Source organism: Marinomonas foliarum, assembly GCF_016906065.1.
GTDB classification, from domain to species: domain Bacteria; phylum Pseudomonadota; class Gammaproteobacteria; order Pseudomonadales; family Marinomonadaceae; genus Marinomonas; species Marinomonas foliarum.
Genome location: NZ_CP070273.1, coordinates 346,027 through 403,697 on the forward strand (window position 1 = coordinate 346,027; position 57,671 = coordinate 403,697).

Here is a 57,671-nt window from a genome sequence, read left to right on the forward strand (position 1 = left end):
TAACACAAAACCTTTGATTTAAGATAAAAGCGCTTTGCACTTTCAATTAAAGGCTCCCATTCAAAAGGGTCGCCTATTAAAAAGCCACCCAAACAAACGCACACAACTTGCTGTGTGCGTTTGTTTGTTTGCTGTTTTCCTTATTTATTTTGGCCCGCTGTTCTCTCAAGTAAGTAATGCACTTTCACCCCAGCCAACCACGATGCAAATGTCGATGGAAAGTATGGCTATGTCAGGGCACGACCATGCAAAAATGCTTTCCAAGCAAGCAAGCAACAAACCGACAAGCTCAGCACATATTAGCCACCACGGTCATCATGGACACGGCGAAAGCGCCAACCTCTTAGAGGCTTGTGGCTATTGCTCCCTGCTTTTCCATTTAAACTGGATCGATGCCAAAACTTTTGAGTTAATTCCCCTTACTCAAAGCCGTTACCCGAACATAGTAACGGTGACTATTTCGCACAAATACAGTGTGCCCTTCACCTCCATTCTCCCCAGAGCACCACCCACCACTCTCGTTTAACTCAACCAATAAGCACGACGCAAGCAACTCTGATCCTACGCTGATCAGGTTTTTCTGTGCGCGTTTTTTATGATGATAGAAAAGTGAGTATCTACTCAGAGGCGTTGTTCTGCCCTTTTCCTTTAAATGAGAAATAACTATGTCTACAAACACCAAGGCTTCCGAGCCTTCTTCAAATGCTATGTTGCTATTAATCACACGGCTGCATTTTTACATTGGCCTTTTCATTGGCCCCTTTATCTTTGTGGCTGCCCTCACTGGTACCATCTATGTGATAACACCACAACTTGAGGATGTCATTTATAAAGACGCCCTAACAACACAAAGCGTGGGTGAAAACAAACCAATTTCTCAACAAATCGCGGCCGCGAAATCACAATTAACAAGCGATCTAACCTTATTCGCTGTTCGCCCTGCGCCAGAGCAAGGCGACACGACACGCGTGATGTTTCTTGACAAAGAAGCGGAACTAACAGGGGCAAGAGCCTTATTTATCGACCCTGTGACATTAGAAGTGAAAGGCAACCTGCCTGTTTATGGTACAAGCGGTGTCTTACCACTTAGAACAACGCTCGACTTTATGCATCGCCAACTACTGCTCGGTGAAGTGGGTCGCTATTACAGCGAACTTGCCGCATCTTGGCTTTGGATTGCGGCACTTGGCGGCCTGTTTCTTTGGTACAAAGGCGGCAAGAAAAATAAAGCCGAGTTTGCCAGCAGAACAGAGCACCTGCGTAAGCGTCGTCGCCATTATCAAGTAGGGCTGTGTTTGTTTGTCGGTTTGATCTTTGTTTCTATTACCGGATTAACTTGGTCTAAATGGGCCGGAGCCAATATTGGCACTTTGCGCTCTAGCATTGGCTGGGTCACACCTTCCGTAGACAGAAATCTTGCTAACGACACTCAAACAATAGCAGCATCAGGCGAGCATGCTGACCACCTAAACCATGCTAGTCACCAGAATGCACCTGAAAAGCTGCCTGCAGAAAAGTTTGAAAATATCGACTTACTCTTTGACGGTGTATTAAAGGCGGCCAGAGACGCTGGCATTGATGCCAACAAGCTAGAAATAAGACCATCATCAACCAAAGATAAAGCGTGGCGAGTGAGTGAAATTGATCGTTCTTGGCCAACTCAGGTTGACAGCGTCGCTGTTGACGCAAGTACCATGACAGTGACCAGCCGTGCCAATTTTGCGACTTTTCCAATTGTAGCCAAGCTAATTCGTTGGGGAATTGATGCTCATATGGGCGTTCTGTTTGGCATAGCAAACCAAATAATACTAGCCATCTTTGGGCTATCTCTATGCTTTATGATCATCCTAGGCTACAAGATGTGGTGGATTCGTCGCCCGCAAGCAGGGTCGACCTCTAGACCACTTTTGCAAGCATGGTCGAAACTGTCTGCAGCACAAAAAATACTTACGCTCATTGTCACTATCGCACTGGGCTTAAGCCTGCCTGTGATGGGTGTGAGTTTATTAGTCTTTTTATTGATTGATGTAGTTCGCTGGAAACGTCAATAACAAACTAAAAATCACCGAGCTTTATTTCAAGCTCGGTGATTCCTTTTATTTGAATCCCCCTCAATCTAAAAGCTTTATTCTTTCCGCTTTCTTCTGGCCTCTCGCCTAGTAATCAGTAAAATATGCGTCTCATTTAATTACCCTCAAAATGCTATTTTATGACCCCACAAGCTCTCACTATTTTAACTGATCACGTTTTTAATCAGCTAGCACTGCAACCAAATGGCGCCAAAAGGCTTTTTCATGGTCGAGGACGCCGCTTTCCTGACCTAGAGCAAATCACTGTCGATTGGCTAGAAGGGCAAATTCTCATCTCTCTTTTTAAAGAACCCTCTTCCGACGAATTAGATAAATTAAATAATAAAATTATCAATTGGACGATTCAAACAAAATGGAGCGACTTCAATGTACAATCCATCCTACTCCAGCATCGGAGTCGAGAACGCAGCCCGACCGAATGCCTTTGGGGACATTATCAAGAGCAGCAAGTTGTTAACGAAGATGGGCTTCTATTCCAATTAGACCTTGGCAAAAACCAAAACTCTGGCCTTTTTTTAGACATGAGATACGGGCGACGCTGGGTAAAAGAAAACAGCCAAGACAAACGTGTACTCAATCTATTCGCTTACACCTGCGGTTTTTCAGTCGCCGCTTTAACTGGTGGAGCAGACTTTGTCGTGAACCTAGACATGGCCAAAGCCGTACTGAGTCGAGGACGAGAGAACCATCGCCTGAATCAACACGATTTAAACAGCGTTAAATTTTTTGCTCATGATATTTTCAAATCTTGGGGGAAAATTAAAAAATATGGCGAATATGACCTTATCATCATTGATCCACCAACCTTCCAACGGGGCAGCTTTGCTCTAACAAAAGACTATCAAAAAATATTACGACGCCTGCCCGAGTTACTGACAGAAAATGGACAAGTGCTTGCCTGTGTTAATGACCCAAGCATTCCTGCACAATTTTTAATTGATGGCATGCGCGAAGAAGCACCTACACTCGAGCTCCAATATCGACTGGATAATCCACCCGAATTTATGGATATTAATATCGAAAGCGGCCTGAAGGCCCTAATATTTACGAAAACACCTGATAACACAGCAAACGAAGGAAGCCAGCATGTCTAAAACAACCGTTACATTCGAATACGAAAAAGAAACCAAAAACAGCGTACGCTACCAAGAAATACCAGAGGAAGGAAAAGCGCCTATTATGGGCACGCTATATGTACAAAAGTGGTTTGCAGGCAGTAGTAAGAACCTAGAAATCACTATCGAAAAGAAAGACTAATTTAACGTTAAGGCAGCGCCACCATGCTGCCTTCCTTCACCCTATCAACAAACCTTTATTCTCAACCATATTATTTCACCAGCTTTTAATATGAAAACCACAGTTAAAAGCATCCGTTTTTATAATATACAAATGGATCTCATTTCTTTTCCGTGTTAAATTTGCCCCACTAAGGTGCACTTTTCATGCGCAATTCACATTTGAATATGTTCATGGCGTGGTAGCGGTAACCCCTCAACCACCGGACTTTAGTAACACATAACAATTATTAACGCCCACAAAGCGAATCTTATCGAGGACACTATCTATGCAAGCATTCATTGATTTCTTAAACGGAGTCATTTGGAGCCCAGCCTTAATTTATCTATGTCTAGGTGCTGGTTTATTTTATTCAATTCTGACGCGCTTTGCTCAAGTACGCCATTTCAAAGAAATGTGTTCACTATTGTTCAATTCGAACGAGTCGGACAAAGGCATTTCTTCTTTCCAAGCATTGGCGGTATCGCTATCTGGTCGTGTTGGTACAGGTAACATTGCTGGCGTAGCGGCAGCCATTGGTTTTGGTGGTCCTGGTGCCATTTTCTGGATGTGGGTTGTTGCCTTCTTGGGCGCAAGTACTGCTTATGCTGAATCTACTTTAGGACAGCTTTATAAAGTAAGCGAAAATGGTCAATATCGTGGTGGCCCAGCATACTACTTCGAGCGCTGCCTTGGCTGGCGTTGGTTGGGTGTCTTGTTTGCTTTGTCTTCTATTCTTGCCTGTGGTGTTTTCTTACCAGGTATTCAAGCAAACTCTGTTGGTAATGCAGTAACACAAATCTTCGGCGAAGGCGTTATTGTATCTAGCTCTTTCGGTGATGTTGGTTCTACCAAATTGGTTGCGCTAGCGGTGATCTTAGTCGTTTTGGCATTTATCATCTTTGGTGGCATCAAACGTATTGCGAACTTCACTCAAATAATCGTGCCATTTATGGCGCTTGGTTATATTGTGATGGCGCTGATCGTTGTCTTCCTAAACCTAGACAAAGTACCAGGCATTTTCGGCATGATCTTCTCTGATGCATTCACTGCACAGGCCGGTTTTGGCGCGGCAATCGGTTGGGGCGTAAAACGTGGCGTTTACTCAAACGAAGCTGGCCAAGGTACAGGCCCTCATGCTGCTGCCGCAGCAGAAGTTCAACACCCTGCACAGCAAGGCCTTGTTCAAGCATTCTCTGTATACGTTGATACTCTATTCATTTGTACTGCGACAGCGCTGATGATCTTGATTACACAACAGTACAACATCCAAGGTTCTTTGGCTGATGGCCAGTTCATCGTACAAAACGTTGATCCTTCTACTATCATTGCTTCACCTGCCTTCACTCAGATGGCATTAGCAAGTGTGTTTGGTAATTCTGGTCCTATCTTCGTTGGTGTAGCATTATTCTTCTTCGCCTTCACTACGATCTTAGCGTACTACTACATTGCTGAAACCAATGTTGCTTATCTACGCCGCGCATTGAATATCAATGTATCACTAACCTTCGTAAAACTGCTTATCATGTTCATGGTGGCTTACGGTACAGTTAACACAGCAGGTTACATCTGGAACCTTGGTGATGTTGGCGTTGGCTTAATGGCTTGGTTGAATATCGTTGGTATTATCATGATTTTCTTCATGGCAAAACCAACTATGAAAGCATTACGTGATTACGAAGACCAGAAAGCCGCTGGCGTAACAGATTATACTTTTAACCCGAAAGCACTTGGCATAAAAGGTGCTGAGTTCTGGGAAAAACGTTACGACAAACAACAAGCTGAAAAAGCAGCTGATAAATAATCGACACTGCGTTTAGTAAAATACTCTGATGTGAAAAGGGTCACTTTAAAGTGGCCCTTTTTTATTCTTACTATCCCAGCTTAAGGAGCATTCCTTTGTGCGGGATCTTTCTTAAAAGCAGGCGCCATACTTTGTGGATCGACTTGCCCCTTGTAACTAGCCGACGCCTGTGCCCACCAAATGAGTTGATTAAAAGTACGACCAAAATAACCAAACCACTCGTTTTGATCTTCGCCTTCTGCTAGAGCTCCTTCTGCAGAAAAGACGTTTTGCGCTTTTGGCACATGAATCATTGACGATACAGGCAAACAACCCAACTCCGACAAAAAGGTTCGCATGCCTATCGCGGCGCGCATTCCACCCCATTGGCCAGCAGAATAGGTCACTATGGCACTTGGCTTATAGGAAAACAAAGAGCTGCCAAAATGATTAAGCAAGTTAGCCAACGCTGGGCTCATTGAATGATTGTATTCAGGGCTCACCATAATATAACCATCGGCCGATGCTATTTTCTTCGCCAACGCATCTAGTCTCTCTGGGACCTGACTTGTTGAGTAAGAAAAGTGCGGTTTAAAAACAGCCTCTAACGGATAGTCCAACGCATCCACCAGCTCAACCTCATGATCGATATGCTGAGATACAAAAGCGGCAAAGCACGCTTTAGCTACCCTCTCGCCTAATCGAGCTGGCCGTGGTGGCGCGCTATCCCTAACCGTCCCAAGAAAGATTAAAATCTTCATAAATACATACCCAATACGAATTATTACGATTTGTTTCTAGAACACCCTACAGTGCGTAGTAAAATGCAAACCTCAGCACTGGTAAATTTAGCTTGAAAGCTCTATCGTTTAATAATCTATACGAATCATTGTGATAGAACATAAAACAATCAAAAGATACCTCACTATTCTCAGCCCACTAAACCAATTACAATGAGAGCCGCGATATGATACAGAAAGACTTCCGAAAACTAGGCTGCGCAGAATGTTCAACTGGGTGTGATTTAGGATTCGATTTTACTATGGCGTTTCAGCCAGTCATAAATAGTCAAACCAAAACGGTCTTTGCACAAGAAGCGCTTGTGCGTGGCCTTAATCAAGAAGGTGCCTTTCAAGTCTTCCAAAACGTAAACGAAACTAATCGCTATCGTTTTGACCAAAGCTGCCGTGTAAAAGCCATCAAACTGGCTGCCGAGTTGGAGATCCATAAACATTGTTTTCTAAGCATTAACTTTTTGCCGAACGCGGTTTACAAACCAGAACTTTGCATACGCACTACGCTAAATGCCGCAGAAGAATATCAATTCCCCAAAGAAAAGATCATCTTCGAATTTACTGAGAATGAACAAATTACGGACAGCAAACACTTAGAATCCATTATCCAGCATTACCAGCAACAAGGTTTTTTAACCGCAACAGACGACTTTGGCTCAGGGTTCAACGGTCTAAACCAACTTGCCGACCTTAAAACAGACATAACCAAAATCGATATGGCGCTCATCAAGAACATCGATCAAGACAAAAAACGTCAAATTATCGTACGAAACTTGGTAAACCTGTTTAATGAACTGAATATGATAATCATCGCAGAAGGCGTTGAAACACAAGCTGAATACCACACATTACAAGATATGGGCATTCATCTTTTCCAAGGCTACTATTTTGCTCGACCAAGCTTTGAATCACTTGCGGAAATTAACTGGGACTAGCTGACGATATTTATTGATAAACAACTTTAAAGCGCTCTAATACCAGCAGCATATCTTCCGTTGCTTCAATACCTAACTCTTCGCACTCCGCAGAAAAAAAAGCCCAGTGTGCTTCACGCCACCAATCTAATGTTTTATCGCCCTCGCCTTCTGCGGCGGCAAACTCAGCACTTACATCACAGTATCGACACTCAGTAACAGAAGTAATTTCGATGATACACACAGGCTTACCGTCCCAATTTGTCACCACTTGCAAGTGACCAACCTGCGGCATGGCTTCACCTTCGTAGCTGTACCAATGTTTCATACTGCATGAAGCTTGCTTTTCACCACGCACTATCAAATCAGCACAGACGTTAGCGTTGTATTCGTCAGCGCAGTAGTAATCGGAACCAAAAGAAATATATTTACTAGCAATACCTAGAGGTAAGGAATGAAGAAAGCGATCCAAATACACTTTACTTCTTCCATCCATTACACCCTCAACCTCTATTGTCATTTCATCAAACCCTACAAAAACAACCGTTATTTCAGTCTAGTTAAACCCACTAAAATACAAACAACACCACCGATCATCCCCCCCCAAGCTTCTATTGGCGTATCACCACTTATTGCGCGAGTCACTTGAGATGCAGCTGCATCATAAATGTTGTAGCCCCATACAGCCAAAGCAGCACCAACAACAACTAAAATAATGCCAACGATTTTATTATTCATATCGACTCCAAGGTGTTACTCATTCAGAAACTAAGCTAAACATCATGACACAAACAACACGATAATATGAACTCAATAACGTCACACCATTAATTTATTAATAAATTAAAGACACACATTACTCACCTGGAGCTTTCACATAATCTCGCCAATTATGACGTTCTTTAAAGCCCAGCACATCACGGATTTTACGGTTTGAAAACAAGGCTTCATGCTCGCCCATTTCTCGGGTAAATGGCACACCAGAAAAAAAGCGTTCTGCTAATTCTTTCGTCGGAATTATTGCGCCATTGTGATCGTTACCCGCATTAAATACTTGAAAACCTAAACCGTCTTTCTGCAAACATAAATCGACAATTTGCCCAAGATCACGAGCATCGATGTAACAAAATGCATTGCGGCGGCGTACTTCAGGGTGTTCAAAATAATGTGGAAATAACTCAGCGTATTCATGAGGCTCAATCACATTACCAATACGAAGCGCATAGATATCAATACCTGAACGGCGCTGGAAACTGCGTGCTGTTTTCTCGTTCACCACTTTAGATAATCCGTAGCTGTCCATAGGATCAACATCGTAATCCTCTTCTAATGGCAGAGAATGCGGATTAGTTTGCCCATCAGAAAAACAAATGCCGTAAGTCGTTTCGGACGAGGCAATAATGACTTTCTTAATACCAAGTTTTACCGCCGCTTCGATGACGTTATAAGTCCCTATGGTATTAACACGAAAAGTTTCGTTATCTGGGTTAATTAAGATTCTTGGCACCGCAGCAAAATGAACGACCGCATCAAACGCTGGCACTCCCGTTCCAGGCTCTAACTCATCAAAACCTGCATAGGAAGTCATCACGTTGAACATCTGACCGGAATCAGTAATGTCTGCAATGAGGTTATCGACTTGAGGGTGATCGAGTGGCGTCAAATCTACATTAAGTACTCGATATCCCTGCTCCAGTAGATACGCAACTGCATGCTTTCCAGCTTTTCCCGATCCTCCTGTAAATAATATGCGCTTTGCTGTCATAAACTAACCTCCATGAATTTTAATTATTATTGAAAGACTCTACTTCATTCTTGGATAAATAGCGCCATTGTCCGGCGTCGACATCTAAGCAAACCTTACCTATTTGCTCTCGGTGCAATCCCACTACTCGATTCCCAACTGCTGCAAACATGCGCTTCACCTGATGAAACTTGCCTTCCGTGATGGTTAAGCGCATTTCTTTTGGAGCAATAATCTCTAGCTCGGCAGGACGAGTTAAACTCGCTTCACCTTGGAGTGGAAGCCCCTTTTTGAACTGAGCAATAAGCTCTTGGCTACAATCTTTTGAAATCGCTTGAGACAATTGAACGCGATAGACTTTGCGGCAATCATTGGTTGGTTGAGTAATATTAAATGACCAACGGCCATCATCGGTAATCAATACCAATCCCGTTGTATCAGCATCCAAACGCCCTGCTATATGTAATTCAGAAATCTTATCAACCTCTAGATAATTGAACAGTGACGGATAAACCTCATCAATATTCGAGCACACAGTACCCGCTGGCTTATTCATCATAATATAACGAAAATCACGCGCCTTTAACTCAACGCCATTTAAAAGTACGCTATTATTTTCATGTACTTGAGTCGCCTCGTTCGTAACGACCTCACCATTAACAAAAACCTCACCCGAATAAATAGATTGAACCGCTTCTTTTCTGTTCAGCTCAGTACTTTTACAAACAAACTTATCAAGGCGCATAACAGGCAACATTAAAAGGTGAAAGAGCGAAACATTATCCTTCCTGAGCAATAATTATCAACGCCTGACGGATTTTCGCCAATGTAGAAACGCTTTTTACGCTATACTGCACCATCTTTTCTTTTCGACACCCCTTACGACAATCTGTCAGAGCACTTTATGCCATTTGCAAAACTAGGATTATCCAGTCCTCTTGTTCAAGCTATTACTGAACTGGGTTACAAAACCCCTACGCCAGTCCAGAAACAAGCGATCCCCGTTATCCTCTCTGGGAAAGACTTAATAGCGACAGCACAAACCGGAACAGGTAAAACTGCCGCGTTTGTTCTACCGCTACTAGATCGTTTTACTAAAGCAGGAACTTTACGCGGCAAACGCATTCGAGTGCTTATTCTCGTGCCAACGCGAGAGTTAGCGGTTCAGGTTGAAGCAAGTGTTGCTCAATACGCGAAACACACTAAGCTAACGTCTATGGCCATTTATGGCGGTGTGGATACCGAAGCACAAAAAGAACGCTTAATTGAAGGTGTAGATATTCTCGTCGCTACTCCGGGTAGATTGCTCGATTTAGCTCATCAGCGTGCGCTGCACTTTGATGAACTGAAAGTCATGGTGTTGGACGAAGCCGACAGAATGGTCGACATGGGCTTTGTTGGCGATATCAACAAGATCATGGAGCGCTTACCTGAAAATCGTCAGAACTTGTTGTTTTCAGCAACCATGACAGACGATGTTCGCGCCCTTGCCTATGATTTTTCAGACAGCAAGATGACCGACCTAGCGGCTGAAATCTCTATCTCTCCCAATGTACGTGCGGCAAAAAATATCAAGCAATGGCTAATCACCGTTGATAAAGACACCAAATCTGCCCTATTAAGTCATTTAATTAACGAACAGAAATGGGATCAGGCGCTTATTTTTATCGAGAAAAAACACGGCGCCGCCAAGCTTGTCGATCAGCTAGCCAAGCGTGGCATAGTTGCTGACTGTATTCACGGTGATAGAAGCCAAGCAATGCGTGAAAAGATCTTAGCGCAATTTAAATCTGGCGAACTAAAATATCTAGTCGCAACAGGCGTTGCAGCTCGTGGTTTGGATATCGGAGAATTAAGCCGTGTAGTCAATTACGACTTGCCGTTCAAACCAGAAGAATACATTCACCGCATTGGTCGAACAGGTCGTGCCGGTGCTTCTGGCGAAGCCATTTCATTCGTTGCCATGGGTGACTTTAAAAACCTTTGCGCCATTGAAAGCCGACTAAAACACATCATCGATCGCAAAGAAATTGCAGGCTTTCCGGTCAGAAAAGTCGTGCCAGTTTCTATTTTAAATTACGTCCGCAAAGCAAATCGTTAACATCGCGCCATTGAATGTTTTGTTATAGAAGATCCGCCTTAGGTAGAGTTTTCTGCCTAAAGCGCATCCCTTTACATAAACCTTAATTTTTTATGCATAAAAACAGCACGACTGCATACAAAAGTTTACAAAGATGGACGCTTTGCTGTATATCTAAGTAGTGAAAAATGATGTTGGTAAAAAAGTAAAAAAATGAAAGACAATATAACGGTATCCATTTCTTCAATTGATGGAACAAAGCATTTTAGTTTTGGAAAAAGGACTCGTCACACATTCAAGTTTGTAAGTTACGTCATTTTTATGGCTGTCCTTCTCACTGCAGGAATTATTTACTACTTAGTTAACGATGCAGAAAACTCAAAGCTAAAATTACTCGAACTAGAGAGCAAATCATCCTCTTTAACAAAAGAAATCACCTCGCTGACTGCACTTAAGCTAAGCTTAGAACAGGATTTATCTGAGCGAGAAGAACGAATGCTATTAGTTTCTGATCGATTAAATGATCTAGAAAAAGTACTTGGTATGGATGATCAGAACAACGTCGAGCTGGAATCACGATTAGATACAGCGGCCATGAACTCATCATTAAGAGTCGCCATGCTGACTCAGATACCAAGCGGACCACCAGTTAAAAATGCCAGAACTTCTTCAGGTTACGGCAAAAGAAAGCATCCAGTTCTTGGCACCATAAGGGTTCACCGTGGACAAGACTTTGCGGTCAATACTGGAACCCCTATTTATGCGCCAGCGGACGGAACAGTGGAAGTAACAAGACCCAGTAAAGAAGGTTCAGGGAATTTTCTGCGCTTGCTACACGGATATGGTTTTTCCAGCTCTTACTCTCATATGAGTAAGTTTGCAGTAAACAAAGGCGATTTTGTTAAAAAAGGCGATTTGATCGGTTACTCCGGCAACAGTGGATTAACCTCAGGGCCGCATCTGCATTATGAAATACGCTTCGTTGGACGAGCACTCGATCCCAAACCATTCATAGCTTGGGATGTCGATAATTTTGATACAATTTTTGAAAGTGTAAGAGGTATACGATGGGAATCTTTGGTGGACAAAATAGAGTTAAGAGTCAGTCAGCAACTACAACTCTCATCGCAGAAGGCTGCACAATTAACGGGCAGATAAATGTCGCCAACCATCTACAAATTGATGGCACTGTCGAAGGTCAAATTGAAGCGACTAATCAAATTAAAATCAGTGTATCAGGCAATGTTCAGGGTGAAATCACCACTGACCGTCTAATCATCAATGGCAATTTTGAAGGTATTTGTCGGGCAAATTATATTGAGATTTTAAGCTGTGGTCGCGTTAGCGGGACAGTTTACAGCGATAATCTTAGCATAGAGTCTGGCGGCAAGTTTACAGGGATCACTAACCCATCAGGCAAGGAGATGGAAGTACAAGAGCCACACGGACAGCTGAGCAGCCTTGATAGTTTAGATGAACTCGACCATCAAGAAGACAAGATCGTCTTGATGAGCAATGATAAAAACGCCTAATTAAAAGAGAAAGCCCTTAGTAACTCTGCATTGGTTGGGTATTCTTGTAATAACTCAACCAATTTTTGAGCACCATCGACAGGCTTAAGGTGCGTAAGAGAACGACGTAAAGCACGCACTTTTTCAATGTCTTTAGCATCAATCAGCAGCTCCTCTCGGCGCGTGCTGCTTTTCGCAATATCGATAGCCGGAAAAATACGATGACTCGCCGCTTCTCGTGACAACACAATTTCCATATTGCCCGTGCCTTTGAATTCTTCAAAGATCACCTGATCCATCTTACTACCAGTATCCACTAAAATAGTTGCCAGAATAGTTAGCGATCCGCCGTTTTCTATTTTTCTCGCTGCGCCAAACAGCTTACGTGGAATTTCTAACGCTCTTGTATCGAGGCCACCAGACATAGTTCGACCGCTGCCTCTTTGTTCGGCATTATGAACTCGTGAAAGCCTCGTCAGGGAGTCAATCACAATCATCACATCTTGGCCTTCACCCGCTTGCTTTCGCGCCGTTGCAAGCAGCGCATCAGCCACACGCACATGTTGCGTATAACTTTCGTCAGAAGACGATGCATGCACTTCAGCCGATACGCTGCGCTTAAAGTCTGTCACTTCTTCAGGCCGCTCATCAATCAATAAGGCATAGAGCTTAATGTCTGGATAAGCCTCAGCTACCGCCTGACAAATATGTTTGAGCATGGTTGTTTTACCCGACCCTGGCGGCGCGACTATCAAACCTCGCTGTCCCATGCCTATTGGCGTGATCAAATCCATCGCCCGAACTGTTCGCTCTGAAGAACCAGATGCCAATTGAATACAAGGTGAAGGATGAATGGCAACGCCGTTTAAAAAACGTTTTTCAGGATCGTTCGGATACAAGTCCTCAGCTACCTCATCGACAGGATTTGCGTCAGAAGCACGCTTACCTTTCAAACTTAGTATTTTTCTCGTCATAACAGGGGTTATCGCTTTTGGTGATTAAAAGTGTGGAGATATGAACATCAATACTATGATGTTACAGTGATCAGCGCTCATTTGATATTGAACACTGACTAATTCAATTTCGACATACGAATACAATTACGACCACTCTCCTTTGCCTTATACAAAGCAAGGTCTGCTTGCTGGAACAATTGCTTAGGATCCACAGAGAGCTCTGGCCAACTTGCTATACCAATCGAAATAGTCAGACTATCTAACAACTCCCCTTCATACTCAATCTTGGTATTTTCTACTGCATGTGTTAACTGCTCGGCTCGCTGCAAACAATCACCACCTTTAGCACGCGGCATAATGACAATAAACTCTTCCCCACCCAATCGACAGACAATATCTGCTTGGCGAAAGAATCGACTTAATAAGCCTGCAAGAGTTTTTAATGCTTCGTCTCCTGCTGGGTGACCATAGGTATCATTGAACTTCTTAAAGTGATCAATATCACAAATTAACAATGATAGCGGCTCTTTATTCCTTTCTGATGACGCAATCTCATATTCCAGCACTTCGGTAAAAAAACGTCTGTTTTTTAAATTCGTCAAAACATCTTCGTATGAAAAGCGCTGCAACTCTTCACGCAAAGCGATATTTGCTAACGTAATGCTGATCTTTTCAACTGCTCGCTCTAACAACGGCATAAACTGATCGACTGGGTAACAACTATTCTCTTCTGTCACTTTAACTTGTAAAAGAGCGACATGGCGGACCAAACCTTGCTGGTTGACTATTTTGAATGGAAAAAGCCCTTGCTCATGATCGAATATCGCATGCTCTATCACAGTAACTCCTGAGGTTGGCATTTCAATGTTGCGCCCCCAACACTGTATATCTTGCCAATCATCCGAATTAACGATGCTAAAAGTGCCCGAAAATGGCTGACAAAGCTCAGCTACTGCATTTCCAACCTTATCAATTCCCTGTTCTAATGTATGGCAACTCTCTAAAGCCAAAACGATATCACTGGCAATTTCTAATTTTTGCTGCTGAAACAATAAGCCTTCAGAACGTAATTTTTCTTTTTCAGCCATAACCGTAAGCTGCTCAGTTCGCTCATTTACTTCAGACTCTAGTGATATATTTAATTTGGCTAAACGACGCTGTGTAAACAAATAATGGTTAAACGAGAGCCCAACAATAGCAACTGAAAACAGCAGTGCCCCACTTGAAACAGGAACGCTACTCCATGAGATCCAACCATGAGCAACAAACATATCCAGCAGCATAACGGCACAAAAGCCGAAATAAGCAAGAATCAAAATCTTCTGCTCAAACCTGACACGGTTAAAAACAAACGACACAAAGCCAACCAATAACAATAGCGTCACGATAAAGATGCCGTCGAAAATAGGATATAGTTGACTAATACTAACAACGCCAGACAAGCTCCCTACTCCAGCAACAACCAAGAAGCCAAGATGGAATTTCCAAAGCCATTCAAAATGTCGCACTTCTAAATTGGCCTTAGATAACCATTCAGCCAATAACATAAACATGGGTATCGGCAATAAGAAATAGGCATAAGCACCAACATAATTCCATAATAACGGTTGATCCCAAACTAATTTCATCACGGGGATATCACCCAACACCAACCCAGCAGCAGCAAGAGAGAAAAAGCACACACTTAAAAATTGACGACGTTGTCCTTTAAATATGGCAAATACCGCCGCCATTAAGGCAATAAATAGAGTGATACCAGCAACAATAATACCCTGAGATGATTCACCAACAACCTGATGAAGGACATCAATCCGTTCGCTTAGCTTTACCTCCCCCCAAAAACCAATTTTGTGATAATCTGAAAACACACGAAAATACAGTGTTTTTCCGGCAAAATCTTCCGGTAAAATGATCATATGCCATGGCCAGCCTGCAAACTTGCCAGAACCATCTTGATTAAATTGACCGTGTTTATAAATTCGCTCGCCATCCAAATAAGCTTCTGCCAGCAAGTCGATGCTCGAGGCAAAAAACACAGGGTCTCTTAGTGAAACATCAGGCAAAGTGATACGAAACCAAACATTCTCAAAGGCACTCTGGGCGGGAGGATCTGCAGGAAAGTCAATTTGTTGCCATTGTGCTGAACTGTCTTTTTTAGTCCAAACTGGCTCGCCGTTAGAGTCAAACGGTGAATCACCCAACGCATATTCCCATCCAGCGTCTAGGCTTGTGTCTTTTGCCAATGAAGTAGACACTATGCAGAGTCCTACTAAAACACAGCATATTCGCGCAAAATTGAAAAATATTTGATGTAAGGACTTCAAAGTATTACCCGACTAAAACGAGAATTAATAGAATAAAATGATTGTTAGAGCATCAACTCACTCTAACTGTTTTTATTGGATTATGAAAGCAGGTAATTTAGATCTATCACATTCGTGAACTTAATAATTCACACACTATAAATATATATTATAGAGTTTTCATTATAAGAAAGTTTTCAAGTGGGTTTTAGAATAAACGCCACATTTTCCTCTTTTCTATTTATTATAGAAAACATGACTTTATAAGACCCAAGAAAGATATGACTTTATTAAAGAAATACACTGGCTGGTTTGTTCTCAGCACCTTATTACTATATTTACTATCAGCCACTCAACTTATTTCGGTATTGCTTCCGACAATATTAGCTTGGTCTGCCAATATTGCTATGTGGCATACCTTAGCACCCAGCGCAAAACGCCAAGTAAGTTGGCTTATGATTATTGGTAGTACTGCACTACTCTTTGCCGGATCCCAAGGTACTTGGATGACATGGCAACAGGTTTTTGCTGTCAATATACCTATGCTGGCAATGTTTGTGGCTGTTTCTTTTTTAGACTTAACCAACACAGCCGATAAGAGCAGTGAACTTCCTACTGGGTTTAAAGCCATTTTAAATACGGCATTAGGGGTTCAAGTTTTAGGCGCCGTAATTAACCTTTCTGTTATTTTGGTATTTGCGGACCGTATGAAGGCGGCGAACAAATTAAGCCCCGTACAACAATTTATCCTAACTCGTAACTTTGCCTCTGCAGCTTGGTGGTCGCCATTTTTTGTTGCAACAGGGATTGCATTAACTTATGCACCCGGCATGCAATGGCAAAAAACGCTGATTCCTGGTTTAGTGATGGGAGTTGTCGCGGTTATTTTTTCGACCACAGAAGCATTTCATCGAACAAAAGGTGATTTCAAGGGCTACCCAATTAAGCGCGAAAGCCTTTTTACCCCTGTCTTCTTAGCTTTGTCAGTGATACTTTTTCATTATATTTGGCCAAACATCAGCATACTTGTACTCATTTGTATTTTAGCGCCCTGCGCAACCATCCTGCTAATTAACACCAACTCAAGAAAAGACAGTCTCCTTAAGTTCGTCAACCACAAGCTCCCTCAAATAGGCAGCCAATTTGCATTATTCTTAGCCGCGGGAATTTTCTCCAATGGCATTAGCGCCATTATTCTGAGCTACCCAGAATTATTTAATTTGGATAATTTCACCTTTAATCCGCCACTATTTTCTTTTGTGCTTGCGGCCATGATTATCGTCGGCGTCATTGGCGTTCACCCTGTAGTCAGTATTGCCATTGCAAGTCCCATGCTACTGCCTCTTAACCCGGACCCGACACAATTAGGCTTCTTATTTCTAAGTGCTTGGGCTATTTCCGCAGGCAGTAGCGGACTGACGGGACTTGGATTACTCATGACAAGTCGCTATCAAATACCAACCAAAGTTATTGTAACGAACAGCCTTCATTACGCTATTTTCATGTGGATATTATGCTGTATCGTAAATTGGTTATTTTTATAAATTTTATATACAAAAAATTACATAAATCATTAAAAAAATAATCATACAATAAGAAAATTAGATTTCATCAATAAAAAAATAGAGAAACAACCATTGAGGTTTATTCTTAAATTCTCTTATAAATACGATGAAACAGATTAGACATCTGAAATAATATTGAAGCCACCATAGATAATACGTTTACCATCAAAAGGCATTGGATTTTTATCAGGATCCATTCTTAGGTCTTCCATTGCAGATTGCCATCCAGCATCACGAATTTCTTTTGAGGGCCAAGTGATCCAAGAAAAAGCGATCACCTCATCATCCTTCTTTTGAACAGCCAACGGAAAAGAAGTCACCTCACCTTCAGGAACATCATCGCCCCATGTGTCCACCACATTTAATGCCCCATAATCTTTGAAGACAGCCGCCATTTTTTCGGCGTGCTCTATATATTCTTCTTTATTAGATGCAGGTACTGCTGCGACAAACCCGTCTACATATGACATTGAGTAACCCTCTATAGTTAAATCAAATAGATATAAATTTTCTCACTTGGACCGAGGTCTATTTTTACTACTGTAATTCTAGCTACCTTCTAGCACTACCGCCATTTGAAAAATATAAAGAGCTAAAATGACGGCTCTGATTGGCATTTATGTATGCCTATATTAGCTGATGTTAAAATCAACGGTGTCACCCACCATTAAAACCCCGTAAAATGCCGATCTTTAGTACCTGTGTGCTGTTAAGTGAAATGATATCAATAAAAGAGACTGTAGAATGACCGAGCAAGTTCAAGTAATCGCAACGCACAATGGCAACTTTCACGCAGACGACGTATTTGCCGTAGCGGCGCTTAAACACCTTTTTCCGTCTGCAAAAATAATACGCACACGTGACTTAAACGTCATGGCAAAAGCCGACATAGTGCTAGACGTTGGTGGTATTTACGACGCAGAACAAGGCCGTTTTGACCATCACCAAAAAGGCGGCGCTGGGGCACGAGAAAACGGCATCCCATTCTCATCTTTTGGCTTAATTTGGCAAAAGTACGGTCTAGAAATATGCGCAGGTGACCAAGAAGTCACGAATTCATTGGATAAGAACCTCGTCTCTACAATCGACGCCATAGATTGCGGACACGTAGAAGGCGTACAAACCGGCATTAGCCTAAGCCAAACCATCTCCATGTTTAACCCGACATGGCAAGAAGAAGGCGATTTTGATGCCTGTTTTGATGAAGCAGTTGCCTTTGCTTCTCGCATATTAACTCGCTTCATTGCCGCGGCAAGCGGTGGCGTAAACGCAAAAACAATCGTTGCCAACGCCATTGAAAAAGCCGCAGACCCAAGAGTCATAGTGTTAGAACAATACACGCCATGGAAAACCACCGTACTTAGACTATCGCAAGATGCATTGTTCATGGTTTACCCTTCGCAAACAGGGCAATGGCGTATTCAAACCGTTCCTGTTGAGCTTGGTTCCTTTGAAGACCGCAAAAAACTTCCTGCGCCTTGGGCTGGATTATCGGATAAAGAACTACAAGACGTCACTGGGTTAGACGATGCCATGTTCTGTCATAACGGCTTATTTATCGCTGGCTGCGCGTCATTTGAAAACACCATGAAAATGGCAGAAATGGCCTTAGAATATTAAAGTTTCATTATAAAAAAAGGCCGATGTTATTTTCATAACATCGGCCTTTTTTTATCTGCTAAAACCTTAGAGTCAACTGAAAACCATTAGGCTTTTCGAATCGGACGTTCGCACACGTAAACAGAGTTGGTAGCGAAGCCACCCTGAAAAGGGTTTTCAAACTTCACTAAGTGGGATTCCACTGTTTCAAACACAGTACCCAATAAAGCGATAAAATCGTCTTCCGGTGGATTCTGTGACCACATCGCAAAGACCCCTTCATCAACCAACTGCTGCGCCATTAAAGACAAGTTCGCCGTGCTATAAAACCCAGCATTGGAAGGATTCAGATATTCGGTTGGCGAATGGTCAATATCTAACAAAATCGCATCAAATTTCTTACCCGCATGCTGCGGATCAAAACCGGTTTCAGGCACTGTTGCCAAGTCAAAAAAACTGCCCAATACATAACGATTACGAGGGTCAGCGTTTAACACTTTCCCCAATGGCACCATTTCTTGTTGATGCCAATGAATCACCGTCTCTAACGCATCCACCACCAATAGCTCGGCAATACGCTCATCGGCCAACGCTGCAACCGCAGTATAACCCAGACCCAAACCACCCACGACAACGCTAAGCTTCTCACCTTTCACCTTCGCCAAGCCAAGTGTAGACAGAGCTTCTTCCGCTGCGACAAACATACTCGACATCAAAAACTCATCGCCGAGTTTTACTTCATAAATATCACGATCGCCCAAGGCTGGAATGCGGCGTTTACGAAGGGAAATCTCACCCAATGGTGATTCTTGGCTGTCCAGCTCTTCAAACAGAAGTGACATATATGATCCTAAACCGGTAAATGAGCCGCTAGTATACGCATAAAAACTTTTGAGGCAGATGGAAATAGTTATAGTTTTTAAAAAGACACATGAAACATAGCGTCTAATATGTGGAAAAATGGCTGTAAGCGAGATAAGAAGTCACTTGTTATGTGAAGCTTTCACGCCCCGAGAAGTGGCAAATGTTTACGTTGGTGATAGGTTAAAGCCAGCTCTAAACAGTGCTTAATAGTGGCTTCTGGTAGAGGCGAAAATAACGATAACACTATGGCTCTATTGCCTTGAAACTCAAGCACATCACCATACAACTCTCTAAAGGTATCAACTAACTTAGTCTGGCAATGAAAGAACAAATAATAATGATCTGGTGAGCTCGACTTCCAGTCCATTCTCAACGGGCTGCCGATTTTGACGCTATAACTTGGCTCGCCCCATTTAAGAGACTCTTGAACGCTACCCAGCTCCAACTCAGCAGCAATTCGAAAAACAAGGCTTCGCAGTTCTTCAAGGCGAATACGAGCATTTTCTGGATATTCATCGAAGCGGATTTTAACAGCCTTGTTCATTAGCTTCCCTTAGTTAGCATTATTAACATAAACCTTACTAGCCGCTTTGGATTTAGATGAAAAACCACCCTATTCTTCATCTGATCCTAACCATCAAACCCGAGCGTATTTCTAGCCCTTGTTCACACCGCCTTTATTTGATCTTTCGTTTCTCTTCTGTTTCTTGCGGTTATTTTTCTCAGTGACGATCTTGATGGCTTCATCCTTAGTTAAATGGGGATGCTTAGCGATCAACTCTTCCACTTTGGTATCAAATGCGGTCATTTATAAATCTCTTGTATTGAAGTATGAATTAGGCCGCTATTTTAGCTCAGGAAGGATATAGAAGATAATAATTCTTAGCAGTGGCTGATGTGTATTTTAGGCAGTAATTCTCGCCACACTGAAAAGTCATAAATCTCGTTTGTATCGAGCAATCATATCTTCTTGAGTTTCTGGGTCATCCTTTATGGATAGCTGATCATTAATCATCGCTCCCATCGTAGGAAAATCCGCCCTATCTATTTGCGCCTTTAAAGACCAAAGTTCAGAGCGCATTAACGCTTTAGCACAATGTAAAAACACTTCTTTGATGGTGATCTCAATACAGGTTTTGGGTGGGTTTCTGTCATCAGAAAACAAGCTTAAATATTCGGGTGAGGTTGAAATACGAGCAAGCCCGTTAATTCGAAGCGTTTCATCAACACCAGGAATCAAAAACAAACACCCGATTTGACCCGTTTCAATGATATTAACAAGGCTATCAAGCCGATTGTTTCCTTTCCCATCGGGCAAAATAATGCAGTTGTCATTGATTATTTTCACGAATCCCGGATTTCCTCCACGGGGGGAACAATCAACAGAGCCGGATTTAGCGTAAGTCGAAATTGTCACAAACGGAGAATGCGCGAGAAAGTGACTGGAATGACGCTCTAAGGAAGTTAATTGCTTGTCTTTGGCGCGCCCTTTTGCATAACCATAGATTTCTCTGAGCTGTTCTTCGGAATCAAGATACATAAAACCTCCTTATATTTAGCGCTTAACTTCCAGAAAGAAATCAGAGTATAACGAAAAAACGGTTCTGTTCTTACCCAGTAATTTTTGCGGTGGTGTTTGGCGGTGGTCTGTTTCTTTGGTTTCATTTTACTCTGGGCCGGATTATCAAATTTAGGGGCAGGTGAAAAATGCCAAATATCTTAATTTTTCATCTGACCCTAATATCCTAATCACTACCCTCTTAGTATTCTGCGCTCGGCCGTTGGCGAAACTTCTTGTACCAGACGTCAAGGCGCGGATGAGCGGAGCCGAAGGGTTGGTCGAACTTTTCCCGGCATGTTTGAAAAATTGAAAATACAGTGCAATCCGCGATCGTAGGCTTATCTCCTGCTAGGAACTCGTTATCTCCGATCGTCGCCTCCAGAACATCTAGTATTTCGGTGACGTACCCAAAGAGCTTGGTAGCAACGTCCAGTGATGGCGATAGCTCCTTGGCAGGAAAGGATGGGGTAACGTTCCACAGCCAAAGCTGAGAGCGGACCACCAGATCAGTACCCAAGCGCTCAAGCGATCGTATTTTCGCTCGAGAAATGGCATCCGTCCCTATCATTGGCGTGTCGGGATACAACTCCTCCAGATACTCGACAATGGCGGCCGAGTCTGTGATCGGCACCCCCTCATCTGTAACGAGTGTCGGGGCTCGTCCGCTGGGATTGATTTCGAGGTATTCGCGCGACCTGTGCTCTCCTCCTGTGTAATCAAGTTCGTATCGCGGAATGTCGATTCCTTTTTCGTTCAGGTAGATGATAACGCGTCGCGGGTTCGTCCCTTTTTGAAACTGGTAGAGTAACATGGCATTCAACCTTTCTATTTTGGTATTTTGTTCACTAGTCATGCCCCAGATGTTACGCACAATTTATTATGTTACAATAGGGCTTTTATACTATTACTAAAGTGATGCTTTGCGAGGTGAAAAGTGGCGTCTGATCGTTTAACCCGCGTGCCGGCCAGACAGGCGCTGTCGGACTTCATCCGCCAATGTCGCGAGCGCACTTCTCCAGAATCGCTGGGCTTGCCGCAGGGGCGCCGCCGTCGAACCAGAGGCCTTCGTCGTGAGGAAGTCTCTGCGTTGGCTGGTGTCGGCTTGACGTGGTACACCTGGTTCGAGCAGGGGCGGGACATAGCGGTATCGGATGATTTCCTCCATCGATTGGCTCGAGGACTGCGGCTCGACCGAGCCGAAAGGGAGCACCTTTTTGCACTGGCTGGCCGTGAGACATTTGCGGATGGAGCTGAAAGTGCCGAGCTTCCTCAGTCACTCGTAAGGATGATCAATGCTCTCGATCAAGCTGCCTACATAATGAACAGCTCTTGGGATGTTCTGGCCCATAACGAGGCGGCCAGTATCCTGTTTGAAGACTTCGCATTGCCGCGACCGAATATGCTCCGCATCGTTTTTTTTTCTGACCACTACCGGCAGAAGATTCAAGATTGGCAGTTCGCCGCGAGGCTTGTCCTGCTCAAGGCACGCCATGACTATCTGACAGGCGGTAAGAGCTCGATTCTAGAGTCTGTCCTCAACGAGGTTCTCCAAACTGTTCCAGAAGCTATGGAATGGTGGGATGATTCCGAAGTCCTCCGGATCGGGGACATGGACATCACGCTTCGCGATACACAGGGCAGGTGGCGAAACTATCGCCTTAATATCCTCTTCTCCGAAGACAGGCCCGGGCTTCGCATAGCCTTTTACGATGAGCAAGTAGCAGCTGAATGAACAGCCTTGAGGCTCAATCACTGAATTTAGGGTCAGATGAAAATAAAGCTATTTTTCATCTGACCCTAATATCCGCTCTCGCTCTCATACTTGGCCCATAAGATTCATAGAGTCTAATTATTCTTGAATAGGATTAATCAAGCCGCGCAAACGCCACCTGTTACCATGAACCAAAGACTCGAACAATACCCCATCAGACAATGTCAAATTATCCGCGTGGTCAGTCACGATAATTTGTGGACTAAAGCCGTCATTCAACTCAAGTTCATTGCAATAAATCGCAAGTCGGCTGAATAAGTTTTCAACGGCTTTAATATCTTCATCAACGGGTCTTTCTTTTTTCGTTCGCTGCTCCGCTTCCTGGCTCTTTTGCTCTTCGAAGTTCTCAGATGTATCACGGTTAAAGTTAGGAAAATACACTTGCGTCGGCTGATCTAAAAATAGTATTGAAGGAATGGCGCATTTATCACCAAGTTCAGCAAAGTATTTATGCAAAGCTAAAAATAACGTAACGTGGCAGTACAGCCAGTTTGCGCCGCTACCCATTGACCGTAAATAAATTTTTTCGTTTTCAGCAGTCAAATGATATAGGTCGAACGTTTCAAACGAGAAATGAAGATTGATAGGCTTGTAGCTAGTTTCAAATTCGAAGTGTCTACCAATATCGGCCATATATCCGTTTACCTTAGCTGAAGCGTTTTCTAACCCTTTTTGTACATCGTATTTTTTAAGGTCTTTATTGATGATTTTTATCTGTGTACTTAGGCCTTTGATTTGCTTCTCAAGATCCGCATCGTCGGCCATATTAAGGGTGTCGAGAAGTGCAAAAAGCTTCGCTTTCTGCATCAAAACGCTTTCATACAGGCTCTTTTGTTCTGCCAACTGTTTTTCTGTTTTTTCAATTTCAGTTATTTGCTGGTTTAACTCGGTCAATGCCCTACTGACGACCTCAATATTGCGTTGCACATCGACCAATGACGATTCAAATTTTGCTTTCATCGGTCGAGCTTGTGCAAGGTTACCCGATACCTTAGTGATGGCTAGTTGAAGTTTTTCTGCACTTTCTCGCAAGGTGTCTTTTTCAGTATGACAAAATGGGCAAATAGAAGCAGATATATGAACATGCTCAGGTGCGCTAAACTGCTTGACGTTATCAACAAACCGTTCTTCTTCTTGAATATGCTTATTAATTGACGAAGCTTGGCGCTGCAACTTCCTTAATTCAGTCGCTTTTTGGTTACGGGCCAGTTTCAACTGATTATATCGTTCGGTAATAGCATCTGAATTATGGTTAATTTTCTCGGGTACTATAATGTCGTCGAGTTGATCTTTAGCATCTTGTGGATGGCGAAGCACCTTTTCCAATGATAACGGTTCACCCTGAAACCCCATCAATGCATACAACTGACTCAAAACTGGACCAACCTTTTGTTTATAGCTTTCAGAGGTGCGCTTGTTCGTTTCTTTCTGGCGTTCCAAACGCTTAATGTCTGCGGTTAATCTTTCTTTCTCTTGTGATAGGTGAAAGAACTTTTGATCGACGAGACCTAAAAAGATCTTGGTATGTTCAATTGCCTGATCTCGCTTTTCTTTTTCATCGAATCGGTAAAACAACGCATGTTTATTAGCAACAAGGTTTTGATGCTGAAGCATAAACGATGAAAAACTGCGTATAGATGGTGTTGCCGATTTTTTATTAAACCGCCGATTAGCTCGGGCAGCTAAAGATTCATCCACATCATCGATATCTAAGAACAATTCTCTTAGATGCTTCTTGAACTCGACTAATGGGCGGAAATAAGTGCTACTAAAATAATCACGGATGATATCGGTGGAATTGAATGTCTCGACACGACGAAGAAAAGCTTTCGACGTAATCTCAGGATCACGCGCAACAACCACATCTTGTTCGTTAACTGCTAGTGCAACATAATAAATTGCGGCACTTGTGGTAATAACACCTTTGGGAATGGTGTTTTCACCACTGCCAAAGCAATAGTCAAAAATTTCAATTAACGCACTTTTTCCCGTCGATGACTTACCGGTAACAACATTCAGGCCCTTTTTAAAATTAACTGGGTGCTTGTTTCCTTGTTTATCAATAACGCCAATTTCATGAATTAGTGTTTTCATCGCGGTTTCACTCCTAAAAACGCATAAATCTCGACCACTGAGTGACCACTGAATAATCGACCTAACTTTTCTGAAACTTTTTGACTGGTAAAATTTGAATCAAAACCATCACATACGCCAAGGGACAATTTTTTTTCGTTTACCGATAACCAGTCATTGATTAAACAATATTGAATGCATTGTTCGGTTAATGTTTGAAATGCGTCTACTCGCTCTTGCAGATCATAGAGTTTTGTTCGATCATCGAAAATAGACCAAATAGAGCTTTGTTTTTTATTCCCAAATACAGCACCCAAAATCTTTTTACCGAAAATTGGATGGCTGCATAGCGGGATGACTAAAGGGGCTAATAAAAGATTATTTTCTGACTCATCCATGGCCGTGTAAAATGAAGCTAGGTAGGGCCCATACTCAAACGGATGGTACTTTAATTCGTACAGGGCATCGACAATACTGCTCATGGCTCAACCTTCCATTTTAAATCACGTTCTTCATCTTCCATTGCGTCGTGTATCAGTCCATTTTTGTATTCAATAGGCGGTATATCGTTACCCATATTCAAAGGCTGTTCGCCTATAGTTTTGTTGTAAAGCAATTTTGAACTTTTAATTACATCTGTTGCTTCAAGTTGCGCACTTGAATGGGAAAGCTTATATCTTTTAACCAATTGGTTCTGATAAGTAATCGTTTTATCTTTATATAGCGCAGATTCGTGAAGCTCTTCTATCAGTGAGTTTTGAAGCTCAAGCCAGTTACCTACAGCATCAGGTATCATTTCGTGATGCTCAATCTCAGCTATTTTTTGCACAAACGGCCTGTCTTGGTGCGACTCAACTTCAAACTCAGATGCCTCATAACCTGAAAAAACCGGAAAGGTGAACTCTTTTTTGCAAAGAAGCGCCGTTAATTCTTCACATTTCGCTACAAACTCATGGTGCTTAATGCTCCAAGATTGCTGCGTTGCTTCTGCGTATACAAAACCAACAAGCCCATGAAGGTAACTATTTAGGTTGTTCCTTGGAATGCCTACTGGTTTAGAATGAATCTGTTTTTCCAAATCTTGCGCGTTATCTGCTTGCGTAAATAAGGTGACCTTACCAAGTACACTTTTAAGTAATAATTCGTCTGAGGCCATTACTACTTTTTGTAGTTTAATAACATCAGATGGTTTATCAGCACTAAGCTGCTCATCGGTACGCTCTGAAAAAATAGCTTTAAGCACTTCCAATCGCTGCTCGGAACTTATTGTATTCCAGTCCTTTAGGCGTGTTGTCGTGCCAAATGCTTGAGTGGTGTGCAGCACTAGAACACCGTATTTCGTATGGTCAAATTCTGGATCCAGCCAATTCTTGAACGTTTTCCAAAGGTTTTCGTGGTGGTCAGTGAGTGGTGCTGCGTAGTCTTTTACTTCAGTTTGAGTGGATGCAAATGCATCTGGCGAAATCAGACTGACATCACCATCTTTTTCAAACCAAACCGACTGCCCTTCTTCAAGCGAAAAGCACTTGTCTAAGCCAATCAGCATCTGGTAGTGAAAGGCTAAAGCAGTTGTTAACGCTGCATTTTTTGTTTGGCCTCCGCTCATGCCTCTCCATTCCTTTTATCCATTCCTGAAAAATATTGGGGTGATAAAGTAATTAATATTTGCTTCGATTCAAATGCGTAGAATGATCTCTTCGACGTATAACATCTATGGACACCCCGTATGGACACCCCGATTTTTACAAGCAAAATCAAGATCTAACAAAAACAGTTTTGCAGCCATCTATTCGGATTTTTAGTAAAGCTATTTTTGCTTTTATCCCTGATGAATTCCGCCATCTTGCCACCATTCTTTTTTACTAAGCGAAGCTTGGTGTATCATTCTTTTAAATTTAGATCGTTTGAGCCTGATATTTTTGATCTTGTGCCAGTATCAGCCATACAAATTAATCCATTACGATAAACTGACAATACTATGAAAGCCTAAGTAAAACCATAAGACTTTTGTGGGATTGTGGAAATTAGAGAGTTGGAACCTCATCTTCCGTCTTCCCCTTGAAAAAAGGGGAAGAGACTTGGCAGCAGTATTTAAAAGTTATGCGTTTACGAACAACGGCAGATCACGCTTCGCTCATCGTGCCCTACGCTACAAGTGAGAGTATTTATGTTCAGTAGCGAGGAGCAAAGCAAACGCCTAGAGCGAGGTCAAACGATAGTGTCGAGCGGTGGCTGTTTGCTTTTCTCCAAGCCAAATCACTAAAGTCTGCCTCACTTTCAAGGCTTGCTAATTACAAGTACCGCCCTTCTAGGTGTTTTCTAAAATGCGCGGCATTCAGTGTTTCACCTGTCGCCCTCTTCACTAATTCATCCGTGGTATGAAGTGAGGCTTGTGACCAGATGTTGTCGCTTAGCCATTGGAAGATTGGGCTTAGGTCGCCACTTTGAATAGCTGCCTCGAAGTCGACGTTTTGTATCATGGTGGCTTTGTATTGGGCGGCGTACATAGCACCTAATATGTAGCTTGGAAAATAGCCGAAAGCACCATCTCTCTCGTGCTAAAAGTAACTTACAGGATTAACGCAATGACACTCGGTATTTGTAACCTATATCTAGCCTACTAATATTTAGTAAACCCCAAAGAGTCTAGGTCAAATGCTTATTAACTTCTAAGCTTGCGCTGTTGGACGAACAACAATATCACCCACATCAACATCATCTGGTTGATCGATAGCAAAGATAATTGCTCTAGCAATAGCATCAGGCGATATACCCATTATATCCATAGCAGCTTTGACTTTCTCTTTCATGACTGGATCTGTCATTGAATCCGTAAACTGTGTTTTCACGAACCCAGGTGAAACACCAGTCACTCTCAAGTTTGCACCTGCCTCTATGCGCAACGCTTCATTAATCGTTCGAACAGCATTTTTTGTTCCAGCATACACTGCTTGGCCAGCCACAACCCTAAGCCCTGATGTAGAAATAATACTGACAAAATGACCTGTTTCTTGTTTTCTAAAAATAGGTAAGGCGGCCGCTATTCCATAAAGGTAGCCTTTAAGATTGATATCTATCATCGCTTCCCAATCCTCAACTCGCAATTCATCTATCGGAGATATTGGACCAATACCTGCGTTAGCAATTAACACATCAAGCCGACCAAACCTCGAACAGGCCAAATTAACCAAGCACTGCATATCCTTTCTATTCCTCACATCGGTTAACACATAAGTCACATCTGAAGAGTAAGCGGAAATTTCATTAACCAGTTCCTTAAGAGGCGCTTCTCTTCTTGCTCCTAATACCAACTTAGCACCTTGTTTCGCCAGCATAATGGCGGTTGCTCTACCGATACCACTGCTTGCCCCAGTAATAACTACAACTTTATTTTCAATGCTCATCAGATAGCCTCTCAACATATTTTACGGAAGTGATTGACTATATAGACAGATAGAAAATACCATATAGTGTATAAATCCATTTATTCATCTAAATCATCCAAATTATGCTCGATATACTGACAGACATTTTTGCAGTCGTAGATTTGAAATCCACTCGCTGCACTCGACTTGAAGCCGGTGGGGATTGGTCTTTTCGGCTGCCTCAAAGAGACATTATAAAATTGGTCACGGTTTTATCTGGGGGCTGCTGGATGATTCAGGCCGATAAAGCGCCTGTCTGGATGTCGGTTGGTGATACTTTTTTACTGTGCCATTCTCCATCCTACACACTTGCAAGCGACCCTATACTTCCTCCGCTGGAGTCAGCCAGTGTATTTGATTGGCAACATACCAATGTTGGGCATTACAACGGTTCTGATACTGTATTGCTTGCTGCTAGTTTCGAACTAGATAAAGCGAATGCAAATCTCTTGATTGACGCTTTACCTCACTTTTTCTTAATCCCCACAAGCCAGACAACGGCACTGACCTTAAAAAGATCAATCGAAATTCTTGACCAAGAACTACAAACGTCGGAGTTTGGTTTTGATTTAATGCGTCAATATTTAGCCGAAATATTGCTTATACAATTTCTGAGGGCTTATTCATCACATAATTCGCATAGAGACAATCAAGTTGGTTGGCTTGGTGCGTTGGGAGATTCTAAAATAGCCGCTACATTACACTTAATGCATAACCAAATAGATCGTAAATGGACGGTCGAAAGTCTTGCTCAAGAAGTAGGAATGTCACGGTCAGCATTTTCAGAACACTTTAAAACCAGTGTTGGTATTCCACCACTTCAATATTTAATTAGGTGGCGCATGCAAGTTGCTCGTAAAAAACTTATTGCAGGAGAAAGAGTAGCAACTGTTGCAGAATCATTAGGGTACGCATCCGAAAGTGCATTTGGTTATGCCTTTAAAAAAGTTTTTGGCCAGTCGCCAACGGGGAAAGCTAAAATGACAAATCTCCCTCTTTAACCCTAATTAAGCTACAAATACCGCCCTTCTAGGTGTTTTCTAAAATGTGCGGCGTTTAGGGTTTCGCCTGTGGCGCGTTTGACGAGTTCATCTGTGGTGTGGAGCGAGGCTTGTGACCAGATGTTGTCGCTTAGCCATTGGAAGATTGGGTTTAGGTCGCCACTTTGAATAGCAGCGTCGAAGTCGACATTTTGTATCATGGTGGCTTTGTATTGGGCGGCGTACATGGCACCGAGTGTGTAGCTTGGGAAATAGCCGAAGGCACCGTCTGTCCAGTGGATGTCTTGCATGCAGCCGTTTTTATAGTTGTCTTTGGTGGAAATGCCAAGGGCGGCTTTCATTTTCTCGTCCCACAGTGCCGGTACGTCTGTGTGTTCTATCACGCCGTTGATAAGGTCACGCTCTATCTCGTAACGCAAGATGACATGCGCTGGGTAGGTTAGCTCGTCGGCGTCGACACGAATAAAGCCTTTTTCCACTTGAGTGTAGATTTTGTAGAGGTTGTCTTCGGCAAAGACTGGGTCGCTATGTGCGTTGAAGGCTTCGGCAGAGAGTCGTGATAAGTGGGAGATAAACAGCTTGCTGCGCCCTATTTGCATTTCAAAGAAGAGCGACTGAGATTCATGAATGCCCATGGAGCGGGCTTCGCCAACAGGCAGTCCAGCAAAGGCTTTTGGTAAACCTTGTTCATAACGGGCGTGCCCTGTTTCGTGTACGATGCCCATTAAAGCTTGTACAAAGTCTTTTTCATCGTAGCGCGTGGTAATGCGCACATCGCTTGGTACACCGCCACAAAAAGGATGCACGCTCTGGTCAAGTCGACCACGGTCAAAGTCGAATTGCAGCAGCTTCATCACTTCTAAACCAAGGGCTTTTTGCGTGGCAGTAGAGAAAGTACCCGATGGCAATAGGATGGATTCAGACTTCTGCTTTTCTAGTACTTTTTCAATCAGTTCTGGCAACCACGTTTTCACATCGGTAAATAAGGTATCAAGAGATGCGGTTGTGGTGCCCGGTTCGTATTTATCGAGCATGGCATCATAAGGTGTAAGACCAAGTGCTTCGCCACGGATTTTGGCTTCTTCACGAGACAGAGCAACGACTTCTTTCCAGTTTTTCTCGAAACCTGTCCAATCGTTTTCTTGGCGCTGAGAGCGCCACGCATGTTCGCATTTGGAACCCGCCATAGACTGCGCTTGTACCAAGTCTTCTGGAACCATGGTCGCTTGCTGCCATTGGCGTTTCATCTCACGTAGGCTGGCTTGTTGCTCTGTGTTTAAGGTTTCTTGTTCAGCGTTACCAAACCATTCTTCTAGCTGGGATTGTGTCGATAGTCGATGAATGTGAACCGATAATTCCGCCATGGCGTTGGAACGTGCTTCGCTGCCGCCCGATGGCATGTTTGCCGCTGCATCCCAGCCAAGCATGGCTTGAGCGTGGTTAAAATGGCTGAGTGTTTGGTAGTGTGACGTTAACTTGTCGTAGTTGGACATGGTCTTTTTCATCCTATGTGGTTTTGGTTAACCAGAACGGTATCCATTTCAGTCATCTTATTACATTGAAAGAAATTGAAACACCTCAAACAAAAAAGCCGAGACCTCTTTAACAGAAACATCTCGGCTTTTGCATTTACTGTTGTTCTAAAACTTATTGATGGCAACCACAGCCTGTGTGTTCGTCGCTCAGTTCTTGCCAGTTTTTCAATTTACTGGTGCCGCCGATGCCGGAGTTGAAGCTGTTGGTTGGGTCGGTTTTTTGGTAAAACTCACGCAATGCTGGTTTCGCAACATATTCATGGCCCACGTTATGCTCTGCTGGGTATTCTGCACCGCGAGCGTCGTAGCTGGATAGAATTTGCTTCTTCACCGCTTTGGCATCAACGCCTTTTTTCATGATGTAGTTTTGGTGCATGACGTGACAGAAGAAATGCCCGTAGTACATTTTCACCGCGACTTTTTCTTCGATGTCTTCTGGTAGCTCTTCAAACCAATCGCGCTCATTTCGTGGGAAGGCCACGTCGATGGTCATGATGGAACCCAGTTTTTTCTTATTCATTACATGAAGACGAGTCAATGCTCCGCCGGTCACAAAGCGATGCAAGATGGCTTGGTCAGCTTCACGTTTGGTACAAGCAAAGAAGTCACCTTCGTTGTCTTTAAAGAAGTTTTCTAAATAGGCTTGCGCTTCCGCCACACCGTTGTTGCTGGTTTCCACTATCCAATGATGTTCGTACTTTTCACGGAAGTCTTCCATGCGCTTTGGCAAATGATTTGGGAACAGCTGACTCGCGTATTGCATCATGATGTCAGAGAATTTAGACGGCATGAATTTCAGTTTGCCAGCCCAACGATCGACCGTGCGCTTCAGGGCAAACATTTTCGGGATGTATTTTGTACCAAGCTTATCGATTACCAAGTAGCTGTCTTTACCGTATTTTTTACTGATGTCATAGCTGCTGCTGTGCATGTATTCACCAGACACAGGCAAGTTTTTAAAGGTAGACAACATATCGCGGCGCATTTGTTCCATCACCGCAGGATCATTGGTGCCAATGTAGAAGACTTGGTACTTTTCTGGAATCGGGAAGGTATCAATACGCACAGCAAATACCGCCAATTTACCCGCACAACCCGATGCTTCGTACAAGCGACGAGGATCGTTATTGAAACGTGATGGGGTGTCTGCGTCTACGTCACGAATACGCTCGTGGTATTCGTTGTCAGAACCGCGCTTTTCTGGGAACTGAACGTCTTTTTCTTGGTAAGTTTTGTTTTGCAGGTTGGTCAGAATTTCTTCTGGATCACTTCCCAACTCAATACCTAAGTTATTTACCAACTGCAGTTCGCCATCTTGTGTAACTTGGGCAAACAAGGACATTTCTGTGTAAGCGGGACCGCGTTGTACCAAGGCACCGCCAGAGTTGTTACAAACACCACCTACGATAGAGGCACCAATACAAGAAGAACCGATAACCGAATGAGGTTGACGACCGTATGGTTTTAGGGTGTCCTCTAAACCAAATAAGGTACTCCCCGCAAAACCAACAATCTGTTTACCTTGGTCAAGCAACTGAATGTCGTCAATACGCATGGTACTGATGATAACGATAGGACGATCATAGTCCGCGCCATTAGGGGTTGAACCACCCGTTAAGCCAGTATTAGCCGCTTGCATAATAACGATAACGTCCGCTTTTACGCAGGCTTGCAGACATTTCCAGATTTCAACCAAGCTACCAGGACGAACAACCGCATACGCCTTACCACCACCAAGGCGAAAACCTTGGCTGTAAGGTTTGGTCTTGTCTTCGTCTGTTAAAGTGTATTGATTTCCTACAATGGCCTTTAACTCAGCGGCCAAATCTAAGCTGAAATTGGTGTCCGTCATACTGCTTGCTGTCATTGCGGCTACTTCACATCGTGTCGGGAAAAGAGGCCAGTATACTAAACTTAACGACGAGCAAAAAACACTCCCGTAAAAGCATTAGGTATCATACTCATAAGGAATGCTTATGCAGAAGGAGACTTAAATAAGCATTAAAGCATGGTTTTTCTTAGCGTTTACTACACCTCTGCCCGTTTTATCTCATCTCTGATATCCAATAACAGAGACAAAGCACGCTCACCATTCATGTTATAAGGATCGAAGTTGATAATTCTTGTATGCTGATAAAACAATTCACGAAGGCTTTCCGTGTTTTGTAGATAGCCCATATTCCAGCTATCGAACTCCCTGTGAGAAATTTCTTGATAACCGATTATTTCAGGCTTCTTATGGCGGGAATCCGTCGCGATTTTATGATAAATCTGATTTACGTCTTGGCGTGTCCCTTCTAAACATTGAAGAAAGAACTGCCTGTTAAAAGACAACAAGCCTGTCACATTGAGCGCTTTGTTATTGACCCGTGCAGACTTAAGAATGCGGGCAATGTCTTCCACCTCAAATTGCTCGGTAATGGTGCTAGTATAAATAAGTCGAACTAAATCCACATTAAGCCCTTTTTATATCGAATAAATTTATAAACCATTTAAATTGAGGCTATCGTTTTTATATACAAAAGTAATGTGGATTTAAGTAATGTTTGTATACGTTTTTTATCTAATTTAATTCCACCTGCTTCTCTATTTTTTAAGGCTTAACAGCAATATACACATCGACGCTTTTCTCACTGGTATAGCATTCAAAGTCTGCCGTGTAAGCGCGGTAATGAACACAATCAGCATTACTAAAATAACGCCAAATCTCTCCCCATACATCGATCACCACTTGCGGCATTTCCCCTTCGCCAGAAAAAACCAGATACTCGCCGGCAGGAAGGTCAACATGTTCTAACTCTGCCATTGATGAAACATGATCCGGTTCAGCGCCGACTAAGACGTTGAAGTCACCTGTGTAATCAGACTCATACTGATAATATACGCCATATAAACAAGCGCCCTTTTCATAATTCACTTTAGCTTGCTGTGCAAAGGTTTGATGTAAGGCGCCTATCTTTGCGGTTTCTGGTTGCATTTCGCTAACATTATTCGTTCGCACGCTTAAACCCGCTATACGTTTTTCATCCAGTGTTATTTGCTTCATTTTAATCTCCATAAAATCGACTTGTTTAGAATAGATTCACTATATCGACATATATGACACTTTATGTCACATTAAAATCATGAATAGAGCCAACGCCAAAGATCGCCTAGATAGATTAGAGCAATTAACCGCCATTCTAAAATCAGAATATGCCCTCACGACCAAAATCATCGCGGCGGAACTGAATATTAGCGAGCGTACCTTATTTCGTGACATTGGAATTTTACGGGAACGAGGATTGCCAATTGAAGCGGACAAGGGTCGTGGCGGTGGTATCAAGCTTCACCGTAATTGGGGCGTTGGGCGACTATCGCTAGAAAACCAAGAAATGATCGATTTACTAATCAGCCTTGCCATTGCAGAAAGCATGGGACCGACCTTGTTTATGGGGAATATTAATATCGTTCGTCATAAGCTGATGGCTTCTTTTTCGCCTAAGCAAAAAGAAAAAATCCACCAGCTACGCCAGAGAATTCACATTGGCGAACAAGCATCACCAGACGTTTTACAGTCTTTCAGTATGAAAAAGCATGAAACAAACGCGACCATTGAAACCCTGCATACAGCCTTTCTATTTAATCAACGCCTGTCTATTGTTTATCATGACTTTCATGACCAAGAAACGCAGCGCGAGATTGAAGCCCATTATTTGTACCTTGGGTTTCCCGTATGGTATCTGTTGGCATGGGATCACCTTCGTAACGACGTACGTATTTTTCGCTATGATCGCATAAAGAAAGCAGACATTTTGCCACAAGAGTTTACGCTAAGACCGTTAAAAGATTTCAACGCTATCCTGACCAAGCAAAATGTCAGTACTCTTTAATCTTCCACTTTTTCCGCATTCGCACCGTAGCGCTGAAAGAAATCCGTCACGTCATCTAAAATTGGGGCTTTGCTTTTCAAAAACCACACAAGACTAGACACCATATCGGCATGACCAACACCTTGGTAGATTTTACTTTCCACGCTGCCCTGCTCAGCATGAATTTTTGCTATTAACTTATCCATATTGCTTTTGCCTACGATAGTATCGTCAGCGCCCCAAAGCAGTAACATTGGCGGCTCTTTGCCATCAATAAAGGTGGTTACTTGCATGTTTGGATAGTTTGCAGGTGGGCCAAACATGTCCTTATAGTCGTCTTCGTAAGGCACAAAATCATAGGGGCCAGATAATCCAGCAAAAGCATTGATAATAGAAGGAGTTAAGCCTTCGGCTTGCAAATATTGCTTATCCGCAACCACCATGGCGCCAATGTGCGCGCCAGCGGAATGTCCCGCTATAAACAAGCGTTTAGGGTCGCCCTGATATTCGGCGATATGACGATAGGTCCAAGCAACCGCTTTGGCACCATCCTCAACAAAGGTCGGAAATTTTACCTGCGGATATTTGCTGTAATCGGCAATGACCGTGATATAACCCTGTTTTGCAAAGGCTTCGCCGACAAAGGGATACATGTCTTTTGAACCATCCTTCCAGCTGCCACCATAGAAGAAGACAACAACAGGAAGAGATTGACCCGAAGAATGAGGTGGAACATAAATATCTAACGTCTGCCAAGGCTCAGTACCATAAGCGATATCTTTTGTCGTTTCAGTATCACTGAATGCATTAGGTAAATTGGCAACGCCTAACCCAACCTTAGTACAGGCAACGAGCAATAAAGAACTCAGCGCCACACACACTTTTGCTATCCTCAAAATTGACCTCTTGCTTCTCTTAAAATGAACTCAATTATAGTGATACGCAGCAGAGAGAAAAATAGACCAGTTTTTGATGGACCGTTCTTTAAAAGCAAAAATGGGGAGACCATTTATGATCTCCCCATTGTCAGTTTTCTTATGTATATACCAGCTTAACTAGCCGCCAAACACAACGGTGCGTTTACCATTTAAGAAAACACGCTTTTCAACATGACATTTCACAGCGTTAAACAAGGTAACACGTTCGATGTCTTGCCCTTTCGCGATCAGGTCTTCTGCATAGTGTGCATGGTTAACAACTTGAATACCTTGAGAGATAATCGGACCTTCATCGAGGTCATTGTTCACATAATGCGCCGTCGCACCGACCATTTTCACGCCCTTTTCCCATGCTTGGTGATAAGGACGGGCACCTTTAAAACCAGGTAATAAAGAATGATGAATATTGATTGCTCGGCCATCTAGGTATTCACACATGCTTGGCGAAAGGACCTGCATGTAACGTGCTAATACAACCAATTCAGTGTCGTATTTTTCTATTAAGTCACGAACTTGCGCTTCTTGTTCTAACTTCGTCTCAGCGGTAATTGGCAAATGGTAGTACGGAATACCGTGCCATTTAGCCAAATCCTCTAAGTCTGGGTGATTGGAGATAATCACCGTCACATCAATATTCAACTGACCTGTGCGGAAGCGATATAAAAGATCATTTAGGCAATGATCGTATTTAGACACCATGATCGCGACTTTTGGCTTGTGGTTTGGTGCTGTTAAAGACCATTCCATCGAAAACTCAGCAGCGCGCTCAGCAAACTCAGCTTTAAACACGTCTTCATTGAAATCAGTATCTTGTGGCAAAAACTCGATGCGAATGAAAAATCGACCCGATTCTCTATCATCAAAGGAATGAATTTCATCTACATAGTTACCAGCTTCCGCCATGTATCGAGTAACAACATCAACGGTTCCGATGATACTTGGGCAATTTGCGGTAAAAATCCAAGGAGCGGTTTTTGATTTCATAAAATAGTCTCTTATTATCTTAAGCTTTTACTTCAAAATAAGGTTGGCCACAAAGAGTGGCCAACCGAGCTATTGAAATAAAACAAGTGGATGAGAAAAGTTACGCTTGAACGACTAGGCCGTATTCTCGACTCGCATCTTGAATCCATAACCACAAGTAATCAGCAAAACTACGACGAACCACTAATTCGAATTCACTTTCACCACTACGGCGAATAATAGCGCCACTCTTAGCAAACGTTGTTGTCACAACTTTCCCAACTGGGAACTTGCTAGGATGTACGTCTACAATAGTCGATTTTTTCAACACATCGACAACATTCGCACCAGATAGCTTATAGATTGTCCAACCGCCACTGATATTTACAACTTGGTAGTGGCCGCTGAGTTCTGCATGCAGCGCGGTTTCTACTTCAAACGCCTTTAGACCCGGTACAACAACCAACCACTCATCAGGTGAAATCCAACGAACAGACACATCACCTTCAACGACAGACGTTAGCGGTTGAGTTGGCAACGCCACACCCAATGCCTTTTCTGCTGCGCTTAATTGATCCGCATTTTCAGCATTTAAGCGTAGCGTAATCTGCCCCATCAAGGCTTCTTCTTTGAACGTAACACCACCCGTTTTTGGCCCCTTTTTAGCAACACTTGCTAAGTCGGCGTGAAATAGTGGTGACTCGCCTTGAATTGAAGCATTAGGTAACTGATTCATTACTGATACCGTTACCGCTTCGTTATTTACTTCAGACATTTTGACGTTCCCCTTTTGGATCTAGGAAAATTGGGCTGCAAATTTCAGCTTCAACTATACGACCATCAACAAGTGGGTAGTACACTTTCTCACCCATCTTATCTAAACCACCTTTCACAAAGCCTAGAGCAACAGATCGACCTAAGCACGCACTCCAGTAGCTGGATGATACGTGACCAACCATTGGCATTGGGATTGGCGCAGTTGGGTCAAAAACACCCTGAGCACCTTCTGGTAATACTACGTTTGGATCGATTGTTTTAATGCCAACCATTTGCTTACGTTCTGCACGTACACAGTCTTCACGCTGCATACCGCGCTTTCCGATAAAGCTAAACGGTTTATTCATAGAAACAGCCCAGCCCATACCTAGATCGTATGGATGTACAGAACCATCTGTATCCTGACCCGCGATAATAAAGCCTTTTTCAGCACGTAGAATGTGCATTGTTTCAGTGCCGTATGGTGTTAGATTGTACTTTTCACCATGTTCAAATAGTTTCTTCCATACATGCATACCGTAGTTGGCTTGTACGTTGATCTCGAAAGACAACTCACCAGTGAACGAGATACGGAACACACGTGCTGGAACACCAGCAACCGTCATTGGTTTCCAATCCATGAACTTGAAGCTATCTTTAGAAACATCAACATCGCTGTCGATCAATTCTTCAAGCAGCTTACGGCTGTTTGGACCAGAGATAGTCATGGTTGCCCAATGGTCAGTAACAGAAGTGAAGTAAACTTCTAATTCAGGCCATTCTGTTTGATGGTACAACTCAAGCCAATTTAGTACTGTCGCCGCACCGCCTGATGTTGTTGTCATCAAGAAATGATTTTCTGCTAGACAAGATGTTACACCGTCGTCGAATACCATGCCGTCTTCTTTCAGCATCAAGCCATAACGACACTTGCCGACAGGCAATTTTGCCCAAGCATTAGAGTAAATACGACCTAGGAATTCACGGGCGTCTTTACCCTGGATGTCGATTTTACCTAGTGTAGACGCATCAAGAATACCAATAGACTCACGAGTTGCTAAACACTCACGGTCAAGTGACTGCTGCATTGACTCGCCCGCTTTAGGGAAATACCAAGGACGTTTCCACTGGCCCACATCCTCAAACTTCGCACCGTGCTCTAGATGCCATTTATGCATTGCACTGTAGCGTTCTGGGTCGAACAACGCACCACAATCACGACCAGCAATGGCACCAAAAGTTATTGGTGTATAGTTTGGACGGAAAATAGTCGTACCCGTTTCTGGAATAGACTTATTCAGGATTTTCGCAGCAACAGCCATACCGTTGATGTTACCCAATTTACCTTGGTCAGTACCAAAGCCCATTGCAGTGTAACGTTTAACGTGTTCAATCGACTCAAAACCTTCACGACAAGCAAGCTCAATACCCGCAGCCGTTACGTCGTTTTGATAATCAACGAATTGCTTAGGCGCTTGAGACGTTGGTTTTGTATGAGGTACATGGAACAACGCCATTGCTTTAGATTCTTTCACGTCAATTGTAGCCGGAATAGCCACTTCAACCGCGTTAAGATCTAAATTAGACAATGCCTCAAGACCTGCTTTCTTACCTTCTTCAAAAGCACCAGCAGTATTAAAAGTACCGTTGATCGCACCTGCAGTAAGTTGCTTCTGTACCGTTTTACCAGGTAGGAAGCCAAGCACATCTTCGTTCCAGACAGGTTTAGAACCAGTATGACACGATAGGTGAATAACCGGACTCCAACCACCAGAAGAAGCAACAGTATCCGCACTCAGTTTCTTAACAGAACCTGTGATTTTAGAACCGTCTTCGTTGATGGATGCAACAGAAACACCGTTAACGCGCTTGCCGCCATGAACATCAATAACCGCAGAGCCAGCGATCACTGTAATGCCGCGATCACGCGCTGCTTTAACTAGTTCACCTTCTGGGTTTTGACGAGTATCAACAATGGCTTGAACTTTACGTCCAGCATCATGCCAATCGATAGCAGTATGATAAGCGTTGTCATTGGTTGTCATTAGAACAAGTTCTTTACCTGGCACAACACCGTAGCGATTAATGTAGGTAGAGATAGCATTCGCTACCATACAACCAGGAACATCATTGTTACCAAATACTAGAGGACGTTCATGCGCTCCTGTTGCCAGAATAACCCATTGAGTACGTACACGATGGTAGCGCTGACGTACTTGGCCATTTGGTGCACGATCAGCAATATGATCCGTCAAACGTTCATGAATCGTTAGGAAGTTATGGTCGTGGTAACCATTAACAGTAGAGCGAGGAAGCACCATGACATTGTCGTTCGCTTCAAGCTCTTTAACAACATCCGCAATCCAAGCATGAGCAGCTTTGCCGTCAATACTTTCTTTGCTACTTAAAAGACTTCCACCAAATTCGTTTTGCTCATCAGCGATAATGACACGAGCACCACCACGCGCAGCTGTCAATGCAGCGATCAGACCTGAAGGTCCGGCACCAACGACAACCACATCAGCGTGTTGATTCACTTTATCATAAATGTCTGGATCGTATTCATTAGGTGAACGACCTAGACCCGCCGCTTTACGGATGACTTTTTCGTATGTTTCCCACATTGATTGAGGGTACATAAAGGTTTTGTAGTAAAAACCTGGAGGCATCATTTTGCCACCAACTTTACCAACCAAGCCCATTACATCGTTATCAACACTTGGCCAGCCATTTGTTGATCCTGATACAAGGCCTGAGAACAACTCTTGCTGTGTCGCTCTTACGTTTGGCACTTGTGTTGCTTCAGTTGCACCAAGCTGCATGATGGCATTTGGCTCTTCTGCGCCTGCTGCAACGATACCGCGAGGACGGCTGTATTTAAAACTACGGCCTATAATATCAACACCGTTAGCTAGCAAAGCTGACGCCAGAGTATCACCGGCGAAACCTTCGAACTTCTTACCATTATAGGTAAAAGTAAGTGGCTGAGAACGGTCAATACGGCCACCGTTTTGTAGACGATTTTTCTGAGACATGATCCGCTCCCTTACTCTGCAACGACTTTAGGTTGCTCACCCATTTTGTAAACTTCTTTAATTTCATACGTTACTGTATGTCGAGTAACGTTGAAGAACTTACGACAGCCTGCCGCATGAACCCAAATCTCATGATGTAAGCCACGAGGGTTCTTACGGAAGAACATGTAGTTCCCCCACTCTTCATCCGAGCAAGAATCAGGATCTGCTGGGCGCTCAATATGAGCCTGGCCTTGGTTATGGAACTCTTCTTCTTCGCGGTGTTCACCACAATAAGGGCAATAAATATAAAACATGAACTGAATCTCCCGTTAGTGTGCTACACCAGCTGCGCCGTGCTCATCGATAAGCGCGCCATTGTGGAATCGGAACATTGAGAATGGCTCAGCCATCTCATGCATTTCACCTTTTGCCAAAGAAGCAGCAAATACGTGACCAGAACCAGGTGTTGCTTTAAAGCCACCTGTACCCCAACCACAGTTGAAAAATAAATTCTTCACTGGTGTTTTAGAGATAATAGGACATGCATCAGGGCATGTATCAACGATACCACCCCATTGACGGTTCATACGTACACGGCTGAAGATCGGGAACATTTCCACAATCGCCTGTATAGTATGTTCAATAGTTGGGTAAGAACCACGCTGCCCATAACCTACATAGCTGTCGATACCTGCACCGATTACCAAATCACCTTTATCAGACTGAGATGCATAACCATGTACATGGTTAGACATTACTACTGTATCTAAGATTGGCTTGATCGGTTCAGATACCAATGCCTGTAGAGGATGCGACTCAAGCGGTAATTCAAAACCTGCTTTTGCAGCCATATAGCCTGAATGTCCTGCGACAACACAACCTACTTTATCTGCCATAATATCGCCGTAACGATCCGTTTTTACGCCAGTTACTGTGCCGTCTTCAATGATAAAATCAACGACTTCAGTTTGTTGAATTAGATCAACACCGTGCATATCCGCACCACGAGCAAAACCCCAAGCTACCGCATCGTGACGAGCAACACCTGCACGTGGCTGCCAAGAAGCCCCCATTACAGGGTAACGAGCATTACCAGAGCAATCTAGAATTGGAACGATTTCGTTCACTTGCTTCGCATCCAGAACTTCGCCATCAATACCGTTTAAACGGTTAGCATTTACACGACGCTCGATATCACGCATGTCTTGCAATGTATGACCTAGGTTTAAACAGCCGCGTTGAGAGAACATGACATTGTAGTTAAGATCTTGAGATAGACCTTCCCATAATTTCATCGCATGCTCATACAAGTGCGCAGACTCATCCCATAAGTAGTTTGAACGAACGATCGTAGTATTACGTGCCGTATTACCGCCACCTAGAAAGCCTTTCTCAATGACTGCTACATTCGTAACACCAAACTGCTTTGCTAAATAGTAAGCCGTTGCTAAACCGTGTCCGCCGCCACCTACGATGATCACATCGTATTTCTTTTTAGGGGTTGGATTACGCCACACCCGCTGCCAATTTTCGTGATGGCTAAAACTGTGCTTTAACAACCCAAAGCCTGAATAATGCTGCATCAGATCAGCTCCTTACATAAATAATCGCTTCAACGATTATCGTGGTGTGGTTAAAAGGGAAGTAACGCTTCAGCAAGCCAAGGCGCTATAAACCAAGTATTCATAGTGATAATAGAGAGAAAGATTTACGATCTAATGCTTGGAAGCGTCTAGCGGATGACAATTTACGACAGGGAAGATGGCGGCTTTGGATATGGCGTTATTAAGGACAGAAAAAAAGTAAAAAAATAACATTTTAAAAAGGCGTTTTATTGATCTAAGTAACTGAAAATTATAGTGAGAGATAAACAATAAACTTGTGTGAGACCTACACCTACTGCGCATATCCCACACAGGTTTTATAGAGCAATCAATGCTGTTTATAGTATGTATGACAAACCATATTCCAGTATTGTGGCAATACTTTGTTTTCCCCAACCACCTGTACTGTTTGAGTGAACAAAATATTGGTGGCAGAATTGCCAATCATAATATCAAACTCACCTGCTTCAACCATTCTTTGATGAGACGAATTGGTAAAATTCAGCATATCGACAGGCAACTCAAACACGGCGGTAGCTGAAGAGCCTGCAGGCAACTCCACTCGCTGAAAACCTTTTAGTTCACGAATCGGCCGAACCAAAGAACACAGCTTATCTTTCACATAAAGTTGTACAACCTCACAACCAAATCGATTGCCTATATTTTCAAGCTCGACAGACACTTGAATCACGCCATCTTCGATTGGCACTTGCTTGCTTTCGATCTGCATATTTTTATAGGCAAAATTCGTGTATGTCAGACCATAACCAAAGTTATATTTGGAGCCAAAGTGATAGGCAATCGGCGTGCCACCACTTTTCAATTTGTGATTATAGAAATATGGCACAGCGCCAGCATTTTTCGGGATAGACACCGTTAAGCGCCCCGATGGTGAGGCTTTGCCCGCGATAATGGCAGCAATGGCACGAGCGCCCTCTTGGCCCGGAGCCCAAGCATATAATACAGCAGCGGCTTTTTCTTCAGCACCATTCAAATTATAAGGCCTTCCACCTGTGACCAGAATAATCACTGGTTTGCCCGTTGCGATGGCGTCATCAATGAGTTGCTGCTGAACGCCAGGTAAATCCAAACTGTCGGTATCTGAGCCTTCCCCTACCGTTCCGGTTTGGAATAAACCAGCTAGATCCCCAACGCAGACAATCGCTACATCAGCTTGCTCAATCGTTGAAATCGCTTGCGGAATTTGACTGGTATCCCGTGAAACCGGAGACGTCATGGTCTGGTTCATGGCCAAATCCACATCACCAGGAAAAACAGGCGCATTACTATGACGTTCCGTCAAAATGTCACAGCCTTTACTGTATGAAACCTGCGCAAATGTTGTTTGCAAGGCTTCCAGTATTGTTGGGCAAACTTTGCTGTCGTCGTCATCACTGCTCAAAATAAGGTGAATAGGAAAACTGTAGCCACCTAATAAAGCCAATTGATCATCCGCTGTTGGTCCAACAACGGCGATTCTTTGTTCCTTTTTGAGAGGCAAGCCAGCACGATTTTCGAGCATAACCACCGACTGCAAAGCCACCTGATAAGCCAATTCTGTTGCCTTGTCATTTTGCAATTCAATAGGCGATTCATCGCAGTAGGGGTTTTCAAACAAACCCATTGCAAATTTCACCGATAAAATTCGCGCAACAATCTCGTCGATTTTCCGCTCACTTATCAAACCTCGCTCTAACGCTGCAGCCAACTGACTCGAGCAAGCATCATCGGGTAATTCGATGTCCAACCCTGCATTGAACGCCAATGCGGCTGCGTGGGCTTTATCCGCGGCAATACCGTGATGACTGGCCAATAACTCAACACCGCCATAGTCAGCGACAATTAAACCATCAAAACCCCATTGATCACGCAAGACTTCGGTCAATAAATGATTGGAAGCATGGCAAGCTTCATTGTCGATATCGTGATAAGCCGGCATAACAGAACCCGCATTGCCAAGCTTCACCGCCATTTCAAACGGCAACATAAAGGTATCGTTGAGTTCCTTAAAACCAAGATGTACGGGGGCATGATTCCGCGCACCTTCGCTAAATGAATGGCCAACATAATGTTTTAGCGTAGCCAGAAGGTCGCGCTTCTCACCTTGAAGGCCTTTAACAAACTCCGTTGCCAAGACGCCAACATGATAAGGATCTTCACCCAGTGTTTCTTCAGTTCTGCCCCATCGAACATCACGAGAAACATCTAACACAGGCGCCAAACCGTGATGAGCACCAACCAGCCGAGTTTGTTCACCAATGGCTTGCCCTACTTGATGAATCAGTTCCGGATTCCAAGTATGGCCATAATTCAAGGAAGAAGGAAAAAGCGTCGCATCTTTGGCCATCAAACCCACTAGGCACTCTTCATGGGACATAGCAGGTACGCCCAGTCGGGTTTCTTCGACTAGATATTTTTGCAGCTGATTCAGTGCTTTGACACCTTCATTGGGGCTAATAACTTGCGTTCCCAAGGGTCGGGTAATTTGTCCCAAACCGTGTTTTAAACGTTCTTGAATGGATTTACGTTCGTCCTGAGATCCCATCTCAAAATCACGATCTTGATGCTCGCCATTCGATGCTAAGATCAACCATTGCGCACCAAGCTGAGCAATCTTTTCTTCTAGCGTCATACGAGCCAGTAAATCATCCACCCGTTGCTGAACAGTAAAGTTTGAGTCTTTATAAATTTCCATATAACGAATACCTTAACTATTTATATTTATTATCATAGCGCTATTTTAGAAACGATTATATTTACAGCTAATTTTTTAGATAAGTGATTCTCGCCTCTTAGCTTTTGACATCTTTTTCCCATAAGATCATCAAAATTAACATTATGTAATATCTCAAATCCGCTACGTTATTTCACACAGATCGTCAGCAGAGTTTTCTCCTACCCCCTCGTCTTCAAAGGTAAATAGGCAGGAAAACCGAGCATCATAAAAAAGTAGTTTTCCAATTAAAAATCATACAGTTAAATCAACCTAACACTTAGTTTTGAACGCGTTTTAATCTTAGATATGGCTCAACTAAAAAATAAGTGAACATGAATATAAAATTTCATAATTGAGCAAAACAACTTATGCAGCAATGATCAAGCCATCATAAAGTTTGTTACGAACATGGATTAAAGCCAAAACACTTAAAATCCACTTAAAAAACTTAATTGTTGATTTCTTAAAAAAACAATTAAGACGTTCAAAAAACGCACTTTATTCAAAATAAAAACACCCGTAATTAAAATAAAAGCACGATCACATTAATAATAAAAAAGGACGTTCTTTATGCATTACCAAAACAACCACAATACTCACTACCTTAAGAAGCACTGGAAAAAACTCTTTTACCCAGTTGCAGTTGCAGCATCCCTTACTTCTTCATTCTCTTGGGCAGACACAACAATTCGCATGCTTCATCTTGAAGCTGACCCGAAAGTCGTTGCCATTTGGGAACAAGTTGCTAAAGACTATGAAAAAGCCAATCCAGGTCAGCACGTCAAGCTAGAATATTTAGAAAACGAAGCCTTCAAACAAAAGCTGCCAACACTTCTTCAGTCCGATCAGCGTCCAGACATTTTCTACAGCTGGGGCGGAGGAAACTTTCAAACTCGTGTTGATGCAGGATTATTAAAAGACGTCACCAAAGAGATGAAAGACATTAAATCGCGGTTCTCCGAAGCTAGCTTTGACGCTTATAACTACCATGGCAAGCAATACGGTCTTCCCTACATGGTTAGCCAAGTTGGCTTTTGGTACAACAAAAGTTTATTCAATAAAGCAGGCGTTGATGCCGATAACGTTGTCAATTGGGATGACTTTTTAGCCGCCATCAAAAAACTCCAAGCCGCAGGTATTACGCCTATTACCACCGCGGGTGGTGATAAATGGCCAGTTCAATTTTATTGGGCGCTACTGACTATGCGCCAAGCCGGTCAGCAAGGCATCCAAGATGCCATCGATAAAAAAGGCGATGGTTTCGCTGGCAAAGACTTCATCAAAGCGGGCGAAGAGCTAAAACGCTTAGTCGATTTAAACCCCTTCCAACCTGGCTATTTAGCCGCATCCTTTGGAGACTCATCAGGTAATTTTGGTGATGGCAAAGCTGCCATGCAGTTAATGGGTGATTGGAACTACTTGTTCCAAGCTCAACAGTCCATTTCAGGCAAAGGTGTGGGCGATAAAAACTTAGGTTGGATGAACTTCCCTATCCTTAAAGATGGCAAAGGCAAAGCGACCGATACGCTGGGTGGTATTGCCGGTTGGGTACTAACAGCCCAAGCCAGCCCAGAAGCGGTTCAATGGTTAAAGTATTTTTCTAATATCGAAATGCAGAAACACCTCGCCAAAATTAATATGATCATTCCGGTTGTTAAAGGCGCTGACACCGCTATTGAAAACCCATTCAAGAAGCGCATTGCGCAAAACATTGCTAGCTCTACTTGGCACCAGTTATTTTATGATCAAGCCTTTGGCGCCAATGTCGGTAGCGTCGTTAACGATGTCTCTGTAGGCATTGTTGGTGAATCACTCACTCCTGAAGAAGCCGCTGAACAAGTGCAAGAAGCGTGGGAATTTGAATAACGCGAACTAAGCACGAATCGATCAATACAGCCAACTTCGGTTGGCTGTTTTCTCTTTCATGAGGCTTGCTATGAGTAATGATGTCACCACTACTGAAAATCGCCCCAATACTTCTTCGAATCAAAAGGTTTCTCGTTGGTTTAAAAAAAATAATCACGGCAATCGCTTACTGGCACTCGTATTATTTTTGCCACCCGCCCTATTACTTTTTACCATTTTTGTCATTTTGCCCATTGGTGAAGCGGGTTATTACAGCTTATTCCGCTGGAATGGTTATGGAGAGCCCAGTAAGTGGGTGGAATTCAGTAACTACATTCGTCTATTCAAACACAGTGCGTTTGATACAGCCGTTTGGAACACGCTTAAAATCATTGTCATTTCACTGATTATCCAACTGCCCTTGGCTTTGATCATCGCCCTTTCTATTTACAAAAAAAGCTGGGCCAACAGTTTATTCCGTTTGATTTTCTTTTTGCCTTATATTTTGGCTGAAGTGGCCGCTGGGCTAATTTGGCGCTTTGTCTTTGATGGCGATTACGGCGTCATGGCAAAATTTACCGAAGCCCTAAATACCGATACTTGGTATATTTTGGCGGATAAAAACTGGGCATTCGTTGCCATTTTAGTGGTGCTTGTTTGGAAGTATTTTGGCTTCCACATGATGATTTACATCGCGGCTTTGCAAGGCGTTCCAAAAGACCTTATCGAAGCGAGCAAGTTAGATGGTGCGAGCCGTTTTCAGGCGATTTGGTATGTAAAGATTCCGCTCATTATGTCGGGCATCACCATTTCCATCTTTTTCAGTATTCTGGGGGCGCTACAAACTTTCGACCTGATTATGCCTCTTACTGGCGGTGGCCCATCTCATAGTACTCACACCTTGGTTTCTTACCTCTACACCTTTGGTATTACTCGAATGAATGTTGGCTTTGGTAGCGCAGTGGGTGTGGTGTTGTTCATATGCTGTGTGATTTTTGCCTTCACATATCAAAGCACCATTATGAAAGACAAAAAATAAAAGGAACGCCCTATGTTAGCAATGCGAAGAATATCTTGGGGAAAATACATCTTCCTAATCTTGATCGCGGGCTTTGTATTAGTGCCTATGTTTGCCACTGTGCTCGGTGGGTTCAAAAGCTTAGGCGAATTACGCACCAATCCATTTGGTTTACCAGATGTGTGGGAGTTTGAATATTACGCGCAAGTTTTTGCCGATGGTTCCATTTGGCAACTGATGAAGAACTCGCTAATTATTGCGTTTTTCTCGGTGCTACTGACCATTATCATCGGCACAATGACCGCGTTTACCTTTTCTCATATTAAGTTTGCGGGCTACAAATACATTTATAACTACTTCTTAATTGGCATGATGTTTCCTGCGGCCGCGGCAATACTTCCCTTGTTTCTAAAGATCCGTGATCTTGGTCTATTGGATAGTTTATCTGGCGTCGTTATTCCCCAAGTGGCATTCGGGTTAGGCTTCAGTATTTTGTTGTTCCGCACCTTTTTCGAACAGCTGCCTGCTGAGCTCTTTGATGCCGCTCGTGTCGATGGCTGTAGTTACATCAAATTCTATTGGCATGTCATTCTACCGCTTTCTACGCCCATTCTTGCCACCGTTGGTGTCTTTGTCTTGGTGGCAAGCTGGAACAATTACTTGCTGCCTTTGCTGGTATTGAACACAGAACAACAATATCCGTGGACGCTAGGTATCATGCAATATCGTGGCGAATATGGCATCGAATGGAACCGTATATTGGCCTATGTCACCGTGACCATTAGCCCTGCCATCGTATTTTTCTTGTTTGCTCAAAAATACATTGTCGAAGGCTTAACTGGCGGTGCGGTAAAAGGCTAAATCTAATTAAATATAATAAGGAAGAATCTCGTGGCTTCTGTTGAATTTAAACATGTTGAAAAAGTCTATTCAGGTGATGTACATACCGTTAAAGACTTTAATCTGAAAATTAATGACGGTGAGTTTATTGTGTTCCTAGGCCCATCGGGCTGTGGCAAGTCGACCACCTTAAGAATGCTGGCTGGCCTAGAAGACATCTCTGGCGGTGAAATTCTTATCAATAATAAAGTTGTGAACGAGTTAGAACCCATCGAACGTGACATCGCAATGGTATTCCAAAGTTACGCGCTTTACCCACACATGTCGGTTTATCAAAATATTGCCTTTGCCTTAAAACTGGCTGGAATGAGCAAAGCTGACATAGATGAAAAAGTTCGTCCTGTTGCAGACATGCTGCAATTAACCCCTTTGCTGGACCGCAAACCTAAAGCGCTTTCTGGCGGCCAACGTCAGCGCGTGGCAATGGGACGTGCGATGGTACGAACCCCTGAAGTATTTTTATTCGACGAGCCGCTTTCTAACTTAGATGCAAAACTACGAAATTCTATGCGAGCGGAAATTAAAGCACTGCATAAGAAAATGAAAAAAACCACCATTTATGTAACACACGATCAGGTGGAAGCCATGACGCTGGCAGATCGTATCGTGATATTGCGTGATGGCAAAGTCGAACAAGTGGGCACGCCTAGAGAGATTTATCACTCCCCTGCCAATAAGTTTGTGGCAGGTTTTATTGGCAGCCCAGCAATGAACTTCATTCCAGTGACCTTAAGCAAACAAGAAGGCTGGCACGTGGATCTTGCAGGACAAACATTACCCTTGCTGGGTGAGATTAACGACAATCAATCCAGTGAAAAAGCGACACTTGGCATTCGTCCCTGTGATATTCATATCACGCCTGACTTACTTAGCAATCCACTAGTCATCAAAGGCAAGGTGGAGAATTTAGAATTGCTTGGCTCAACAATCCAGCTGACAAGTCGCTTGGGTGAGAGCCAAATCACCGTTGAAGCCCCATCCAGTCATATAGTCAATGAAGATGATGAGGCCAACTTTTATATTGATGAGTCACGTCTTCACATGTTCAACGACCAATCTGGACTGTCTATTTACAAACCCAAAGGCAAACCTGAGTCGGTTGTCAGTCAATAAAAACTTAACATCGTTGGGCAAGCTCTCTAGTGAGCTTGCCCAACATGATTAAAAATAGTATCAAGGCATTAATGTCAGCCATTGGATGTTAGTTACTAACGCATGAACCAAAACGACAGGTATAAAAACTAATATTGCGAAACATTCTCTGAGGATTTTTTTCTGCTTTTAGCCTTGACCTCATGACCTCAAGCGAATGACATTCATCCAGATCTGATTAGCAGCCTGGTGAAGTAGACTATGGCGTTTGGCAACTTTTTCTTCATTTCTGTCATACCCTCCTCCAATGACACAAGCGACTGGCAGATTAAGTGATACGCAGGCACTAATAATGTATTTATCTCGCTCAAAAATACCGTGGTCAGTTAAGTTAACATAACCAAGCCTGTCGTCTTTATGGACATCCACACCCGCATCATAAAACACAAAGTCTGGCTGATGCTCTGCCAATAATGACGGCAAAGTTTCTTTTAAAATTGATAAGTATTCTTGGTCATTTGCGCCCTTTGGGATGGCAATATTAACGCCAGATGTCTGCTTTACCTGTGGGTAGTTTTCTTCACAGTGCCAGGACACTGGCAGGATGTCACTTCTATCTTTAAAGAAGGCAATAGTGCCATCACCTTGATGCACGTCACAGTCTAGAATGAGAATCTTCTTGGCTTTGCCTGACTCAATAATCGCCAACGCCGCAACAGCCAAATCATTAAATATACAAAAGCCAGATCCATGGGAAGGATGCGCATGATGCGTACCACCAGCCAGATGGCATGCCAAACCGTGTTGAAGCGCTAATTCACTAGTAAGGATGGTACCAGAAACGGCCCGCAACGTACGCTCTACCAGCCATTCCGACCAAGGCAGACCAATTTCCTTTTCTTCCCGTTTACTAAGCTCTCCTCGAATAAAACGCTGCACATAGTCTTTATCATGAGCAGACATCAATACTTTAAGAGACAAAGGCGATGGCGTGTATTGGTTATCATCGGTCAGAATACCCAACTCCCTCAAGGTTTCTGCTAATAAACCAAACTTACGCATTGGAAAGCGGTGCCCTGCTGGAAACGGAATACTGTAATGGGAGTGAAAAACAAGGGGGAGCAAAGTGACATCCATGGATAGCTAAATACAAGTGAATAAGATGAACACTATGCTAACAAGCTCTACTGGCTTTTTGCGACCAAAACTTTACGAATAGCTGTATTGAAAGACTCAATCAATTGCGGAGGAAAGCCTTTACCGCTTTCAAAGTTCACCATTTGCACAGCTCTAATAGCACTTTTTCTATATTCGCTGCCTGACTTCCCCCAAACAGCATCAATAAACATGACAGCCATAGCAAGAATAAAGGCACCTTGCGGTATAAGAGAACCAATTAAGCCTTCCGGCATACCAGTACCATCAAAGCGTTCTTTATGCGCTTGAACCATAGCAACCGCTTCTTCCCAGCCTTCATGTTTTGCCAGCAATTTAGCGCCTACGAGTGGGTGATTCTTCTCGGCCTGCTGTTTTCGCCCTTCATCATCCTTACAACTTAGAATAGGAGCCATACCCATATTGTGCATATAGGCTGCTGCACTGAGCTGGGCGGGATCAACCGAACTAGAACATTCGGCATTAATCAACTGACACAGTTTTAAGATGCGCTCACTACGTTCTGACGAATAGCCCAAAAGGCGATTTAATTTCTGACTAAAACCAATAAATAGATCGATATCCGCCTGCTGCTCTGCAGTGAACTCCACTTTGATAATAACGGAGGTAGGTGGTGGAGCATCTTTTTCCTCAATAATCTGATTACATTGCCGCAATAAATCAGCCGCCATTTCAGGACGTTTTGTATCTATTTCTTCTGCATAAATAGCATCAAGGCCATACTGTAGCTGATCACGAACAGCACTTTCTGCCACATGGGACTGATAAATCTGCTTTGTCAAGTCATACACTTTTTCGATCACGACAATGATCAGTTCACCCAAGTAATGATGGTATTGAATGTATCCTCCACGCATACCATCCACTATCTCTTCTAGCTTATGCAGAACACCAACCAAAGGATCTAAAAAGCAGACAGAGCAGTTCCCCTTCATGCTGTGGAGCGAACGAAAGAGTTTATCCAGCTTATCAAATGAAAAACCGTCAGTTTCAATACTGTTAATAATCTCTTCTATTTCTTGCTGAGCTTCAACATAACACTCTAGCAAATCGTCCTTGAGCTCTTTATCCAATGCTGAAAACGCTTTACACGCAAAGTGACTCATTCTGTTCTTCCATTACAAGGAGCTATAACTCAAAAAAGCATTGAGGCCTATCAAGTCATTCGGTAGTCTCACTGATTACCCTTCTAATTGTAGATAGAATATTTGTAAGCGTGAACATATAGTATGTTTCATTATGAAACTGAGGTGCATATGCCAAATTATTGGCTCATGAAGTCAGAACCAGATGCGTTTTCCATTGATGATCTAAAAAAAATGCAACGTTCGCCATGGGACGGAGTCAGAAACTATCAAGCCAGAAACTTTATGCAAACGATGAAAGAAGGAGATCTTGTCTTTTTCTATCATTCAAGCTGCTCCCCAGCGGGTATTGTTGGCATTGCGACTGTCAGTAAAGAAGCCTATCCAGACCATACCAGCTGGGACCCAAACAGCGCTTATTTTGACCCGAAATCATCACCAGATAAACCTAGATGGTTCATGGTCGATGTAGAGTTTACTGAGAAGTGGCCTTCGATTTTAACATTAGCAGAATTAAAGCTACACCCAGAACTGGCCGATATGTTATTAACCAAGAAAGGAAATCGCTTATCTGTAATGCCTATTACAATGGGTGAATGGCAGTACATCAACCTAATAGCAAGGAAATAAATATCACTAATCATTGTAATTTTGATAATAACAAAACTTCAAAATACACTTTCTAGAGCATTCTTGAAGTCGAAATCAGTAGACTGAGTATTTAATAATGAGTGTCGAAGTAGCCCGGATGGCTATTATACTGTCTGCCTTATATAGCACAATGTCTATCAGTCAGACCTTGTACCCTACTAGCCTTATGGATTCATTAAAAGATTCCGACCAAGACGGTGTTATTGACGCTAGGGACTTATGCGCCAATACACCTGTAGGCGTCGATGTTGATAATACTGGCTGCCCTCTCACAAAACTGGAATATTATCGCTTTAACTTTGACGTTCAATTTGACACAGCCAGCTATAAACTAAAAGAAGGCGCCTACGCAGAGCTGGATGATCTAGCTTTATTTTTACAACAAAAGCCGATAACCAACCTGCTAATTGAAGGACATACCGACAACACAGGCACACCTAGGATCAATCTATTACTTTCCAAACAACGTGCAATTGCGGTTTCTAGCGCTTTAACATCAAATTTTGGTATTAATAAAAATCGCATCAAAACATTTGGTTATGGACAGGAACGCCCTGTTGCGTCGAATGACACAGAACAAGGAAAACGACTTAACAGAAGAGTAAGCGGGGACATTGTCGTTCCTTTTCGCACTCCTGATGGCTTAAACCAAAACGCCAGTCAGAAACTACAAGTGCCGCATAAATTAACCCTTTCGTTCGGCAGAAATAAATACAGCATAAAAGCCTCGTATCGATCAGAACTGGAGGCTATCAACAAGATACTGCAAGATCACCCCGATACGCTTGTCATTGTAGAAGGTTACACCGACAGCACAGGAAGCAAGGCATACAATCAAAGGCTATCATTGGAAAGAGCCAATATGGTGGCTCACGTCATTAGGTCATTCTATCCTATCGATGCTGACAGAATTAAAACTATAGGTTATGGACAAGACTTCCCTATCGCGTCTAACCAAACACAGGAGGGAAGAATAATGAATCGGCGTGTCGACACCACCATAGTTCAAAGGTTTAAAGCTTCACAAGAAGTTGTGATACCGAAATGGACGATATGGAGTGTCGATCAATTAGATAAAGAATAAATTCGCTAGGCAGAACAGCCTAATGGAATTCAAATTCGCGTTGCTTTAATGGAACTGCGTAATCAAAGTAATACTGCACGACAGCGCCAACATAGTCATAATTATCACTCGTCCTAGCGATAATCCCCACACTGCCCACCTGTCGATATTTTTTAGGCTGAAAGTAGGTTTCTAGGCGCCAGCCCACTTCATCTACATTATAGTTCTCCCTAAATAAGGAAGTTCTTAGATCTTCGTTAAAATAATAACTAACACCGAAACGCGAACTTGTCACATTACTCAAGGTTGTATCCGTAGAGATATAATTAGTGGTTAATGAAAAGTCTCCCAAAAATAACTCACCAATAAACTGCCCAATAATGTCACGTTCACTCTTTAGCTCTTCATCCATTGGCTGTAATTCAGAAACGCCAAGACCAAGCCCTAAGCGACCATAATCATTTCGGATAAACCAATTAGACGAGAATTCAGACTGAGCGAAACTGTCTTTTGATGACCCTGTTATTAAATAATTACTATTTAATAACACTTGGGCAGAGAGGTAATCGTTAATAGGCATATTTATTTTGAAATCAATATTCATGAGAGACTTCTCACTTAAAAGCCCATACCCTAAGCCGAAAGCAAAATTAGGTCGTTTATCTTCGGCATAGGCAACACTGCTGCTCACAACGACTGACAAGATAAAAATCCGAGAAAAAATAGTCAAAACATGTCCGCGCAAAAAGTATAAATTGTAGCGCTATTGTGACTGGTCTTTTACAAAAGCTCCAGTAGCAAAAAATGTGACTATTTTCACATAAAATGAAGGGAATTCAGAACACCTCTGGGATTCGGAAGCAAAGCCCAATATAATAGCCCCAAAGTCGATTAGACGAACACATTTTAGGTTTATACGTTACATGGCAAAAAAACTTTTTATCCAAACTCATGGCTGTCAAATGAACGAATACGATTCCTCTCGTATGGCAGATTTACTTGGCGAAAGTCATGAAATGGAACTCACAGACAACGCAGACGAAGCAGATGTTTTGCTTCTAAATACTTGTTCTATACGCGAAAAAGCTCAAGACAAGGTCTATCATCAATTAGGCCGTTGGAAAAAGCTTAAGCAAAAGAACCCCAACCTTGTTATTGGTGTAGGCGGTTGCGTGGCAAGCCAAGAAGGCGATGCAATACGCAAACGCGCCAAACATGTCGATATGATTTTCGGGCCTCAGACGCTACATAAATTACCTGATATGGTGAACGCGGCAGGAAAACACATTCCAATCACGGACGTCACCTTCCCAGAGATCGAGAAATTCGATCATTTACCAGCACCTCGCGTTGAAGGTGCAGAAGCCTTTGTTTCCATTATGGAAGGCTGTAGTAAATACTGTACATTCTGTGTTGTGCCTTACACTCGTGGCGAAGAAGTTAGCCGCCCGTTTGACAGCATTTTGAAAGAAGTTGTACAACTGGCTGAGCAAGGAGTTCGTGAAATCCATTTTTTAGGACAAAACGTAAACGCATATCGTGGCGATACAGCTGAAGGTGATGAAGCCGATCTTGCTGACATCATCCATGCAGTCGCGCAAATAGATGGTGTTGAACGTATTCGCTTCACAACATCGCACCCTGTTGAATTTACCGATAGTTTAATCGAAGCCTTCCGCCATGAGCCTAAGCTTGTCAGTCATTTGCACCTGCCAGTACAAAGCGGCGCAGATAATATTCTAAGTGCGATGAAGCGCGGCCACGACCGTCAATATTACATTGATAAAATCAATAGAATTAAAGAAGCGCGCCCGGGCATTAGCTTATCTTCTGACTTTATCATCGGCTTCCCAGGTGAAACCGATGATGATTTTGTCGACACTATGAATCTTATTCAAGAAATCGGCTTTGATCACTCTTTCAGTTTTGTATACAGTCAAAGACCTGGCACGCCCGCTTCTAATTTAGAAGATGATACGCCAGAAGACGTTAAAAAAGAGCGCCTTGCGATTCTACAACGTCGTATAAGCCAACAAGCCTACGACATTAGTTTATCCATGGTGGGTGAGGTTAAGCGTATCTTGGTCAGTGGCTATTCGCCACGCGATCCTGGTCAACTTCAAGGTCGAACAGAAAACAACCGGATTGTAAATTTCCGTGCATTCGACCCACAACTAATTGGTAAATTCGCAGATGTTGTAATTACAGATGCTTATCCAAATTCCCTACTGGGTGAATTGGTAGGTTCTGAGCTCGACACTGACTTTGTACTTCAATAATCAAAGGTAACTCTTGGAAACCACACAGACTACTCAACAAATCCGTTTAGCACCTGCCGAAGCCGACGCTTTGGCTAGGCTATGCGGTCAACTCGACGAGAACATCAAGCTAATTGAAAAAAGACTTGATGTGTCTATTAAATACCGCGGAGAACTATTCGCCATTTCCGGTGAAGATTCTGAACATGTAGCAGCCACTAAAACGCTACTAGAGAACCTTTATCGCGAAGCTTTGGCGAATACAAACATCACCCCAGAAACGATCCACCTTTACCTGCAAGAGTCTGCGATTGAATCGCTCACCAGCAGCAAAAGAGAAAAAAATGATCAGCTGGTGATTAAAACGCGTAAGGCATTTATTAAGCCAAAAGGTAAGAACCAACAAGGCTACGTAAAGCAAATTCGCAAACACGATATCAACTTTGGTATCGGGCCTGCTGGTACAGGTAAAACCTACTTAGCCGTCGCGTGTGCGGTTGAAGCACTTGAAGCTGACCGTGTTGAGCGCATCATGCTGGTTCGCCCTGCGGTTGAAGCTGGTGAAAAGCTAGGATTTTTGCCGGGTGACCTATCGCAGAAAATCGACCCATACCTACGCCCTCTTTATGATGCGCTGTACGAAATGCTTGGATTCGAGCTGGTCGATAAATTGATTGAGAAAAATGTTATTGAAATAGCGCCGCTTGCGTTTATGCGTGGTCGTACTTTGAATAACGCCTTTATCATTCTTGACGAAAGCCAAAATACGACAAAAGAACAGATGAAGATGTTTTTAACTCGCATCGGCTTTGGTTCAACGGCCGTAATCACAGGCGACACCACTCAGGTCGATCTTCCTCGTGGCACTAGCTCTGGCTTAGCTCAAGCGATGCATGTATTAAATGATGTCAATGGTATCAGTATGACACACTTCAGCTCAGCTGACGTTGTTCGCCATCCGCTAGTGCAGCGCATTGTTGAAGCCTATGACAAGTTTGACATTGAAGTCGAAGAAGAAAAGAAAGCTCGTACTGAAGCTCGTCTAGCTGCGCAATCCGAACAATCTGCGAGCACCAAATAATGGCAATATTAGAGCTTGACTTACAAATCGCAACCGAAGAAACAACCAATCTTCCAAGCGAAGCTGACTTTCGAGTTTGGGTTGAAAAAGCCCTTGAAAAGTCAGATGAAGAATTCGAAGTCACTATTCGCATTGTTGATGAAGAAGAAAGCCACGCCCTCAATCATGAGTATCGTGGCAAAGACAAGCCAACAAATGTACTATCGTTCCCATTCGAGTCTCCACCTGGTTTGGAACTCCCTTTATTAGGCGATTTAGTTATTTGCGCTCAAGTCGTGACGAAAGAAGCCCAAGAGCAAAATAAAGAATTGTTTCATCATTGGGCTCATATGACTATTCATGGCATCTTGCATTTATGCGGTTATGATCATATAAATGATGACGAAGCAGATGAAATGGAATCGATAGAAACAGAGCTTCTTGCCTCCCTATCTATTTCCGACCCTTATTTGATTAAAGAGTGAGTTAACACCCTAATGAGTGACGACCGATCGAGTTTATCCAACGATCAACAAAAATCCTGGTTTGAGCGTTTAACGCAAGCCTTCAACGATGAGCCACGAAGCCGTGGTGAAATTGTTAAACTTCTAGAAGCCGCAGTGAAATCCGACATTATTGATCGCGATGCTTTCACTATCGTTGAAGGTGCTCTAGAAGTGTCTGAGGTACAAGCACGAGATATTATGATTCCACCCTCACAAATGGTGGTTATTAAGTCTGAAGACGACCCAAAAACATCACTCCGTAAAGTCATCGATTCTTCCCATTCTCGCTTCCCTGTTGTAGGCGAAGATTCGGATGAAATCCTTGGCG

56 protein-coding genes and 1 pseudogene (2 of these 57 only partly in view) are annotated in these 57,671 nt (G+C 43.0%); 25 read left to right on the forward strand and 32 right to left on the reverse strand.

Translation table 11 applies throughout. The annotated features are described in order from the left end of the window. From JSY38_RS01675 to JSY38_RS01700, 6 genes are all read left to right on the forward strand, one after another. A protein-coding gene (locus JSY38_RS01675) for a DUF2750 domain-containing protein (protein ID WP_205114926.1) crosses the window boundary here: on the forward strand, window positions 1-3 show its 3' end. Its footprint begins 366 nt before the window's first position; 3 of the gene's 369 nt are visible here — the last part of the coding sequence; the start codon falls outside the window, past its left edge; its stop codon occupies window positions 1-3. A gap of 109 nt (window positions 4-112) precedes the next feature. Further along, entirely contained in the window at window positions 113-526 is a 414-nt protein-coding gene (locus tag JSY38_RS01680) for a DUF2946 domain-containing protein (protein ID WP_239544485.1), read from the forward strand. Between the two features lie 139 nt (window positions 527-665). Then, window positions 666-2,051: a PepSY-associated TM helix domain-containing protein gene (locus tag JSY38_RS01685; RefSeq protein WP_205114930.1), complete on the forward strand. Its 1,386-nt coding sequence runs from the start codon at window positions 666-668 to the stop codon at window positions 2,049-2,051. Between the two features lie 158 nt (window positions 2,052-2,209). After that, a complete protein-coding gene (locus JSY38_RS01690) occupies window positions 2,210-3,184 on the forward strand; it encodes a class I SAM-dependent methyltransferase (protein WP_205114932.1) in 975 nt (324 codons plus the stop codon). Then, window positions 3,177-3,347, forward strand: a complete 171-nt coding sequence (locus JSY38_RS01695; protein ID WP_181858586.1) for a hypothetical protein — start codon at window positions 3,177-3,179, stop codon at window positions 3,345-3,347. The genes JSY38_RS01690 and JSY38_RS01695 overlap by 8 nt, the downstream gene beginning before the upstream one ends. Window positions 3,348-3,654: 307 nt before the next feature. Then, a complete protein-coding gene (locus tag JSY38_RS01700; protein ID WP_114413538.1) occupies window positions 3,655-5,169 on the forward strand; it encodes an alanine/glycine:cation symporter family protein in 1,515 nt (504 codons plus the stop codon). 80 nt (window positions 5,170-5,249) lie between these two features. Here JSY38_RS01700 and JSY38_RS01705 read toward each other — a convergent pair whose 3' ends face one another. Next, a complete protein-coding gene (locus tag JSY38_RS01705; protein ID WP_114413539.1) occupies window positions 5,250-5,909 on the reverse strand; it encodes an NADPH-dependent FMN reductase in 660 nt (219 codons plus the stop codon). A gap of 206 nt (window positions 5,910-6,115) precedes the next feature. Between JSY38_RS01705 and JSY38_RS01710 the strand changes: the two genes are divergently transcribed. Beyond that, complete coding sequence (locus JSY38_RS01710; RefSeq protein WP_205114933.1) at window positions 6,116-6,877, forward strand: EAL domain-containing protein; 762 nt, start codon at window positions 6,116-6,118, stop codon at window positions 6,875-6,877. A gap of 10 nt (window positions 6,878-6,887) precedes the next feature. On the opposite strand, the gene JSY38_RS01715 is transcribed toward JSY38_RS01710, so the two are convergent. From JSY38_RS01715 to JSY38_RS01730, 4 genes are all read right to left on the reverse strand, one after another. Continuing rightward, window positions 6,888-7,376: an ASCH domain-containing protein gene (locus JSY38_RS01715; protein ID WP_205114934.1), complete on the reverse strand. Its 489-nt coding sequence runs from the start codon at window positions 7,374-7,376 to the stop codon at window positions 6,888-6,890. A 26-nt stretch (window positions 7,377-7,402) separates the two neighbouring features. Beyond that, window positions 7,403-7,594: a DUF3185 family protein gene (locus JSY38_RS01720; RefSeq protein WP_205114935.1), complete on the reverse strand. Its 192-nt coding sequence runs from the start codon at window positions 7,592-7,594 to the stop codon at window positions 7,403-7,405. Window positions 7,595-7,712: 118 nt separating this feature from the next. Next, a complete protein-coding gene (locus tag JSY38_RS01725; RefSeq protein WP_205114936.1) occupies window positions 7,713-8,621 on the reverse strand; it encodes an NAD-dependent epimerase/dehydratase family protein in 909 nt (302 codons plus the stop codon). A 19-nt stretch (window positions 8,622-8,640) separates the two neighbouring features. Beyond that, entirely contained in the window at window positions 8,641-9,345 is a 705-nt protein-coding gene (locus JSY38_RS01730; protein WP_205114937.1) for a pseudouridine synthase, read from the reverse strand. A gap of 159 nt (window positions 9,346-9,504) precedes the next feature. Between JSY38_RS01730 and JSY38_RS01735 the strand changes: the two genes are divergently transcribed. The 3 genes from JSY38_RS01735 to JSY38_RS01745 all read left to right on the forward strand — a co-directional run bounded on the left by JSY38_RS01735 (window position 9,505) and on the right by JSY38_RS01745 (window position 12,212). Continuing rightward, the gene (locus JSY38_RS01735) at window positions 9,505-10,701 is read left to right on the forward strand and encodes a DEAD/DEAH box helicase (RefSeq protein WP_205114938.1); all 1,197 of its coding nucleotides are present in this window, start codon (window positions 9,505-9,507) and stop codon (window positions 10,699-10,701) included. Between the two features lie 192 nt (window positions 10,702-10,893). After that, window positions 10,894-11,838 (forward strand): M23 family metallopeptidase, encoded by a 945-nt coding sequence (locus tag JSY38_RS01740; RefSeq protein ID WP_114413543.1) that lies wholly within the window; start codon window positions 10,894-10,896, stop codon window positions 11,836-11,838. After that, window positions 11,748-12,212, forward strand: a complete 465-nt coding sequence (locus JSY38_RS01745; protein WP_114413544.1) for a bactofilin family protein — start codon at window positions 11,748-11,750, stop codon at window positions 12,210-12,212. Before JSY38_RS01740 ends, JSY38_RS01745 begins: the two co-directional genes overlap by 91 nt. Here JSY38_RS01745 and rho read toward each other — a convergent pair. Together rho and JSY38_RS01755 are read right to left on the reverse strand one after the other, a co-directional pair. Further along, entirely contained in the window at window positions 12,209-13,165 is a 957-nt protein-coding gene (rho, locus tag JSY38_RS01750; protein ID WP_205114939.1) for a transcription termination factor Rho, read from the reverse strand. The genes JSY38_RS01745 and rho overlap by 4 nt on opposite strands. Window positions 13,166-13,263: 98 nt before the next feature. Then, window positions 13,264-15,402 (reverse strand): sensor domain-containing diguanylate cyclase, encoded by a 2,139-nt coding sequence (locus tag JSY38_RS01755; protein ID WP_205114940.1) that lies wholly within the window; start codon window positions 15,400-15,402, stop codon window positions 13,264-13,266. 329 nt (window positions 15,403-15,731) lie between these two features. Between JSY38_RS01755 and JSY38_RS01760 the strand changes: the two genes are divergently transcribed. Then, window positions 15,732-16,994 (forward strand): hypothetical protein, encoded by a 1,263-nt coding sequence (locus JSY38_RS01760; RefSeq protein WP_205114942.1) that lies wholly within the window; start codon window positions 15,732-15,734, stop codon window positions 16,992-16,994. Between the two features lie 137 nt (window positions 16,995-17,131). Here JSY38_RS01760 and JSY38_RS01765 read toward each other — a convergent pair whose 3' ends face one another. Beyond that, window positions 17,132-17,485, reverse strand: coding sequence for a DUF1428 domain-containing protein (locus JSY38_RS01765; RefSeq protein WP_205114944.1), 354 nt, complete (start codon window positions 17,483-17,485; stop codon window positions 17,132-17,134). 274 nt (window positions 17,486-17,759) lie between these two features. Between JSY38_RS01765 and JSY38_RS01770 the strand changes: the two genes are divergently transcribed. Beyond that, entirely contained in the window at window positions 17,760-18,635 is an 876-nt protein-coding gene (locus JSY38_RS01770) for an MYG1 family protein (RefSeq protein WP_205114946.1), read from the forward strand. Between the two features lie 86 nt (window positions 18,636-18,721). On the opposite strand, the gene JSY38_RS01775 is transcribed toward JSY38_RS01770, so the two are convergent. The 5 genes from JSY38_RS01775 to JSY38_RS01795 all read right to left on the reverse strand — a co-directional run bounded on the left by JSY38_RS01775 (window position 18,722) and on the right by JSY38_RS01795 (window position 21,892). Then, window positions 18,722-19,456 carry a spermidine synthase gene (locus JSY38_RS01775; protein ID WP_205114948.1) on the reverse strand — a complete coding sequence of 245 codons (735 nt, stop codon included), beginning with the start codon at window positions 19,454-19,456 and terminating at the stop codon, window positions 18,722-18,724. A 161-nt stretch (window positions 19,457-19,617) separates the two neighbouring features. Continuing rightward, window positions 19,618-20,022, reverse strand: coding sequence for a DUF1801 domain-containing protein (locus tag JSY38_RS01780; protein WP_205114950.1), 405 nt, complete (start codon window positions 20,020-20,022; stop codon window positions 19,618-19,620). 111 nt (window positions 20,023-20,133) lie between these two features. Further along, window positions 20,134-20,286 carry a hypothetical protein gene (locus JSY38_RS01785; RefSeq protein ID WP_205114951.1) on the reverse strand — a complete coding sequence of 51 codons (153 nt, stop codon included), beginning with the start codon at window positions 20,284-20,286 and terminating at the stop codon, window positions 20,134-20,136. A 126-nt stretch (window positions 20,287-20,412) separates the two neighbouring features. After that, complete coding sequence (locus JSY38_RS01790; RefSeq protein WP_205114953.1) at window positions 20,413-21,018, reverse strand: pyridoxamine 5'-phosphate oxidase family protein; 606 nt, start codon at window positions 21,016-21,018, stop codon at window positions 20,413-20,415. A 220-nt stretch (window positions 21,019-21,238) separates the two neighbouring features. Then, a complete protein-coding gene (locus JSY38_RS01795; protein WP_205114955.1) occupies window positions 21,239-21,892 on the reverse strand; it encodes a glutathione S-transferase family protein in 654 nt (217 codons plus the stop codon). 81 nt (window positions 21,893-21,973) lie between these two features. On the opposite strand from JSY38_RS01795, the gene JSY38_RS01800 reads away from it, so the two are divergent. Continuing rightward, on the forward strand, window positions 21,974-22,771 hold the full coding sequence (locus JSY38_RS01800; RefSeq protein WP_205114957.1) for an MmyB family transcriptional regulator: 798 nt from the start codon (window positions 21,974-21,976) through the stop codon (window positions 22,769-22,771). A 117-nt stretch (window positions 22,772-22,888) separates the two neighbouring features. Here the strand turns inward: JSY38_RS01800 and JSY38_RS01805 are convergent, their stop codons facing one another. From JSY38_RS01805 to JSY38_RS01825, 5 genes and pseudogenes are all read right to left on the reverse strand, one after another. Further along, a complete protein-coding gene (locus JSY38_RS01805) occupies window positions 22,889-24,904 on the reverse strand; it encodes a DUF3732 domain-containing protein (RefSeq protein ID WP_205114959.1) in 2,016 nt (671 codons plus the stop codon). After that, window positions 24,901-25,365: a three component ABC system middle component gene (locus JSY38_RS01810; protein WP_205114960.1), complete on the reverse strand. Its 465-nt coding sequence runs from the start codon at window positions 25,363-25,365 to the stop codon at window positions 24,901-24,903. Before JSY38_RS01810 ends, JSY38_RS01805 begins: the two co-directional genes overlap by 4 nt. Further along, complete coding sequence (locus tag JSY38_RS01815) at window positions 25,362-26,489, reverse strand: adenylate cyclase (RefSeq protein WP_205114961.1); 1,128 nt, start codon at window positions 26,487-26,489, stop codon at window positions 25,362-25,364. Before JSY38_RS01815 ends, JSY38_RS01810 begins: the two co-directional genes overlap by 4 nt. 685 nt (window positions 26,490-27,174) lie before the next feature. After that, window positions 27,175-27,423, reverse strand: a pseudogene (locus tag JSY38_RS01820) (carboxypeptidase M32); the annotation flags it as partial. Between the two features lie 129 nt (window positions 27,424-27,552). Continuing rightward, complete coding sequence (locus tag JSY38_RS01825; RefSeq protein ID WP_205114962.1) at window positions 27,553-28,287, reverse strand: SDR family oxidoreductase; 735 nt, start codon at window positions 28,285-28,287, stop codon at window positions 27,553-27,555. A gap of 104 nt (window positions 28,288-28,391) precedes the next feature. On the opposite strand from JSY38_RS01825, the gene JSY38_RS01830 reads away from it, so the two are divergent. Then, window positions 28,392-29,309, forward strand: coding sequence for an AraC family transcriptional regulator (locus JSY38_RS01830; protein ID WP_205114963.1), 918 nt, complete (start codon window positions 28,392-28,394; stop codon window positions 29,307-29,309). Between the two features lie 11 nt (window positions 29,310-29,320). On the opposite strand, the gene JSY38_RS01835 is transcribed toward JSY38_RS01830, so the two are convergent. The 4 genes from JSY38_RS01835 to JSY38_RS01850 all read right to left on the reverse strand — a co-directional run bounded on the left by JSY38_RS01835 (window position 29,321) and on the right by JSY38_RS01850 (window position 33,890). Continuing rightward, window positions 29,321-30,802: a carboxypeptidase M32 gene (locus JSY38_RS01835; protein ID WP_205114964.1), complete on the reverse strand. Its 1,482-nt coding sequence runs from the start codon at window positions 30,800-30,802 to the stop codon at window positions 29,321-29,323. 154 nt (window positions 30,803-30,956) lie between these two features. Further along, window positions 30,957-32,696 (reverse strand): D-lactate dehydrogenase, encoded by a 1,740-nt coding sequence (gene dld, locus JSY38_RS01840; protein ID WP_205116633.1) that lies wholly within the window; start codon window positions 32,694-32,696, stop codon window positions 30,957-30,959. Window positions 32,697-32,872: 176 nt separating this feature from the next. After that, window positions 32,873-33,298 carry a BLUF domain-containing protein gene (locus tag JSY38_RS01845; RefSeq protein WP_205114965.1) on the reverse strand — a complete coding sequence of 142 codons (426 nt, stop codon included), beginning with the start codon at window positions 33,296-33,298 and terminating at the stop codon, window positions 32,873-32,875. Between the two features lie 139 nt (window positions 33,299-33,437). Next, entirely contained in the window at window positions 33,438-33,890 is a 453-nt protein-coding gene (locus JSY38_RS01850; RefSeq protein ID WP_205114966.1) for a GyrI-like domain-containing protein, read from the reverse strand. Between the two features lie 79 nt (window positions 33,891-33,969). On the opposite strand from JSY38_RS01850, the gene JSY38_RS01855 reads away from it, so the two are divergent. After that, a complete protein-coding gene (locus JSY38_RS01855) occupies window positions 33,970-34,716 on the forward strand; it encodes a helix-turn-helix transcriptional regulator (protein WP_205114968.1) in 747 nt (248 codons plus the stop codon). Here JSY38_RS01855 and JSY38_RS01860 read toward each other — a convergent pair. The 7 genes from JSY38_RS01860 to JSY38_RS01890 form a co-directional block, all read right to left on the reverse strand. After that, on the reverse strand, window positions 34,713-35,591 hold the full coding sequence (locus tag JSY38_RS01860; RefSeq protein WP_239544152.1) for an alpha/beta hydrolase: 879 nt from the start codon (window positions 35,589-35,591) through the stop codon (window positions 34,713-34,715). The two genes, JSY38_RS01855 and JSY38_RS01860, sit on opposite strands and share 4 nt — an antisense overlap. Window positions 35,592-35,750: 159 nt before the next feature. Continuing rightward, entirely contained in the window at window positions 35,751-36,617 is an 867-nt protein-coding gene (gene purU / locus JSY38_RS01865; protein ID WP_205114970.1) for a formyltetrahydrofolate deformylase, read from the reverse strand. A 100-nt stretch (window positions 36,618-36,717) separates the two neighbouring features. Beyond that, entirely contained in the window at window positions 36,718-37,371 is a 654-nt protein-coding gene (locus JSY38_RS01870; RefSeq protein ID WP_205114972.1) for a sarcosine oxidase subunit gamma, read from the reverse strand. Further along, window positions 37,364-40,387: a sarcosine oxidase subunit alpha gene (locus tag JSY38_RS01875; protein ID WP_205114974.1), complete on the reverse strand. Its 3,024-nt coding sequence runs from the start codon at window positions 40,385-40,387 to the stop codon at window positions 37,364-37,366. Before JSY38_RS01875 ends, JSY38_RS01870 begins: the two co-directional genes overlap by 8 nt. A gap of 11 nt (window positions 40,388-40,398) precedes the next feature. Then, window positions 40,399-40,683, reverse strand: coding sequence for a sarcosine oxidase subunit delta (locus JSY38_RS01880; RefSeq protein WP_114413271.1), 285 nt, complete (start codon window positions 40,681-40,683; stop codon window positions 40,399-40,401). A gap of 15 nt (window positions 40,684-40,698) precedes the next feature. Then, a complete protein-coding gene (locus JSY38_RS01885) occupies window positions 40,699-41,952 on the reverse strand; it encodes a sarcosine oxidase subunit beta family protein (protein WP_114413272.1) in 1,254 nt (417 codons plus the stop codon). 349 nt (window positions 41,953-42,301) lie between these two features. After that, complete coding sequence (locus tag JSY38_RS01890) at window positions 42,302-44,668, reverse strand: glycoside hydrolase family 3 N-terminal domain-containing protein (protein ID WP_205114976.1); 2,367 nt, start codon at window positions 44,666-44,668, stop codon at window positions 42,302-42,304. Between the two features lie 591 nt (window positions 44,669-45,259). Here JSY38_RS01890 and JSY38_RS01895 point away from each other — a divergent pair. From JSY38_RS01895 to JSY38_RS01910, 4 genes are all read left to right on the forward strand, one after another. Further along, on the forward strand, window positions 45,260-46,555 hold the full coding sequence (locus JSY38_RS01895; protein ID WP_205114978.1) for an ABC transporter substrate-binding protein: 1,296 nt from the start codon (window positions 45,260-45,262) through the stop codon (window positions 46,553-46,555). A gap of 70 nt (window positions 46,556-46,625) precedes the next feature. Next, the gene (locus JSY38_RS01900; RefSeq protein WP_205114980.1) at window positions 46,626-47,573 is read left to right on the forward strand and encodes a carbohydrate ABC transporter permease; all 948 of its coding nucleotides are present in this window, start codon (window positions 46,626-46,628) and stop codon (window positions 47,571-47,573) included. A gap of 12 nt (window positions 47,574-47,585) precedes the next feature. Further along, window positions 47,586-48,413: a carbohydrate ABC transporter permease gene (locus JSY38_RS01905; protein ID WP_205114981.1), complete on the forward strand. Its 828-nt coding sequence runs from the start codon at window positions 47,586-47,588 to the stop codon at window positions 48,411-48,413. A 30-nt stretch (window positions 48,414-48,443) separates the two neighbouring features. Then, window positions 48,444-49,565 carry an ABC transporter ATP-binding protein gene (locus JSY38_RS01910; RefSeq protein WP_205114983.1) on the forward strand — a complete coding sequence of 374 codons (1,122 nt, stop codon included), beginning with the start codon at window positions 48,444-48,446 and terminating at the stop codon, window positions 49,563-49,565. Between the two features lie 180 nt (window positions 49,566-49,745). Here JSY38_RS01910 and JSY38_RS01915 read toward each other — a convergent pair whose 3' ends face one another. Beyond that, window positions 49,746-50,669 (reverse strand): histone deacetylase family protein, encoded by a 924-nt coding sequence (locus JSY38_RS01915; protein ID WP_239544154.1) that lies wholly within the window; start codon window positions 50,667-50,669, stop codon window positions 49,746-49,748. 59 nt (window positions 50,670-50,728) lie between these two features. Continuing rightward, a complete protein-coding gene (locus tag JSY38_RS01920) occupies window positions 50,729-51,826 on the reverse strand; it encodes an HD domain-containing phosphohydrolase (protein ID WP_205114987.1) in 1,098 nt (365 codons plus the stop codon). Window positions 51,827-51,976: 150 nt separating this feature from the next. Between JSY38_RS01920 and JSY38_RS01925 the strand changes: the two genes are divergently transcribed. Continuing rightward, window positions 51,977-52,435, forward strand: coding sequence for an EVE domain-containing protein (locus JSY38_RS01925; RefSeq protein WP_114413310.1), 459 nt, complete (start codon window positions 51,977-51,979; stop codon window positions 52,433-52,435). Window positions 52,436-52,553: 118 nt separating this feature from the next. Next, on the forward strand, window positions 52,554-53,540 hold the full coding sequence (locus tag JSY38_RS01930; protein WP_205114989.1) for an OmpA family protein: 987 nt from the start codon (window positions 52,554-52,556) through the stop codon (window positions 53,538-53,540). Window positions 53,541-53,559: 19 nt separating this feature from the next. Here the strand turns inward: JSY38_RS01930 and JSY38_RS01935 are convergent, their stop codons facing one another. Continuing rightward, window positions 53,560-54,222: a hypothetical protein gene (locus JSY38_RS01935; protein WP_239544161.1), complete on the reverse strand. Its 663-nt coding sequence runs from the start codon at window positions 54,220-54,222 to the stop codon at window positions 53,560-53,562. A gap of 220 nt (window positions 54,223-54,442) precedes the next feature. Here JSY38_RS01935 and miaB point away from each other — a divergent pair, with 220 nt between their 5' ends. The 4 genes in view from miaB to JSY38_RS01955 are tightly spaced (at most 13 nt apart) and all read left to right on the forward strand, a layout consistent with a single transcriptional unit that may run on beyond the window. Then, a complete protein-coding gene (gene miaB, locus JSY38_RS01940) occupies window positions 54,443-55,798 on the forward strand; it encodes a tRNA (N6-isopentenyl adenosine(37)-C2)-methylthiotransferase MiaB (RefSeq protein WP_205114992.1) in 1,356 nt (451 codons plus the stop codon). A gap of 13 nt (window positions 55,799-55,811) precedes the next feature. Continuing rightward, window positions 55,812-56,858, forward strand: coding sequence for a PhoH family protein (locus JSY38_RS01945; protein ID WP_205114994.1), 1,047 nt, complete (start codon window positions 55,812-55,814; stop codon window positions 56,856-56,858). After that, complete coding sequence (gene ybeY / locus JSY38_RS01950; protein WP_114413312.1) at window positions 56,858-57,322, forward strand: rRNA maturation RNase YbeY; 465 nt, start codon at window positions 56,858-56,860, stop codon at window positions 57,320-57,322. Before JSY38_RS01945 ends, ybeY begins: the two co-directional genes overlap by 1 nt. Before the next feature lie 12 nt (window positions 57,323-57,334). Then, on the forward strand, window positions 57,335-57,671 hold the 5' portion of the coding sequence (locus JSY38_RS01955) for an HlyC/CorC family transporter (RefSeq protein ID WP_205114996.1). It continues 530 nt past the right edge of the window; 337 of the gene's 867 nt are visible here — the first part of the coding sequence; the start codon lies at window positions 57,335-57,337; its stop codon lies off the right edge, out of view.

What these genes read in the sequence shown, in the direction of transcription:
- JSY38_RS01685 (WP_205114930.1), top strand. Translation starts at nt 666, where the DNA reads ATGTCTACAAACACCAAGGCTTCCGAGCCTTCTTCAAATGCTATGTTG.
- JSY38_RS01690 (WP_205114932.1), top strand. Translation starts at nt 2,210, where the DNA reads ATGACCCCACAAGCTCTCACTATTTTAACTGATCACGTTTTTAATCAG.
- JSY38_RS01695 (WP_181858586.1), top strand. Translation starts at nt 3,177, where the DNA reads ATGTCTAAAACAACCGTTACATTCGAATACGAAAAAGAAACCAAAAAC.
- JSY38_RS01700 (WP_114413538.1), top strand. Translation starts at nt 3,655, where the DNA reads ATGCAAGCATTCATTGATTTCTTAAACGGAGTCATTTGGAGCCCAGCC.
- JSY38_RS01705 (WP_114413539.1), bottom strand. Translation starts at nt 5,909, where the DNA reads ATGAAGATTTTAATCTTTCTTGGGACGGTTAGGGATAGCGCGCCACCA.
- JSY38_RS01710 (WP_205114933.1), top strand. Translation starts at nt 6,116, where the DNA reads ATGATACAGAAAGACTTCCGAAAACTAGGCTGCGCAGAATGTTCAACT.
- JSY38_RS01715 (WP_205114934.1), bottom strand. Translation starts at nt 7,376, where the DNA reads ATGACAATAGAGGTTGAGGGTGTAATGGATGGAAGAAGTAAAGTGTAT.
- JSY38_RS01720 (WP_205114935.1), bottom strand. Translation starts at nt 7,594, where the DNA reads ATGAATAATAAAATCGTTGGCATTATTTTAGTTGTTGTTGGTGCTGCT.
- JSY38_RS01725 (WP_205114936.1), bottom strand. Translation starts at nt 8,621, where the DNA reads ATGACAGCAAAGCGCATATTATTTACAGGAGGATCGGGAAAAGCTGGA.
- JSY38_RS01730 (WP_205114937.1), bottom strand. Translation starts at nt 9,345, where the DNA reads ATGCGCCTTGATAAGTTTGTTTGTAAAAGTACTGAGCTGAACAGAAAA.
- JSY38_RS01735 (WP_205114938.1), top strand. Translation starts at nt 9,505, where the DNA reads ATGCCATTTGCAAAACTAGGATTATCCAGTCCTCTTGTTCAAGCTATT.
- JSY38_RS01740 (WP_114413543.1), top strand. Translation starts at nt 10,894, where the DNA reads ATGAAAGACAATATAACGGTATCCATTTCTTCAATTGATGGAACAAAG.
- JSY38_RS01745 (WP_114413544.1), top strand. Translation starts at nt 11,748, where the DNA reads ATGGGAATCTTTGGTGGACAAAATAGAGTTAAGAGTCAGTCAGCAACT.
- rho (WP_205114939.1), bottom strand. Translation starts at nt 13,165, where the DNA reads ATGACGAGAAAAATACTAAGTTTGAAAGGTAAGCGTGCTTCTGACGCA.
- JSY38_RS01760 (WP_205114942.1), top strand. Translation starts at nt 15,732, where the DNA reads ATGACTTTATTAAAGAAATACACTGGCTGGTTTGTTCTCAGCACCTTA.
- JSY38_RS01765 (WP_205114944.1), bottom strand. Translation starts at nt 17,485, where the DNA reads ATGTCATATGTAGACGGGTTTGTCGCAGCAGTACCTGCATCTAATAAA.
- JSY38_RS01770 (WP_205114946.1), top strand. Translation starts at nt 17,760, where the DNA reads ATGACCGAGCAAGTTCAAGTAATCGCAACGCACAATGGCAACTTTCAC.
- JSY38_RS01775 (WP_205114948.1), bottom strand. Translation starts at nt 19,456, where the DNA reads ATGTCACTTCTGTTTGAAGAGCTGGACAGCCAAGAATCACCATTGGGT.
- JSY38_RS01780 (WP_205114950.1), bottom strand. Translation starts at nt 20,022, where the DNA reads ATGAACAAGGCTGTTAAAATCCGCTTCGATGAATATCCAGAAAATGCT.
- JSY38_RS01785 (WP_205114951.1), bottom strand. Translation starts at nt 20,286, where the DNA reads ATGACCGCATTTGATACCAAAGTGGAAGAGTTGATCGCTAAGCATCCC.
- JSY38_RS01790 (WP_205114953.1), bottom strand. Translation starts at nt 21,018, where the DNA reads ATGTATCTTGATTCCGAAGAACAGCTCAGAGAAATCTATGGTTATGCA.
- JSY38_RS01795 (WP_205114955.1), bottom strand. Translation starts at nt 21,892, where the DNA reads ATGACTAGTGAACAAAATACCAAAATAGAAAGGTTGAATGCCATGTTA.
- JSY38_RS01805 (WP_205114959.1), bottom strand. Translation starts at nt 24,904, where the DNA reads ATGAAAACACTAATTCATGAAATTGGCGTTATTGATAAACAAGGAAAC.
- JSY38_RS01810 (WP_205114960.1), bottom strand. Translation starts at nt 25,365, where the DNA reads ATGAGCAGTATTGTCGATGCCCTGTACGAATTAAAGTACCATCCGTTT.
- JSY38_RS01815 (WP_205114961.1), bottom strand. Translation starts at nt 26,489, where the DNA reads ATGAGCGGAGGCCAAACAAAAAATGCAGCGTTAACAACTGCTTTAGCC.
- JSY38_RS01825 (WP_205114962.1), bottom strand. Translation starts at nt 28,287, where the DNA reads ATGAGCATTGAAAATAAAGTTGTAGTTATTACTGGGGCAAGCAGTGGT.
- JSY38_RS01830 (WP_205114963.1), top strand. Translation starts at nt 28,392, where the DNA reads ATGCTCGATATACTGACAGACATTTTTGCAGTCGTAGATTTGAAATCC.
- JSY38_RS01835 (WP_205114964.1), bottom strand. Translation starts at nt 30,802, where the DNA reads ATGTCCAACTACGACAAGTTAACGTCACACTACCAAACACTCAGCCAT.
- dld (WP_205116633.1), bottom strand. Translation starts at nt 32,696, where the DNA reads ATGACGGACACCAATTTCAGCTTAGATTTGGCCGCTGAGTTAAAGGCC.
- JSY38_RS01850 (WP_205114966.1), bottom strand. Translation starts at nt 33,890, where the DNA reads ATGAAGCAAATAACACTGGATGAAAAACGTATAGCGGGTTTAAGCGTG.
- JSY38_RS01855 (WP_205114968.1), top strand. Translation starts at nt 33,970, where the DNA reads ATGAATAGAGCCAACGCCAAAGATCGCCTAGATAGATTAGAGCAATTA.
- purU (WP_205114970.1), bottom strand. Translation starts at nt 36,617, where the DNA reads ATGAAATCAAAAACCGCTCCTTGGATTTTTACCGCAAATTGCCCAAGT.
- JSY38_RS01870 (WP_205114972.1), bottom strand. Translation starts at nt 37,371, where the DNA reads ATGTCTGAAGTAAATAACGAAGCGGTAACGGTATCAGTAATGAATCAG.
- JSY38_RS01875 (WP_205114974.1), bottom strand. Translation starts at nt 40,387, where the DNA reads ATGTCTCAGAAAAATCGTCTACAAAACGGTGGCCGTATTGACCGTTCT.
- JSY38_RS01880 (WP_114413271.1), bottom strand. Translation starts at nt 40,683, where the DNA reads ATGTTTTATATTTATTGCCCTTATTGTGGTGAACACCGCGAAGAAGAA.
- JSY38_RS01885 (WP_114413272.1), bottom strand. Translation starts at nt 41,952, where the DNA reads ATGCAGCATTATTCAGGCTTTGGGTTGTTAAAGCACAGTTTTAGCCAT.
- JSY38_RS01890 (WP_205114976.1), bottom strand. Translation starts at nt 44,668, where the DNA reads ATGGAAATTTATAAAGACTCAAACTTTACTGTTCAGCAACGGGTGGAT.
- JSY38_RS01895 (WP_205114978.1), top strand. Translation starts at nt 45,260, where the DNA reads ATGCATTACCAAAACAACCACAATACTCACTACCTTAAGAAGCACTGG.
- JSY38_RS01900 (WP_205114980.1), top strand. Translation starts at nt 46,626, where the DNA reads ATGAGTAATGATGTCACCACTACTGAAAATCGCCCCAATACTTCTTCG.
- JSY38_RS01905 (WP_205114981.1), top strand. Translation starts at nt 47,586, where the DNA reads ATGTTAGCAATGCGAAGAATATCTTGGGGAAAATACATCTTCCTAATC.
- JSY38_RS01920 (WP_205114987.1), bottom strand. Translation starts at nt 51,826, where the DNA reads ATGAGTCACTTTGCGTGTAAAGCGTTTTCAGCATTGGATAAAGAGCTC.
- JSY38_RS01925 (WP_114413310.1), top strand. Translation starts at nt 51,977, where the DNA reads ATGCCAAATTATTGGCTCATGAAGTCAGAACCAGATGCGTTTTCCATT.
- JSY38_RS01930 (WP_205114989.1), top strand. Translation starts at nt 52,554, where the DNA reads ATGGCTATTATACTGTCTGCCTTATATAGCACAATGTCTATCAGTCAG.
- miaB (WP_205114992.1), top strand. Translation starts at nt 54,443, where the DNA reads ATGGCAAAAAAACTTTTTATCCAAACTCATGGCTGTCAAATGAACGAA.
- ybeY (WP_114413312.1), top strand. Translation starts at nt 56,858, where the DNA reads ATGGCAATATTAGAGCTTGACTTACAAATCGCAACCGAAGAAACAACC.